The organism is Pseudonocardia petroleophila (assembly GCF_014235185.1).
Taxonomy (GTDB): Bacteria; Actinomycetota; Actinomycetes; order Mycobacteriales; family Pseudonocardiaceae; genus Pseudonocardia; species Pseudonocardia petroleophila.
The window spans coordinates 2,420,322-2,476,735 of the sequence record NZ_CP060131.1; the positions used below are offsets into that span (position 1 = coordinate 2,420,322).

Below are 56,414 nucleotides of genomic sequence, written 5' to 3' on the forward strand. Positions count from 1 at the left end.
CCGTGAAGCCCGCCCAGGCCCTGATCCTCGGGGTGGGCGTCGCCGGGCTCCAGGCGCTGGCCACCGCGAAGCGGCTCGGCGCCCGCACCACCGGCTACGACGTGCGTCCCGAGGTCGCCGACCAGGTGAAGTCCCTCGGCGCGCAGTGGCTCGACCTCGGGATCGAGGCGGTCGGCGAGGGCGGCTACGCCCGCGAGCTCACCGACGACGAGCGCACCGAGCAGCAGAAGCGGCTCGAGGAGGCGATCACCGGCTTCGACGTCGTGATCACCACCGCGAACGTGCCGGGGCGCAAGGCCCCCACGCTGGTCACCGCGAAGGCGGTGGAGGGCATGCGGCCGGGCAGCGTCGTCGTCGACATGGCGGGGGAGAGCGGCGGCAACTGCGAGCTCACCGAGCCGGGCGAGGTCGTCGTCAAGCACGACGTCACGATCGCCTCGCCGCTCAACCTGCCCGCGACGATGCCCGAGCACGCCTCGGAGCTCTACGCGCGCAACGTCTCCGCGCTGCTGGAGCTGATGCTCGACAAGGAGGGCGCGCTGGCGCCCGACTTCGACGACGAGGTGCTCGCGAAGTCCTGCGTCACCCGGGAGGAGAGCTGATGGACGTCGCCGTACTGGCCGCCGACGCGGCCGAGGCGGGCTCGTCGGGCCTGCTCGCCAACATCGCGATCCTCGTCCTGGCCGGCTTCGTCGGCTTCGCGGTGATCTCGAAGGTGCCCAACACGCTGCACACGCCGCTCATGTCGGGCACGAACGCCATCCACGGCATCGTGCTGCTCGGCGGCCTGATCGTGCTCGGCCGGCTGGAGAACCCCTCCGTCGGCGACGCGATCATCCTGGTGGTCGCGATCGCCTTCGGCATGATCAACGTGATCGGCGGATTCCTGGTCACCGACCGGATGCTCGGCATGTTCAAGGCCAAGCCCGTGCAGAAGAAGGGCGACTCCTGATGGACGTGCTGATCCCGGTCCTCTACATCATCGCCTTCGGCCTGTTCATCTACGGCCTGATGGGGCTCACCGGCCCGAAGACGGCGGTGCGCGGCAACAAGATCGCCGCGGTCGGCATGACGATCGCCGTGGTCGCCACGCTGCTCACCGTCACGCACAACTGGATCCTGATCATCGTCGGGCTCGTGATCGGCACGGTCCTGGGCGTGCCGTCGGCCCAGAAGGTGCAGATGACGGCGATCCCGCAGATGGTCGCGCTGTTCAACGGCGTCGGCGGTGGCGCGGTGGCGCTGATCGCGTGGTCGGAGTTCCGCACCACGGAGTCGTTCTCCGGCGAGCCGACCTACGTGATCGTCGCGTCGCTGTTCGCGGCGATCATCGGCTCGGTCTCGTTCTGGGGCTCGATCATCGCCTACGGCAAGCTGCAGGAGATCCTCCCCGGCCGCCCGATCGGGCTCGGCCGCGCGCAGCAGTTCGTCAACCTGCTGCTGCTGGCCGGCGCGATCGCGTGCGCCGTCGTGGCCGGGCTGGGCGGGGCGGCCGAGATCTGGATCATCGGGCTGCTGGTGGTCGCGGCGGTGCTCGGCGTGCTCGTGGTGCTGCCCATCGGCGGCGCCGACATGCCGGTCGTCATCTCGCTGCTCAACGCGCTCACCGGCCTCTCGGCGGCGGCGGCCGGCCTCGCGCTCGACAACACCGCGATGATTGTCGCGGGCATGATCGTCGGGGCGTCGGGCTCGATCCTGACCAACCAGATGGCCGTGGCGATGAACCGCACGATCCCGGCGATCGTCGCGGGCGGGTTCGGCGGAACCACGCTGGTGCCCGGCGCCGACGACGGCGTCGACCGCACCGTGAAGTCGACGTCCGCGGCCGACGCCGCGGTCCAGATGGCGTACGCGTCGTCGGTGATCGTGGTGCCCGGCTACGGGCTCGCCGTCGCGCAGGCGCAGCACGCCGTCAAGGACATGGCGAAGCTGCTCGAGGCGAAGGGCGTCGAGGTCAAGTACGCCATCCACCCCGTCGCCGGGCGCATGCCGGGGCACATGAACGTCCTGCTCGCCGAGGCCGACGTCTCCTACGACGCGCTCAAGGAGATGGACGACATCAACGACGAGTTCTCCCGCACCGACGTCACGCTGGTGATCGGGGCGAACGACGTCACCAACCCGGCGGCGCGGTCGGACTCGTCGAGCCCGATCTACGGGATGCCGATCCTCAACGTCGACCAGAGCCACTCGGTCATCGTGCTCAAGCGCTCGATGAGCAGCGGCTTCGCCGGCATCGACAACCCGCTGTTCTACGCCGACAACACCTCGATGCTGTTCGGTGACGCGAAGAAGTCGGTCGCGGAGGTCACCGAGGAGCTCAAGGCGCTGTAGCGGTCGGGGGGAGTACGGTCGCCCGCGTGGTGGCCGTGCTCGCCCTCGCCGACGTCGGACGCGCCGACGTCGCGCTGGCCGGTGGCAAGGGCGCGAACCTCGGCGAGCTGATGCGGGCCGGGCTGCCGGTGCCGCCCGGTTTCGTGGTCCCCACCCCGGCCTACGCCGCCTTCGTGGCCGACGCGGGGATCGGGGCCGAGGTGGTGGCGCTGGCCCGGGCCGGGGAGCCCGACGCGGCCGACCGGATCGGGGCGCTGTTCGCCGGGCACCCGCTGACCGGACCCGTGGCCGACGCGGTGGTGCGGGCCTACGCCGACCTCGGCGGCGGTCCGGTCGCGGTCCGCTCCTCGGCCACCGTGGAGGACCTCGAGGGCGCCAGCTCCGCCGGGCAGCAGGACACCTACCTGCACCGCACCGGGGCCGACGCGGTGCTCGCGGCCGTCCGCGACTGCTGGGCCTCGCTGTGGACCGCGCGGGCGATGGCCTACCGCGCCCGCGCGGGCGTCGACCCGGGGTCGGTGAGCCTGGCCGTCGTGGTGCAGCGGATGGTCGCGGCGCGCTCGTCGGGCGTCCTGTTCACCGCCGACCCGGCCAGCGGGCGTCGCGACCGGGCGGCGGTGAGCGCGGCGTGGGGGCTGGGTGAGTCGGTCGTCGGTGGCACGGTGAGCACCGACGACCTCGTCGTCGACACGGCCACCGGCGCCGTCGTCAGCCGGACGGTGGCCGACAAGGCGGTGATGACGGTCGCCACCGCGACCGGGACGCGCGAGGACCCGGTGCCGGAGAACCGGCGCCGGACGGCGGTGCTCGACGACGCCGCGGCGGCCGAGCTGGTGGCGCTCGGCGTCCGGATCGCCGGGCTGTTCGGCTCGCCCCAGGACGTCGAGTGGGCGCGCGACGCCGACGGGGCGTTCCACGTCGTCCAGGCCCGGCCGATCACCGCGCTGCCGGAGCCGACCGGCGACGTGCCGACGAGCTGGCCGGTGCCCCACCCGGGCGGCACGTACTTCCGCGCGAGCATCGTCGAACAGCTGCCCGACCCCCTGACGCCGCTGTTCGCCGACCTGGTCGACGGCTCGGTGAGCCGCTCGCTCGGCGCGCTCATGGCGACCGCGTTCGGCGCCCCGCTGCGCGACGGTGACCTGTCGTTCCCCACCGTCAACGGCTACGCGTACTACTTCTACCGCAACACCGGACTGATCCGGATGCTGCTGCGCACGCCGCAGGCCGGGCGGGCGCTGCTCGGGCGCGGCGCCGGTGAGCTGCGCGGCGGCGTCGACGGGTGGCGGGAGCGGTCGCACCCCGCCTACGTCGCCGAGGTGCGCGCGTGGTCCGGTCGCGACCCGGCCGGGCTCACCGGCGCCGAGATCCTCGACGGCGTGGGCGCCCTGCTCGACGCGGGCACGCGGTACTACACGGCGGTGCAGTCGATCATCCCGCTCGCGGCTGGGTCGGAGATCGTGTTCGCCGCGTTCTACGACGCGCTCGTGCGCCGCGCCGGCGACCCGGCCGCGTCGACGTTCCTCGTGGGTTTCGACAGCCGTCCGCTGCAGGCCGAGACGTCCCTCTACGACCTCGCGCACGCCCCGCGCGACGCCGCCTGGGACGAGCGGTTCCGCGCCCACCTCGCCGCGTTCGGGCACACCGTCTACAACCTGGACTTCGCGAGCCCCGTCCCCGCAGACGACCCCGGGCCGCTGCACGCGACGATCCGGTTCTTCGCCGACGGCGGGGGCACCGACCCCTACGAGCGGCAGCGCCGCGCGGCCGCGCTGCGCGACGAGCTGACCCGCGTCACCCGGGCCCGGCTCGACCCGCTGCGGCGCGCGCTGTTCGACCGGCTGCTCGCCGCCGCGCAGCGCACCGGGCCGGTGCGCGAGGACGCGCTGGCCGACGTCGGGCTGGCCTGGCCCGCGATGCGCCGGATGCTGCGCGAGCTCGGGCGCCGGCTCGTCGACGACGGGGTGGTGGCCGACGCCGACGACGTGTTCTGGCTGCGGCACGCCGAGCTGCGCGGCTACGTCGACGGCGTGCGCGCCGACCACCGGGCCGACGTCGACGCGCGGCGGATGGTCTGGCGCGGGCAGCGCCGGGCCACCCCGCCGCAGCTGCTGCCCGAGCGGCCCTGGATGAGCCGCCTGCTCGGGGCGGTGATGCCGGGCCGCGAGGGCGTGCAGACCGGCCCGGTCGTCCGCGGCACCGGCGCGAGCGCGGGGCAGGTGACGGCCCGGGCCCGCGTCCTCGACGGGCCGGGCGACTTCGCCGACCTCGTACCGGGCGAGGTGCTCGTCGCCCGCATCACCACCCCCGCGTGGACGCCGCTGTTCGCGATGGCCGCCGCCGTCGTCACCGACATCGGCGGGCCGCTGAGCCACGGGTCGATCGTCGCCCGTGAGTACGGCATCCCGGCGGTGCTCGGCACGGGGTCGGCGACCGGCCGGATCCGGACCGGGCAGCCGGTGCGGGTCGACGGGGACGCCGGCACCGTGACGCTGCTCGACGAGCCCGCCGCCGCGGAGCCCGCCGTCCCCCGGCGGTGGCCGGGGTGGGTGGCGGCGGCCGTCGTCGCCGGGCTGATCGTCCGTCGCCTGCGCCGCTGACGGCGCTACGGTGCGGTCCATGGACCTCCCGGCCCCGATCGTCGCCGTCACCGTGCACCCCCGCCGCGCCCGCGTGACGCGGCGCGCCCGGGCGGCCGTCGCGGCCGGGCGGACCGATCTCGTCGTCGCCGACCTCCCGCCCACGCTGCTGCCGGACTCGGTGCGCGCGGTGGCGGGCGGGGCCCGGGTCGTCGGCGTCGACGTGCTCCGGCGCGACCTCGCGGAGGTGCCCGACGACCGCGTGCGGGCCGCGGAGGCCGCGGTGCGCGACGCGGAGCGCGCGCTCGCGGCCGTCGACGGGGCCGACGCGGGCGAGTCCGCCCGCGAGGACCTGCTGCGCCGGCTCGCGCTGCGCAGCGGCGACCGGCTCGCAGCCGCGCTGGCCGACGGGTCGGCCGAGCCGGCCCGGGCGGGGGAGATCGGGGCGGCGGTGGCCGCGCAGATCACCGAGGTCGCAGCGGCCCGCCGCGCCCACGCCGAGGCCCGGGTCGACGCCGGGCACCGGCTCACCGCAGCCCGCGCCGAGCTCGACCGGCTGCGCGGCTCCGCCCGCACCCGGCGCGAGGCGGTGATCGGGATCGAGGCCGACGCGGCGGGCGACGTCGACGTCGAGCTGACCTACGTGGTCGACGGCGCGAGCTGGACGTCGGCCTACGACGCCCGCCTCGACGACGACGGCCGCGTCACGCTCACCTGGTTCGGGATGGTCGTCCAGGAGACCGGGGAGGACTGGCCGGCGTGCGAGCTGACCCTGTCGACGGCCCGGCCCTCGGTCACCACGACGCTGCCCGAGCTGGAGCCGTGGTGGATCGACCTCGCCCGGCCGCGGCCGGAGATCGCGATGGCCGCCGGGGCGGTGCCCGCGGCCCCGCTGCTGCGGGGCAAGGCGGTGGAGGCCGTCCCCGAGGAGGGGCTCGCGGCGGGCACCTGGCGGCTCGCCCGGCCCACCGCGGTCGCCGCCGACGGCACCCCGCACCGCACGACGGTCACGACGGTGCGGGCCGACGCCCGCCTCGACCACCTCGCCGTCCCCGTGCTGGGTCCCGACGCGCACCTGCGGGCCACGCTCGTCAACCCGAGCGGGCACGTGCTGCCGGCCGGGCCGGTGTCGACGTTCCTGGCCGACGCCTACGTCGGCACGACGGCGCTGGAGACCACCGCGCCCGACGGCGGGATCGAGCTCGCGCTGGGCGTCGACGACCGGGTGGTGGTGGAGCGCGAGCTGGAGTCGCGCACCGCGCACCGGGCGCGGTTCGGTGCGCAGCGGGGCGCGGTGCAGCGCTGGCGCACCACGGTCACCAACCACCGGCCCGCCGAGGCGCGCGTGGTGGTGCGGGACCGGCTCCCGGTGTCGCGCGCGGCGGAGGTGAAGGTCGTCGAGGTCGAGCTGGTGCCCGAGCCGGCCGAGCGCGACGAGCTGGGCCGCTGCGAGTGGGTCGCGCGGATCCCGCCGGGCGGCCGCTGGGAGGTCTCCGTGCGGTACGGGGTGGAGCATCCGAAGGACGTCGGGGTCACCGGCTACCGTTGACCGCATGATCGATCTGGACGGGGTGGTGGCGCTCTACCGCACCCACGCCGCCGACCTGTCCGCCGTGGTCGCCCGGCAGCGCGCGTTCCGCGAGGCCACGCCGTCGATGACCCCGCAGCTCGACGACGTCGAGGCCGAGGTCACCTACCTGCTCCTGCGCGACGCCCGCCCGGCGCACGTGATGGAGCTGGGCACGTTCCACGGCTGGTCGACGACCTGGATCCTGCAGGCGCTGCGCGACAACGGATCCGGGCACCTGCACTCGTTCGACCGCATCGACAACGTGCGCCGCACCGTCCCGCGCGAGCTGGCGCAGGACCGGTGGACGTTCGTGCACGGCGACGTGCGCGAGCGGCTCGCGGACGTGCCGCGCGCGGCCGGCTACCTGTTCGTCGACGCGGCGCACACCGCGTCGTTCGCGCGGTGGTTCCTCGCGGAGCTGTTCCCGCTCGTGCCCGCCGGGATCCCGGTGAGCGTGCACGACGTGCACCACGGGCGGCGGGTCCTGCCGTTCACCGAGGGCGCGGTGCTGCTGCGGTGGATGCGCGAGCACGGCGTCGACGGGTTCACGGCGTCGCGGCGGCGGGCACCGGGGGTGTTCGCGCGGCTCGCGGCGGTGCGCGAGGAGCTCGGGCTCACCGGGGCGCGGGGGACGACCCGCAACCCGATGCTGTGGTTCACGATGCCGGAGCCGGCGACGTCGGCGCGGAGCTGACCGGGGCGTCGAGCGGGTGGGCGACCTCGTCGCGGTGGAGGCGCCAGCCGAGGATCGCCGCGATCGCGAGGAACACCGGGATCGCGCCGACCAGCACGAACGTGACCGGCAGGCCCAGCGCGTCGCCGACGGGGCCGGCGAGCGCCATCGACACCGGCATCAGGGCGAGCGAGACGAAGAAGTCGAGGCTCGACACCCGTCCCAGCAGGTGCGGCGGCACCCGGCGCTGCAGCAGGGTGCCCCAGATGACCTGGGCGGCCGCCCCCGTGACGCCGACGACGAACGCGGCGGCGCCCATGACCCACAGCCGGTCGGTCAGGCCGAGCACGGCCAGCGGCGCGCACCCGGCGCCCCACAGCAGCAGCATCCAGGTGAGGTAGCGGCGGGGCAGCCGGCCCGCCGAGGCGACGAGCGAGCCGACGACCCCGCCGACGCCGTAGGACCCGAGCACGAACGCGTACCCGGACGGGCCCGCGCCGGTCTGGTCGCGCACGGCGAACGGTACGAGCACCTCGATCGGGCCGATGATCACCAGCACCAGCAGGATCGCGAAGGCCAGCGTCGCGAACAGCCACCCGGTGCGCAGGAAGTAGGAGAAGCCCTCGCGCAGGTCGCCGAGCGCGGAGGACCCGTCGGCCGCCGGGGCGGTCGGGAGCAGCCGGATCGTCAGCAGCGGGAGCAGCGCGAGCACGTAGCCGACGGCGGCACCGAGCAGTGCGGCGCCGGGCACGAACGCGCCGACCAGCAGCCCGGCCAGCGCGGGTCCGAGCGCCTGCTGGGCGATCGGGCGCAGCATGCCCTCCACGCCGTTGGCGGCCAGGAGCTCCTCGGCGGGCAGCATCGTGGGCAGCACCGCGGAGTAGGCGGGGAAGAAGAAGGCCTCGGCCGAGCCCACCACGAACGCGATCACCGTCAGGTGCCAGAGCTGCATCACCCCGGACAGCGCCAGTGCCGCCGCGGTGCCCGCCGCCACGATCCGCACGACCTCCACGGTGATCAGCACCAGGCGGCGCGGCAGCCGGTCGGCCGCGACGCCGCCGACCAGCACGCTGAGCACCAGCCCGAGGCTGGCCGCGGCGGCCACCAGGGACAGCTCCGACGGGCCGCCGCCCAGCGCTATGACCTGGTACACGATCGCGACCAGCCACAACCCGCTCGCGAACAGCGAGAACCCGATCGACGCGGCGAGCATCCGGTAGTCGCGGTGGCGGAACGGGCGCAGCGGCCGGGGCAGGGTGCGGGGGAGGCGGGCGCCGGGCTGCTCGATGCTCACGGGGCCAAGCTCACCCCTCCCGCACGGGAAGGGTCAAGGCGGTTCCGGCGGGCTTGTACCCCATGCGAGGGGCCCTCTGCAAGCGTCGTACACTGGTCTTTCGGCGCGTCTGTGCGCCGGTTCCGTCGTGCCTGTCAGGGCCTCGCGGTCCCGGTTCGACGACGCTCCTGTACGACCACCGAGAGTACGCACACAACTGTCACGGATCGCGGAGGACATGGCCAAGAAGGACGGGGCGATCGAAGTCGAGGGCCGGGTCGTCGAACCCCTGCCGAACGCGATGTTCCGCGTGGAGCTGGAGAACGGACACCGGGTACTCGCCCACATCAGCGGCAAGATGCGGCAGCACTACATCCGGATCCTCCCCGAGGACCGGGTCGTCGTGGAGCTGTCTCCGTACGACCTCACCCGCGGCCGCATCGTCTACCGCTACAAGTGACCGACAACAACTGAGAGAGCGACGGACGTGAAGGTCCAGCCGAGCGTCAAGAAGATCTGCGACAAGTGCAAGGTGATCCGCCGTCACGGCCGGGTCATGGTGATCTGCGAGAACCTGCGTCACAAGCAGCGTCAGGGCTGATCACCCGCAGTCTCTTCGTCCACAGGACGCAGCAACACAGAGGAACCCGACGCACCTACCGCGCCACACGGGCGCAACCCACCCCCGGAACCAGGCCGGGGCCCGGAACACCAGCGGCTCCGGGACGGGCGTCGGGCAGACCTGGACACGGCATCGACAGGAGAAACCGCCGCATGGCACGTCTTTCCGGCGTCGACCTCCCCCGCGACAAGCGGATGGAGATCGCGCTCACCTACATCTTCGGGATCGGTCGTACCCGCTCCCTGGAGATCCTCGCCGCCACGGGCATCGACCGCGACCTGCGCTCGAAGGACCTGACCGACGAGGACCTCGCCAAGCTCCGCACGTACATCGAGGAGAACCTGCGGGTCGAGGGTGACCTGCGCCGCGAGGTGCAGGCCGACATCCGCCGCAAGATCGAGATCGGCTGCTACCAGGGGATCCGGCACCGCCGGGGTCTGCCGGTGCGTGGCCAGCGCACCAAGACCAACGCCCGCGGCCGCAAGGGACCGAAGAAGACGGTCGCCGGCAAGAAGAAGGCAGGTAAGAAGTAATGCCGCCCCGCACTCGCCAGCAGGCCGGACCCAAGAAGGTCCGTCGCAAGGAGAAGAAGAACGTCGCGCACGGGCACGCGCACATCAAGAGCACCTTCAACAACACCATCGTGTCGATCACCGACCCGACCGGTGCCGTGATCGCGTGGGCCTCCGCGGGCCACGTCGGTTTCAAGGGCTCGCGCAAGTCCACGCCGTTCGCCGCCCAGATGGCCGCGGAGAGCTGCGCCCGCAAGGCCGCCGAGCACGGCATGAAGAAGGTCGACGTGTTCGTCAAGGGCCCCGGCTCCGGCCGCGAGACCGCGATCCGTTCCCTCCAGGCCGCCGGCCTCGAGGTGGGCACCATCTCCGACGTCACCCCCCAGCCGCACAACGGCTGCCGGCCGCCCAAGCGGCGCCGGGTCTAGGGAAAGGGAGTAACAGAACATGGCTCGTTACACCGGACCCATGACCCGCAAGTCCCGCCGGCTCAAGGTCGACCTCGTCGGCGGCGACCAGGCGTTCGAGCGTCGTCCCTACCCGCCCGGCCAGCACGGCCGGATCCGGATCAAGGAGACCGAGTACCTCCTGCAGATGCAGGAGAAGCAGAAGGCCCGTTTCGCGTACGGCGTGCTGGAGAAGCAGTTCCGCCGCTACTACGAGGAGGCCAACCGTCGCCAGGGCAAGACCGGCGACAACCTGCTGCAGATCCTCGAGGCGCGCCTGGACAACGTCGTGTACCGCGCGGGCCTCGCCCGCACCCGGCGCATGGCCCGCCAGCTCGTGAACCACGGCCACTTCCTGGTCAACGGCCAGAAGGTCGACATCCCGAGCTACCGCGTCTCCCAGTACGACGTGATCGACGTCAAGCCGAAGTCGATCAACACGGACCCGTTCATCATCGCCAAGGAGCTCCTCGGCGACCGTCCGGTTCCGGCATGGCTGCAGGTCGTCCCCTCGAACCTGCGCATCCTGGTCCACCAGTTGCCCGAGCGTGCGCAGATCGACACGCAGGTCACCGAGCAGCTGATCGTCGAGCTCTACTCCAAGTAGCAGCCCGACACCCCCGCCGCCGCAGGGAGGCGGCGGGGGTTTGCCGCGGCATCAAATAGCGGTTGCCGTGGAGCCTGAAGGAGGCCCCATCCCATGCTGATCTCTCAGCGCCCCACCCTGGCCGAGGACTCGGTCGTCGACACCCGCTCCCGGTTCGTCATCGAGCCGCTGGAGCCCGGTTTCGGCTACACGCTGGGCAACTCGCTCCGGCGCACGCTGCTGTCGTCCATCCCGGGCGCGGCGGTCACCAGCATCCGCATCGACGGCGTGCTCCACGAGTTCACCACCGTCCCGGGGGTGAAGGAGGACGTCACCGACATCATCCTGAACCTCAAGGAGCTGGTCGTGTCCTCCGAGGAGGACGAGCCGGTCACGATGTACCTGCGCAAGCAGGGCCCCGGCCCGGTCACCGCGGGCGACATCGTCCCGCCCGCTGGCGTCACCGTGCACAACCCGGACCTGCACATCGCCACGCTCAACGACAAGGGCCGCCTCGAGGTGGAGCTCGTCGTCGAGCGGGGTCGCGGCTACGTCCCGGCCATGCAGAACAAGGCCACCGGCGCCGAGATCGGCCGCATCCCGGTCGACTCGATCTACTCGCCGGTCCTCAAGGTGACCTACAAGGTCGAGGCCACCCGCGTCGAGCAGCGCACCGACTTCGACAAGCTGGTGCTCGACGTCGAGACGAAGCCCTCGATCACCCCCCGCGACGCGCTGGCCTCGGCCGGCAAGACGCTCGTCGAGCTGTTCGGGCTCGCCCGCGAGCTGAACGTCGACGCCGAGGGCATCGAGATCGGCCCGTCGCCGCAGGAGGCCGACACCATCGCGGCCTTCGCGATGCCGATCGAGGAGCTCGACCTCACGGTCCGCTCCTACAACTGCCTCAAGCGCGAGGGCATCCACACCGTGGGCGAGCTCGTCGGCCGCAGTGAGGCCGACCTGCTCGACATCCGCAACTTCGGTGCGAAGTCGATCGACGAGGTCAAGATGAAGCTCGTCGGCCTCGGGCTCGCGCTCAAGGACAGCCCGCCCGGATTCGACCCGTCGGCCGCCGCCGCCGAGTACGGCTCCGACACCTACGACGCCGACCAGCCGTTCGGCGACGACGGCCAGGACTACGCAGAAACGGAGCAGCTGTAGCGATGCCTCAGCCCACCAAGGGGGCCCGCCTCGGCGGTTCGCCCGCGCACCAGCGGCACATCCTGGCGAACCTGGCCACATCGCTGTTCGAACACGGCCGGATCTCGACGACCGAGGCCAAGGCGCGCAAGCTGCGCCCGTACGCCGAGCGTCTGATCACCAAGGCCAAGGTCGGCGACCTGCACAACCGTCGCGAGATCCAGAAGGTCATCCGCGACAAGACGGTCGTGCACCGCCTGCTCGCCGAGATCGGCCCGTTCTTCGCCGACCGCCAGGGCGGCTACACCCGGATCACCAAGACGCTGCCGCGCAAGGGCGACAACGCCCCCATGGCCGTGATCGAGCTGGTCCAGCAGAAGACGGTCACCGACGAGGCGAACCGCGCCCGCCGGGCCGCGGCCTCGCAGCAGGCCGCGTCCACGGCTCCGGCCGACGCGGAGGAGACCGCCACCACGCCGGCCGCCGAGGCGGCCGAGGAGGCTTCGGAGAAGGCGCTCGACGCCGCCGCCGAGGCCCCCGAGGGCAGCGAGACCCAGGAGAAGGCGCTCGAGGCGGCCGAGGTCGCCCAGGAGGCCGCCGACTCCGCCGACGCGCCCTACGGCGAGGGCAGCCACGCCCCGCTGGAGGACGTGGACCAGGCACCGGAGGGCTTCGAGATCAAGGGCAACGCCGACTCGATGCTCTACCACCTGCCGGGTACGCGGTTCTACGACAACACCGTCGCCGAGGTCTGGTTCGCCAGCGCCGAGGCCGCGGAGGCCGCCGGGTTCTCCCTGCCGAAGTCGCAGCAGAAGGACGAGTCCTGAGCGACCCGCTCCACCCGCCCGAGCCCGCCGTCCCCCCGGACGGCGGGCTCGGGCCGTCTTCGTGGCAACGCTGCCGCGTCGACCTCGCCTACGACGGCACCGACTTCTCCGGCTGGGCGATGCAGCCCGGGCTGCGGACCGTCTGCGGGGTGCTCGTCGACGCGCTCTCGACGGTCCTGCGCGCGCCCGTCGCCGTCACGGTGGCCGGGCGGACCGACGCCGGGGTGCACGCCACCGGGCAGGTCGCGCACGCCGACCTGCCCGCCGACCTCGACACCGCGTGGCTGGTGCGCCGCCTCGCCCGGCTGCTGCCCCCGGACGTCCGGGTCCGCGCCGTCACCGCGGTGCCGGAGGCGTTCGACGCCCGGTTCGGGGCGCTGCGCCGGCACTACCGCTACCGCGTCGCCACGGCGCCGCACGGGGCCGACCCGCTGCGGGCCCGCGACACCGTCTCGTGGCCGCACCCGGTCGACGTCGACGCCGTGAACGCCGCGTCGGTGCTGCTGCTCGGCGAGCACGACTTCGCCGCGTTCTGCAAGCGCCGCGAGGGCGCCACCACCGTCCGGGCGCTGCAGGAGCTGCGCTGGACGCCGGACGCCGACGGCGTCGTCACCGCGGCGGTCGCGGCCGACGCGTTCTGCCACTCGATGGTGCGCAGCCTCGTCGGGGCTCTGCTGGACGTCGGGCGCGGGCGGCGGGCGGTGGACTGGCCCGCCACCCTGCTGCTGCGCGGGGAGCGGGCGAGCGAGGTGCCGGTGGCCCCGGCCCACGGCCTGACGCTGGTGGCGGTGGACTACCCGCCCGACGCCGACCTGGAGGCCCGGGCGGAGCGGACGCGGCGGGTGCGGGTGCCGGGCCCGAGCTGATCCCGCGCGTCGTCAACTCTGGGTTACCGATGCCGCCGCGGTGGTTCCGCGGGCGGCGGGGGCGGTCGTAGCGTCGGGCCACCGACCTGCGGAGGCACAGCCGATGACCGCCGAACCCACGCCCGACCTCGCTCCCGTGTACGGCTCGAAGATCGTGGCCGTCGAGCCGGGGAGCAACGGACCCGTGTCCGACGCCGAGCGGCACGGGCGCCCGCGACAGCTGTTCTGGACCTGGACCTCCCCGAACCTCGAGTTCGCCACGATCTTCGTCGGCGTGCTGTCGGTGCAGGTGTTCGGGCTGACGTTCGGGCAGGCCGTCGCCGCGATCCTGCTCGGGAACGGGATGGCCGGGATCGCGCACGGCGTGCTGTCGGCCCGCGCGCCGTCGGCCGGGGTGCCGCAGATGGTGCTGGGCCGGCTCGCGTTCGGCTACCGCGGCAACATCCTGCCCGCGGGGCTCATGACGATCACGTCGGGCTTCGGCTGGTTCGCGGTCAACAGCGTCAGCGCGTCGTTCGCGCTCGACTCGCTGACCGGGCTGCCCGCACCGTTCTGGCTGGTGGTCGTGGTGCTGGTGCAGGTCGCCGTCGCGTTCTTCGGGCACAACCTGGTGCAGGCGTTCGAGCGCGTCGCGTTCCCGGTGCTCGCGGTGGTGCTGGGGATCGGTGCGGTGATCGTGCTGGCGTCGTCGGACCCGTCGTTCGTGCCGGCGGACGGGGGCACCGGCGGGATCGGCGGCTTCCTGCTCACGCTCGGCGCGGTGTTCGGCTACACCGCGGGCTGGAGCCCGTACGCGGCCGACTACGCCCGCTACCTCCCCGCCGACAGCCCGCGGCTGCGCGTCGGGCTCGCGGCGGGTGGCGGGCTGTTCGCGTCGACGTCGCTGCTCATGGTGGTCGGGGCGGCGTCGGTGAGCGCGGCGGCCGCGGCCGGGAGCCTGTCGGAGAACCCGACGAGCGCCTACGTCGGCATCCTGCCCGGCGTGCTGGCCGGTCTGACCCTGGTGGCGATCGCCCTGGGTGCGGTGGCGGCCAACGTCCTCAACGTCTACTCCGGGGCGATGGCGTTCCTGGCCATGGGGTTCCCGATCCGGCTGGAGCGGGCGCGGGCCGTCGTGGCGGTGGCGTTCGGGATCGTCGGGTTCCTCATCGCGCTGGTCGCGCTCGGCGACGCCGCGGCCGGGTACGAGGGCTTCCTGCTGGTGATCGTCTACTGGGTGGGGCCGTGGCTCGGGGTGGTGCTCACCGACCAGTACCTGCGGCGGGGCTCCGTCCCGGTCGACGTGTTCTACGACCGCGGCTTCCGCAACCCGGCGGGGCTGATCGCGCTGGTGGCGGGCATCGTCGTGTCGGTGGGGCTCTTCGCCAATCAGGCGCTGTTCACCGGGCTGGTGCCGCGGGTGCTGCCCGGCGTCGGCGACGTGACGTTCCTCGTGGGGATCGCGGTGTCGGCGGGCTTGTACGCGGCCCTGTTCCGCCGGAGCATGGCCCGGTGAACCCCGAGATGCTGGACGTCGCCGTCGAGGAGGCCCGGGCCGGGCTGGCCGAGGGCGGCATCCCGATCGGCGCGGCGCTGTTCGCGAGCGACGGCACGCTGCTCGGCCGCGGCCACAACCGCCGCGTGCAGGACGGCGACCCGTCGATGCACGCCGAGACCGCCGCGTTCCGGGCCGCCGGGCGCCAGCGCGACTACCGGAAGACGGTCATGGTGACGACCCTGTCGCCGTGCTGGTACTGCTCCGGGCTGGTGCGCCAGTTCGGGATCGGCGCGGTGCTGGTCGGGGAGGCGCGGACGTTCTGCGGCGGCCACGACTGGCTGGCCGAGCACGGCGTCGACGTCACCGTGCTGGAGGACGAGCGCTGCGTCGGGCTGATGACCGACTTCATCGCGGCCCGCCCGGAGCTGTGGTTCGAGGACATCGGGGAGGTCCCGTGATCGCCACGGTCGACCTGCGCGACCCCGACCCGGCCGCGGTGGACGCCGGGCTGCAGGAGGCCGGGTTCCTGCTGGTCACCGGGCACGGGGTCGATGCGGCCCTGCGCGCCGAGCTGCGGGCGGCCGCGCGGTCGTTCTTCGCGCTGCCCGAGGCCGTGAAGCGGGCGTACGCGGTGCGGGTCGGCGGCCGCGGCTGGCTGCCGCCGGGCGTCGAGGCCAACGCGGGCGTCGAGGGCGGGGAGCACCCGCCGGACCTCAAGGAGTCGTTCGCGATCGGCCCGGACACCCCGACCGGTGACCCGGCCGTCGACGAGGTGTGGTTCCCGCCGAACGTCTGGCCGGCCGAGGTGCCCGCGCTGCACGCCGCGGCCACCCGGTACCTGGCCGGGATGACCCGGGTGTCGGGGGAGCTGCTGGAGCTGTGCGGGGCCGCGCTGGGCGTCGAGCCGCTGAGGACGTCGACCCCGACCTGGACGTTCAACATCAACCGCTACCCGCCGCTGACCGAGGTGGGGGCGCCCGCGCCCGGGCAGTTCCGGATCGGGCCGCACACCGACTTCGGCACCGTCACCGTGCTCGACCGGGAGCCCGGTGCGGGCGGCCTGCAGGTCCACACGGACGCCCGCGGCTGGGAGGACGCCCCGTACGACCCGGACGCGTTCACCGTCAACGTGGGCGACCTCCTCGCCCACTGGACCGGGATGCGCTGGCGGTCCGGGCGGCACCGCGTGCTGCCCCCGCAGGCGGGGACGCCGCACGAGGAGCTGATCTCGCTGGTCTTCTTCTTCGAGCTCGACCACGACGCGCTCGTCACCCCGCTGGCCCCGCCGGTCGGGCGGCGCACCGACCTGGAGCCGGTGGTCTCGGCGCCGTTCCTGCGCGAGCGCCTGGACGCGATCTCGGTCGGCTGACTTCCCCGGAACGCCCACGGGCGCCGGGCGTGCGGGGCTAGCGTCGCCGGGTGTCCACGAGGGCCCCGGCCACCCGCGACCAGGTCGACGCCTACCGCTTCGGCCTGCGGCGGATGGAGGCGGCGCTGGTCCGCGGCGACCCGGTGCCGCTGCACGAGCAGCTGCGCGCGCAGCGCCGGGCCGCACTCGCCGGGACGCTGCTCGGGGTGCTCGCCCTCGGCGGGGTGGCGGTCTGGGCGCAGGTCGCGCCGCGGCCGACGTGGACGCAGCAGGACGTCGTCGTCGGTGCGGGGTCGGGGGCGATGTACGTCGTGGCGCACGACCCCGACCGCCTGGTGCCGGTCGCCAACCTCCCGGCCGGGCGGCTGGTGCTCGCCGCGCTGGGCCGGGGCGATCCCGCCGCGGCCGTCCCCGTGCTCGTCGCCGACGCCGACCTCGACACCGCCGCGCGCACCCCCACGGCCGCGGTGCCCGGCGCCACCGCCGTGCGGTTGGGGGACGCGGTGATCCCCCCGCGCTGGGCGGTGTGCGACGCGGACGACCCGGACTCCGGCCGCGGTCCGCGCACGACCGTCGTCGGCGGGGCGCAACCGGTGGCGCCGTCGCCCGACGCGGTGCTGCTCGCGGTCCGCGACGGTGACACCTGGCTGGTCACCGGGGGTGTGCGGCACCGGATCGACCTCACCGACCGCGCGGTCGTCGGCACGCTGGGCCTCGACGGACGGGAGCCGCGCGCGGCGTCGGCGGCCCTGCTGAACGCCCTGCCCGAGGGCGCGCCGCTGCGCACCCCGCGGATCGTCGGGGCCGGAGCGCCTGCCGGTGCGGTCGAGGTGGGCGACGTCCTGGTCGGCCGCCCGGTCGGCGGCGGCCCCTCGACGCACCACGTGGTGCTCGCGGGGGGTGCCCAGGCGGTGCCCCCGCTGGTGGCGCAGACCCTGCGCGCGGCCGGCGCACGGGTGGTCGAGGTGGAGCCCGAGGTGCTGACGGCACTGGGGTCGGTGCAGGAGCTCGACGTCGCGGGCTGGCCGGACGCGGTGCCCGCGGTGCGGGAGCCGGGCGAGGCGCCCGTCGTCTGCGCGGTGTGGTCGGCGGCGGGCGGGACCGCGGTGCACGTGGGCCCGGCGCTCCCCGTGCCGCCCGGTGCCGCGGGGGTCGACCTGGTGCAGGCCGACGGCGCGGGGGAGCTCGTCGACGCCGTCGTGCTCACCCCGGCGGGCGGAGGTGCGGTGCGGGCGACCGCGCCCGGGCGGGCGGGCGGGGCGGGGCCGCTGTGGCTGGTGTCCGCGTCGGGCGTCGCCCACGGGGTGGCGGACGAGGCGACCGCGCAGGCCCTGGGCGTCACGAGGGCGGAGCCCGCGCCGGAGTGGGCGGTGCGGCTGCTGCCCGTGGGCCCGACGCTCGACCTCGCGGACGCGCAGCGGACGGTGGACGTGCTGCCGGGCTGACCGCGGCTCCGGTGGGAGCGCGACCGCCCGGGCGAGCGGGGCCGGGGTGCGCGGGCTCAGCCGCGGCGCGGACGGTCGCGCAGGCGGGCGGCCGCGACCGCGACGGCGGCGAGCAGCACGGCCGGCGCGGCCAGGTCGACCGGCGGCGGCGGACCGTCCGCGCCGCGACCCGGCCCGGTGCCGGCGAGGACGGCAGTGGGCACCTCGGCGGGGGGCTCCCCGCCCGGGGGATCCGGGACGCGGAGGACGGCGGGTTCGGCGGTCAGGGCGGCGACGGGGTCGAGCACGCCGAGGCCGAGCGCGTCGTCGTGGCCGCCCGCGGGATGCCGGGCCGTGGCCCGGATCCGGTCGACGACCTGCGCCGCGCTCAGCTCGGGGAACCGCTCGCGCACGAGCGCCGCGAGCCCGGCGACCAGCGGCGCGGAGAAGCTCGTGCCCGCGACCGGGTCGGCCGTGACGCCGCCGTCGACGGCCAGCGAGCGCATCCCGGTGCCGGGGGCGGCCACGTCGACCCAGGGCCCGGCGACGGTGAACGGGGCCGCGGCGTCGTCGGTCCCGGTGGCGCCGACGGTGACCAGCTCGTCGTACCAGCCGGGGAGGGCGACCTGCCCGACGCCGTCGGCGCAGAGCCCCACCCCCGTGTTCCCGGCCGCGGCGACGACCACGACGTCGGCGTCGGCGGCGAGGCGCAGGGCCGCGTGCAGCTCCGCGCCCTCGACCGCGGCCCGGTCCGGCGGCAGGCAGACCGCCTCGGAGACGTTGACGACGTCGGCGCCCGACCGCACGGCGAGCACGACCGCGTCGGCGAGGGTGGCGAGGTCACCGGCGGGGCGCCGCGTCCCGTCCGGGGCCGGGACCGAGTACGACGGGCTGGACTGCCGGATCGACAGCACCTCCGCGCCCGGGGCGATCCCGACCACCTCGTCGTCGCGCGACGGGCTCGCGGCGAGCAGCCCGGCGACCGCGGTGCCGTGGCCGTCGCAGTCGTCGAGGCCGTCGCCGCCGGTGAGGTAGTCGCCCCCGCCGCGCAGCCGCCCCGCCAGCCGCGGGTGCGGGGCGACCCCGGTGTCGATCACCGCGATCAGCACGCCGGCCCCGGTCGCGATGCGGTGCGCCGCCGCGAGCTGGAGGCGCCGCGCGGGCGGAGGGTCGGTGCCGGCGGTCGGCCCGGCCGCGGGCGGCGAGCAGGAACGGGGTGAGCGCAGGCCCGCCGCCGGGCCGGGGACGCGGCCGGCGGGCGGTGCGACCTGCACCGGGGGAGGTTGCGGGCGGTCGTCGTCGGGGGCGCGGAGGACCGGGGCGGCAGCGGACCCGACGAGGACCGGCCCGCCGGCGGGCGCGGGCACCGGCAGCGCCGCCGGGACGACGGAGAGCGCGGCGAGCAGCACGGCCGCCCCGATGCCGTTCACAGCCCGCGGACCAGCGCGAACAGTCCCATCGCCCCCAGCGCCAACGGTGCCGCCGACGCGACCAGGACGCCTTCCAGGACGTCGACGGCCCGCCGGAGGACCGGCGACGGCGGCCGCCCGCCCTCGCCCACGGCGACCGCGACGCCGGCGCCGGCGACGGCGAGCACGCCCACCAGCAGCCGCCCCGGCCCGCCGGAGACCGTGGCGAGGTACCCGGCCAGCGCGACCCCGGCGACGGCCGAGCAGGCCAGCAGGGCGCGGGCCGGGGCGGGGTCGGCGAAGCCGCGGGAACGCAGCCCGAGCACCGCGACGACCACCGCGCCCAGCACCGGGCCCGCCCAGCCGCCCCCGGCCGCCGCCGGGACGACCGACGCCGCGGCCACCACCGCGCAGCCGCCGACGAGCCCGGTGAGGTACCCGCGGGCGAGGTCGCTGCGCCGGGACAGCTCGGCGGGCGGCAGGAGGTCCGGCCCGTCGTCGGCTCCGGTCAGCTCGCCCGCGTCGGTGGGCACCACGGGGCCCGGCAGCCCCGACAGGCGCAGCGCGGCCCGCGGCAGCAGCGGCCCGGCGAGCAGCGCCGCGGCGCCGAGACCGGCGGACAGGACGGCCGGGGACATGCCCAGGCGCAGGTGCAGGACGGCCGAGATCGCCACCGGGACGGCCGCGACGACGACGCCGACGAGCACGGGCGTCACCCGTCGCAGCACGGCCTGGCCCGCGGCCGCCGCGACCCCGGCCGCCGTCACGGCGAGCAGCAGCCCGGCGGCACCGGGTAGGCCCGCCGTCGCCGCCGCCCCGGCTCCGGCGGCCAGCGGGACGGCCGCCAGTGCGGCGGTCGTGGCCGTCCGGTGCCGTGCGGTCCGCAGCTCCGCCGCCCGAGCCTGCCCGCCTTCCGGCCCCGGCCCGGCACCGCCCGGCCCTTCGCCGCCCGGCCCTCCACGGCCCGGCCCGCCGCTCCCGGATCCGCCGGGAGCGCGGCCACCGGGTGCCGGGTGGCCGTCGTCGTCCTCGTCCTCGTCGACCCACCCGGCGTCCCACCCGGGGCGGGCGCCGTCGGGCCGCCGGAGCACCGCGGCGGCACGGGCCAGCGCCGCCACCGCGGCGGCCCCGCCGACGAGCGCGGCCCCGACGGCCCACGGCCCGGCCGGTGCCCCGGCGAGGACGGCGGCGGCGGAGCAGGCGAGCAGGACCGTGACGACCGGGCCGGCCGGGAGCCCGGCCGGGCCCGCCGGGCGACCGACGCCCGCGGCCAGCGCGTCGACCGGGTCGTCGAACACCGGGGCCGGGGGAGGGACGGCGTCGGGGCCGATGCGCAGCAGCTCACCGTCGAGGACGCCCAGCTCGTCGAGGGTGGCGGCCGGGTGCAGCGGGCCGCCGGTGGCGCCCGTCAGCCGCCACGGCAGCGGGCGGTGCCCCGGACCCGGCTCACCGACCAGCTCCAGCACCATCGGCACCAGCTCGCCGAGCGGCACGTCGGCCGGCAGCGCGACGTCGACCCGGGTGCGCGGCGCGAGCACCGTCAGCCGGGTGTAGGCGGGGGCCGGGTCGGTCGGCATCGTGCTCCTCGGGTTTCTCCGTTACGCCCCGCCGGGCGGGCTCGGCTGCCTACTATCCGCCGCGCCGGGGCCCTCCCGTGGGCGTTCCGGAGAACTCGTGGAGGTGGGCGGATGGGCACGATCGGTGTGGTCCGGCCGCAGCGCGCGGTGCCGCGCACCCCCGCGGGCGAGCTGGCGCTCGAACCCCCTCCCGAACCGGAGCGGGTCGTCCCGGCGGGGGTGGCGGCGCGGCTGCTGCCGCTGGTGATGGTGCTCGCGTCCGTCGTCCTCATCGCGGCGCTGGGCGTCCGCAACCCCACGTCGTGGCTGTTCGGGGGCATGTTCATGATGTCGACGCTGGGGATGCTGGTCGCCGGGTCCGGTGGCCGGGGCGGGGGCGCCCGGTCGGCCACCGTCGACGAGGACCGCCGCGACTACCTGCGCTACCTCGCCCAGCTGCGCCGCCGGGTCCGCGGCATCGCCGCGCAGCAGCGCGCCGCGCTGGAGACCGTGCACCCCGAGGCCGGGGCGTGGCCGGTCGTGCTCGCGGCCGGGCGGCTGTGGGAGCGGCGGCCCGCCGATCCCGACTTCGGGCGCGTGCGCGTCGGGCGCGGGCCGCAGCGGCTCGCGACGCGGCTCGTCGCCCCGCGGACCGGGCCCGTCGAGGGCATCGAGCCGATCACCGCGCTGGCGCTGCGCCGGTTCCTGCTCGGCCACGCCGTGGTGCCCGACCTGCCGGTCGCGCTGGCGCTGCGGTCCAGCTCGACGGTGTGGCTGGAGCCTTCCGCCGGTTCCGCCGACCTGCGGCCCGCGCGGGCGCTGGCCCGGGCCGTCGTGGCGCAGTACGCGCTGTGGCACAGCCCGGCCGACGCCCTGCTCGCCGTCGTCGCCCCGACCGCGCTGGCCGCGGAGTGGGACTGGGCGAAGTGGCTCCCGCACACGGCCCACCCGCGGCGCCGCGACGCGATCGGGCCGCTGCGGATGCTGACCGCCGACGCCGACGAGGTGCGCCGCTGGTGGGTCACCGAGCTCGCCGGCCGTCCGGCGGGCCCGGGGGTCGGGGAGCCGCACCTGCTCGTGGTCGTCGACGAGGTCGTCGAGGGTCCGGGTCCGTGGGCCGCGGTGGCCGGGGTGACGGTGCTGCGGGTCGGCCCGCCGCCGGGCCGGCGGCCGTCGCCGTCGGTGGTGCGGCTGCTGGTCGGGCCGTCGACCGTCGAGCGCACCGGCGGCGACGACGGGTCCGACGCGCCGCACGCGATCGGGCGGCCCGACGCGCTCGGCGTGACCGAGGCCCGTGCGCTCGCGCGCAGGCTGGCCCGCTACCGGCCGGGCGGCGCGGGCCCCGCGACCGGGCCGCGCGCCGCGGCGGGCCTCCCGGCGCTGCTCGGGCTGGCGGACGGGCCCGACGGCGTGGCCGCGCTGCGGGCGCGCCGGCGTCGCACCGAGACCGACCGGCTGCGCGTGCCGATCGGCCTGGACGAGAGCGGGGCCGCGCTGCACCTCGACCTCAAGGAGTCCGCGCAGGGCGGCAGCGGCCCGCACGGGCTGTGCATCGGGGCGACGGGCTCGGGCAAGAGCGAACTGCTGCGCACGCTCGTGCTCGGGCTGGCGGCGGCCCACTCGTCGGAGGACCTCAACCTGGTGCTCGTCGACTTCAAGGGCGGTGCGACGTTCCTCGGGCTCTCGGCGCTGCCGCACGTCTCCGCCGTCATCACCAACCTGGCCGACGAGCTGGCGCTGGTCGACCGCATGGCCGACGCGCTGGCCGGTGAGGTCACCCGGCGCCAGGAGCTGCTGCGCGCCGCGGGCAACCTCGTCGGGGTCGTGGACTACGCGGCGGCCCGGCGCGCGGGGGCCGACCTGCCGCCGCTGCCCGCGCTGGTCGTCGTCGTCGACGAGTTCTCCGAGCTGCTCGCCCAGCGACCGGAGCTGCTGGAGCTGCTGGTCACCATCGGCCGGCTGGGCCGCTCGCTCGGGCTGCACCTGCTGCTGGCCTCGCAGCGGCTGGAGGAGGGGCGGCTGCGGGGGCTGGAGTCGCACCTGTCCTACCGGATCGCGCTGCGCACGTTCTCCGCCGCGGAGTCGCGGGCCGTGCTCGGGGTGCCCGACGCGCACCAGCTCCCGGCCACGCCCGGCTCGGCGTTCCTGTCCACCGGAACCGACGAGCTGGTCCGGTTCCGGGCGGCCTACGTGTCCGGGCCGGCGGGGGTCCCGCGGCGGGTGCGGGGCCCGGCCGAGCGGCGCGCCCACCCGTTCGGGGTGCGGCCGGTCGCGCCGCCCGCCGAGCCCGGTCCGGACCCGGCGGAGCCCGAGGACGACCCGACGGTGCTGGAGACCGTCCTCGACGCCCTCGCCGGGCAGGGCCCGCCCGCCCACCGCGTGTGGCTGCCGCCGCTGGGCGACCCCCCGCCGCTCGACGAGCTGGTGGGCGTCCCGCGTCCGCTGCCCGGTCGCGGGCTGGCCGCGTCCGGCGGGCGCGGCGGTGCGCTGCGGGTCCCGGTGGCGCTGGTCGACCGGCCCTACCAGCAGCGCCGCGACCCGCTGCTGCTCGACGTCTCCGGGGCCGCCGGGCACCTCGCGGTGGTGGGCGGGCCGCGGTCGGGGAAGTCGACCGCGCTGCTCACCGCCGTGCTCGGGCTCGCGCTCACGCACACGCCCGTCGAGCTGGGGGTGCACGTCCTCGACTTCGGCGGCGGCGCGCTCACCCCCCTCGGCGGGCTGCCGCACGTCGGCACCGTGGCCGACCGGCTGCAGCCCGATCTGGTGCGCCGCACCGTCGCCGAGGTCTGCGCGCTGCTCGCCCGGCGGGAGCGGCTGTTCCGCGACTCCGGGGTGGTCGGGATCGAGGCGTTCCGGGAGCGGCGGGCGGCGGGGGAGTTCGGGGCCGAACCGGCCACCGACGTGCTGGTCGTCGTCGACGGGTACCTGACGCTGCGCCACGACTTCGAGGACCTGGAGACGCGGCTGCTCCCGGTCGCCGCGCAGGGACTGTCGTTCGGGGTGCACCTGGCGGTCACCGCGGGGCGCTGGAGCGAGCTGCGACCGGCGTTCAAGGACCTGTTCGGCAGCCGGCTCGAGCTGCGCCTCGGCGACGCCACCGACTCCGAGGTCGACCGCCGCCGGGCCGCCGCCGTGCCCGCCCGGCCCGGGCACGGGCTGGCCCCGGACGGCGCGGCGATGGTGCTCGCCGCGCCGCGGCTCACCGGGTCGGACACCGCCGCGCTCGTCGCCGACGTGGCCGCGACCTGGCCCGACGCCGGGTTCGCCCCGGTGCGGCAGCTGCCCGACCGGCTCGACCACGACCGGCTGCCCGCTCCCGAACCCGGGTCGGCCGGCCTGCCGATCGGCGTCGACGAGGAGCGGCTCGCCCTCGTGCAGCTCGACGTCGCCGCCGAGCCCCACCTGCTGTGCTTCGCCGACGCGGAGAGCGGCAAGACCACGCTGCTGCGGCTGCTCGCGCGCGGGATCGTGGAGCGGTTCCGGCCCGCGGAGGCGCGGATCGTCGTCGTCGACCACCGGCGGACGCTGCTCGGGGCCGTCCCGGACAGCCACCTCATCGGCCACACCAGCACGCCCGACGCGACCGCCGACGCCGTCCGGGAGGTGGCGTCGTCGCTGCGCAGGCGGCTCCCCGGACCCGACGTCGGGCCGCGCGAGCTGCGCGAACGGTCCTGGTGGAGCGGCCCGGAGGTGTTCGTCCTCGTCGACGACTACGACCTCGTCGCACCCACCGGCGGCCACGGCGGCGCCCACCCGCTGCTCCCGCTGCTGGAGTTCCTGCCCCAGGCCAAGGACGTGGGGCTGCACCTGATGGTGGCCCGGCGGTGCGGAGGCGCGGGGCGGGCGATGTTCGACCCGGTGCTCGGGCGGCTGCGCGAGCTGGCCACCCCGGGGCTGGTGATGAACGGGCGGCCGGAGGAGGGAGCGCTGGTCGAGACGGTCAAGGCGACGCCGCTGCCGCCGGGGCGCGGCACGCTCGTCGACCGCAGGCACGGGGCGCGCCGGGTCCAGCTGGCGTGGATCCCGCCCGCGGACGGCGCGTGAGGCGCCGGTCGTGAGGGTCGCCGTCCAGATCGGGTCGACGGTCGTCCGGGTCGCCCGGCCCGGGCCCGACGGGGTCCCGCGGGTCGTGGAGGTGCCGGCCGAGCCGGGCGTGCCGCTGCCGGTCCTGCTGCGCGGGCTCGTCGACGCCGGGGCGGAGGTGGTGCTCGTCGGGACACCGGCCGCGGCGTGGCCCGGACCGGTGGCCGCGGTCCCCGTCGCCGTCGCGGTCGCGGCGGGCCGGCGGGAGCTGGTCGTCGTCGACGTGGGCGCGGCCGGCACGGAGGTCAGCCGCGTCCGCGACGGGCGGGTGGTGGCCCGGCGCGGCGCTCCGGGCGGTGACCGGCTGGACCGGGCCCTCGCCGGGCCGACCCGCGATCCCGGACGGGCCCGGCGGATCCGGGAGGCGGCGTCGCTGCGGGAGCCCGGCGGCGCCGTCACGGCGTCGCAGGTGCGGGCCGCGCTGGCCGCGACCTGGGCCGAGGTCGTCGAGGCGGTGCGGGCCGTCGCCGGGGGGCCGGGCGTGCCCGTGCTGCTCGTCGGGGGCGGTGCGCGCACCCCGGACCTGGCCGAGCACCTCGACGCGGCCGGGTTCCGCGACGTCACCGTGGCCGCCCGGCCGGAGGCGGCCGCGGTCCTCGCGGTGCGGCCCGGCCCGCCGCGCCCGGCGGTGGCGGCCCCGGCCGTGCGGTGGCTGCCCGCCGCGCCGTCGCGGACCCGGCGTCCGGTCCGGGCGGCGCTGGCCGTCGCCGCGGCGGTCGCCGTGCTCGGGACGCTCCACCTGCTCGGCCGGTCCGTCGATCCCGGGCCGCAGCCGCCGCCGGACGGGCTGCTCGCGCAGTACGGCTACCGGCTCGCGGTGCCGCCGGGCTGGGCGCACACCGGCGGGCTGCCGGAGCGGCGCCGCAGCCTGCTCACCCCCGTCGACGCCCCCGACGGCAGCGACCTGATCGCCGTCGAGGCCACCCCGCTGGGCTACGACGCGTCCGCCGAGCCCGAGCGGGCCGCGGCCGAGCTCCGGGCGGAGTTCGACGCCGCGGGGCCCGGCCTGTCCGGCTACGACCCGGCCGCGCGGTTCGGCGGGCGCGCCGTCACCGCGTACCGGGAGCGCGACGGTGCCACCGAGGTCGACTGGTACGTCGTCCTCGACGCCGGCACCCAGCTCAGCGTCGGCTGCCGGCACACCCCGGCGGGTGCGGCGGCGGTGGAGCGGGCCTGCGGGCTGGTCGTGGCCACGATCCGCGGCGGCTGACCGTTCGCGCCAGCACACCGCTTCCCCGAACGGCCGCGCGGCGGCCCCCGGCACTGGCACGGTCCACCGTACGGAGGTGGCCGCACGGCCACCGCGGAGGAGGAGTGCGATGGACGGGTTCGGCACCTCGACCGAGGACATGATGGCCGCCGGGGCGCGGGCGATGGAGGTGCGGGACACCGTCCTGGCCGACCTGCGGGCGCTGCAGGGCAGGCTCGCGCCGCTCGCGTCGGCGTGGTCCAGCGACAGCTACCGCGTGTTCGTGCAGCTCGTGGCCCGCTGGGACGCCGACGCCAACCGGCTCGGCGAGGCGCTCGGCGCGATCGGCGAGGCGATCCGCACGTCGGGCGCGGGCTACCAGGCGTCCGAGGACGCCTCGCGCGACGGGCTGAGCACCATCACCGCGGCTCTGGGCTGAAGGGGGACGGGACATGGCGGAGATCAAGGTCGGGTTCGCCGCGCTGGCCACGGCGCAGGAGGACATCCGGGCCACGACGAAGCGGATGAACGACCGGCTCACCGAGCTCGAGGACGGGCTCCGGCCGATCACGGCGACCTGGCAGGGCGAGGCCGCGCAGTTCTACCGCGAGAAGCAGCGGGAGTGGAACGCCGCCGCCGTCGACATCGCGGCGGTGCTCGACCGGATCGGCCGCGCGGTCGGCACCGCGAACGAGAACTACCAGCAGGCCGAGGCCCGCAACCTGTCGTTCTGGACCTGAGCGCGACGGTCCGGAGGGGGCGTTTTGACCCTCCTCCGGACCGGCGGGTACCCTCGACAACCGATAGTGCGGCGGGAGGTCGTGCGCTCTTCCGAGCGCACCCCGCCTCCGGGGCCCGGTGCCCTTTTCCGCACCACACGCACCAGAGGTAGCTCCCGAGCCCGCAGTTCGACGAGCCTAGACAGCGACGAGGTAGGTCCGTGTCCACGTACAGCCCGAAGCCCGGCGAGATCAACCGCGCCTGGCACGTGATCGATGCTACGGACGTGGTGCTCGGCCGCCTCGCCACGCACGCCGCCACGCTCCTGCGCGGCAAGCACAAGCCGACGTACGCCCCGCACATGGACACCGGTGACTTCGTGGTCATCGTGAACGCCGAGAAGATCTCCGTGTCCGGCAACAAGCGCGACGACAAGTTCGTCTACCGCCACAGCGGTTTCCCGGGTGGTCTGCGCCAGCGCTCGGTCGGCGAGATGATCGAGAAGCAGCCCGACCGCCTGGTCGAGAAGGCCGTCAAGGGCATGCTGCCGAAGAACAAGCTCGGTCGGGCCATGGGCAAGAAGCTCAAGGTCTACGCCGGCCCGAACCACCCGCACGCCGCGCAGCAGCCGGCCGCGTTCGAGATCGTCCAGGTCGCTCAGTGACCAGCTCCGAGGAAGAAGGACAGACCGTGACCAGCCCCGAGCCCGAGGTCGAGGCCCCCGCGGAGACGCAGGCCGTCGAGGCTGAGGCCAGCTCCGACGAGGTCGCCGAGGTCGACGCCGTCGCCGACGACGCCGAGGTCGACGCCACCGACGAGGCCGTCGCCGACGAGGACTACGACACCGACGTCGAGGTCGACGTCGCGAGCGACCTGCCGGCCGCCGTGTTCTCCGACCGCCCGGTGCAGACCGTCGGCCGTCGCAAGGAGGCCGTCGTCCGCGTCCGCCTCATGCCCGGCAGCGGCAACTTCACGCTCAACGGCAAGAGCCTCGAGACCTACTTCCCGAACAAGCTGCACCAGCAGCTGATCCGGGAGCCGCTCGTGCTGCTCGAGAAGACCGAGCGCTTCGACATCTTCGCCAACCTGCACGGTGGCGGGATCTCCGGCCAGGCCGGTGCGCTGCGCCTGGCCATCGCCCGCGCGCTGATCGAGGTCGACTCCGAGGACCGCCCGCCGCTGAAGAAGGCCGGCTTCCTCACCCGCGACCCGCGCGTCATCGAGCGCAAGAAGTACGGCCTCAAGAAGGCCCGCAAGGCGCCCCAGTACAGCAAGCGCTGAGCATGGGCGAACGACGTCTCTTCGGTACCGACGGCGTTCGCGGACTGGCCAACGGCGAGCTCCTCACCCCGGAGCTCGCCGTTGCGCTGTCCGCGTCCGCCGCGCGCGTGCTCGCCGAGCGCGACCGCACCCACCGTCCGGTCGCGGTCGTCGGGCGCGATCCCCGCGCCAGCGGCGAGATGCTCGAGGCGGCCGTCGTCGCCGGGCTCACCTCGGCGGGGGCCGACGCCGTGCGGGTCGGCGTGCTGCCGACGCCCGCCGTGGCGCACCTCGTCGACGCGCTCGGCGCCGACCTGGGCGTGATGATCTCCGCCTCGCACAACCCGATGCCGGACAACGGCATCAAGCTCTTCGCCTCCGGCGGGCACAAGCTGCCCGACGCGCTGGAGATCGCCGTCGAGGACGGCATGCGCGACACCGGCCCGCGCCCCACCGGTGCCGGCATCGGCCGCGTCCGCGACCTCCCCGACGCCGCCGAGCGCTACACCGCCCACCTGATCGACGGCACGCCGTCGCTCGCGGGGCTGCGCGTCGTCGTCGACTGCGCGCACGGCGCCGCGTCCACCGTCGCGCCCGACGCCTACCGCCGCGCGGGGGCCGAGGTCGTCGCCCTGCACGCCGAGCCGGACGGGCTCAACATCAACGACGGGGTCGGGTCCACGCACCTCGGACCGCTGCAGGCCGCCGTCCGCGAGCACGGGGCCGACCTCGGGATCGCCCACGACGGCGACGCCGACCGGTGCCTCGCCGTCGACGCCGCGGGCGCCGTGATCGACGGCGACCGGATCATGGCCGTGCTGGCCGTCGCGATGCGGGACGCGGGCGAGCTCGCCCGGGACACGCTGGTCACCACGGTGATGAGCAACCTCGGGCTGCACCTGGCGATGGAGGCGGCCGGGATCGCGGTGCGCACCACCGCCGTCGGCGACCGCTACGTGCTGGAGGAGCTGCGGGCCGGCGGGTTCACCCTCGGTGGCGAGCAGTCCGGGCACGTCGTGCTGCCCGCGCGGTCCACCACCGGCGACGGCCTGCTCACGGCGCTGCGGCTGATGGCCCGGATGGCGGAGACCGGGTCGTCGCTGGCGGAGCTGGCGGGGATCGTCACCCCGCTGCCGCAGGTGCTGCAGAACGTCGTCGTCGGGGACAAGGGCGCGGTGGCCGCGTCCACGGCCGTGCGCGACGCCGTCGAGGCCGCGCAGGTGGAGCTGGGCGGCACCGGCCGGGTGCTGCTGCGGCCGTCGGGCACCGAGCAGCTGGTGCGGGTGATGGTCGAGGCCCCCACCGAGGAGCAGGCCCGCGACACCGCCGCCGCGCTGGCCGAGGTCGTCGCCGCGGCGGGCTGAGTTCGCGCGTTCCGCCCCGCGGCGGGTGCGGGTGGGTCAGGATCGGGCCATGCCGTCCGAGCTGCTCCTGGATCCCGACCGGCTGCACGTGCACGGCCGGCGGCTGTCGGCCCTGCTGGCCGACCTGGCGCCGCTGCCGTGGGTCGACGCGGCCACCCGCGACGGTCTGGCCGCGACGCCGGGCGGCCCCGCGGTGCTCGCCGAGCTCGACCGCGCCGCGGCCGCCGTCGATCGGGCCGGGCGGGAGCTGGCCGCGCTGGCCGCCGCGCTGCACGTCGCCGCGTACGCCGCGGCGGCGGCCGACGACGCCGCCACCGCCGGGCTGGCCGCGCTCACGGACCGGCCGTGAACGCGGAGGACGCCCTGCTCACCGCGGCCGGGCTGCTCGCCGTCACCGGCGCCCGGCTGCGGGACGCGCTGCCCGCGCTGCGGCGGGTGGTCGCCGACGTCGAGTCCGACTGGCTCGACGACGCGGGACGCGCGTGGGCGGAACGGGCGGGTCTGGTGCAGCGGGCGCTGGACCGGGAGGTCGACGCCGCGCTGGCCGCGGGGCGGCTCGTGGTGGCGGCGCTGGAGCGGCTGGCGACCCCGGTGGACGGGGCGGGGGCGGTCGATCCGGCGGCGGGGCCGGGCCCGGTGGCGGGCCGGCCGGGCGAGGGTCCGCCGCCCGGCGAGCCGGGCGGGGGCGGGACCCGGGCCGACGGTGCGGACGCCACCGCGTCGGTCGGTGGCGGTCCGGCTGGGTCGCGACCCGGCGGCCCGCGCCTGGCCGGCACCGATGCGCGGCGGGTCGACGACGAGCGCGGCATGAGCATCGCCCGGCTCTCCGACGACGCCGGGCCCGGCTGACGCGGATCCCTCGTCGGCCCCGGCGGGCTCAGCCGCGGGCGACGACCTCGGTGCCGGCGACCTTGCCGTCCACCACCTCGTCGAGCGGGTCACCGGTCTCGTCGCACAGCTCGCGCAGCAGGAACGCGGTGACCAGGCCGCGGGTGAGGCGGCGGGTCTTCGCGTCGGGGCTGCCCGCGAGCAGCAGGTCGCTCCAGTGGATGCCGTCGAGGAAGCCGGTGTGCGTGGCCTTCTTCAGCGTCCGCAGCACGACCGGCCCGCCCGCGGCCATCGCCACCGGCTCGGCGTGGCCGCGCGCGGGCGAGACGGTGTCGTTGCCGGCCGCGATGTGCAGGGTCGGGACGGTGACGGTGCGGGCCGCGTCGAGGGCCGACGGGCGGGTCTGCGCGGCGGCGATCGACACGACCGCCCGCACGCGGGAGTGCCCGGCGGCCGCGAGGATCGCGACGCCCCCGCCGATGCCGTGGCCGGCGAACGCGGTGCGGCGGGCGTCGACGCTGATCCGGCCGTCGCCCAGGCGCACGCCCGCGCACACGTCGAGGGTGGTGCGCAGGTCGGCGGCGAGCCCGGCGTGGCTCGGCAGCGCGCCGCGGTGGCTGCCCGGGGCGGCGGCGACGATGCCCCAGGTGGCGAGGTGGCGCAGCAGGTCGGCGTAGCGGTCGGCCGGCTGGAGCCAGTCGTGCGCGAACGCGACGGCGGGCAGGCCGAGCCCCTCCTCCGGGGCGAACAGGACGCCCGGGATGCCGACCATGCCGAGATCGCCGCGCAGCGCGGTAAGCGGTCCCGGGCGGGAGAGCTGGTCGAGGGCGTCCTTCCCCCGGCGCAGCCCGGAGAGCTGCGCGTGCACCGCGTCGGGCGAGGACGATCGGGTCCGGGTCACAGCGCAGAACCGTAGTACCGCGCGGCGTCCGTCGCCGGTCCGGGACGGGCGTGACCCGATCGTGTCCGGTGGCCGGGAGCCCGGCGGACCTCCCGGATCGGGTCCGGACGCCCGCGGCGGACCGGCCGGACCGCCTACTGTCGCCGGCATGTGGGGTGTGTGGACGGCCGGGCAGATCCGGGACGCCGAGGCGTCGATGATGCGGCGGGTGCCCGGCGAGACGATCATGCGCCGGGCGGCGTACGGGCTCGCGGTGCGGATGCGGGCCGCGCTCGGGCCCGCCGTCGCGGGACGCCGGGTGGTGCTGCTGGTCGGCGCCGGCCACAACGGGGGCGACGCGCTGTGGGCCGGGTACGAGCTGCGCCGCCGCGGCGTCGCGGTGACCGCGGTGCTGCTGGTGCCGGACCGGGCGTACGAGCCGGGGCTCAGGGCCCTGCGCCGGGTCGGGGGCCGGGTCGCCGGGGCCGACGGGGCCGCGGCGCTGGTGGAGCGGGCCGACCTCGTGGTGGACGGGATCGTCGGGATCTCCGGGCGCGGCCCGGTGCGCGACCCCGGGGCCGGGCTGGTGGCCGCGGCCGCGCGGGCCGGGGTGCCGGTCGTGGCCGTGGACCTGCCCAGCGGCGTCGACACCGACACCGGCGAGGTCCACGACCCCGCGGTCCGGGCCGACGCGACCGTGACCTTCGGGGCCCGCAAGCCGGTGCACGCGCTGGCCGCGCCGTCGTGCGGGCCGGTGCACCTCGTCGACTTCGGGCTGGGCCCGTACCTGCCCGAGCCGCACGCGCAGGTGCTCGAGGCCGCCGACGTCGCGGCCCGCTGGCCGATCCCGGGGCCGACCGACGACAAGTACACGCAGGGCGTCGTCGGGATCGCGGCCGGCTCGGCGGTCTACCCCGGCGCGGCCGTGCTGGCCGCGGGCGCCGCGGTGCTCGCCACCAGCGGGATGGTCCGCTACGCGGGAACCGGGGCCGAGGCCGTGCACGCGCGGTGGCCGGAGGTGGTGGCGACCCGGGACGTCGACGCGGCGGGGCGGACCCAGGCCTGGACGGTCGGGCCCGGCTCGGGCACCGACGACGCCGGTCGCGCGACGGTCCGGGCCGCGCTCGACCGCGACGTCCCGCTGTGCCTCGACGCCGACGCGATCACCCTGCTCGGGGCGCACGCCGACCTGCGCGACGCCGTGCGCGGCCGGCCGGTCGTGGTGACGCCGCACGACCGGGAGTTCGCCCGGCTGGCCGGGGACGTGGGAGCCGACCGGATCGGCGCGGCGCGGCGGGCGGCCGCCGACCTCGGGGTGACCGTGCTGCTCAAGGGCAACGCGACCGTCGTCGCCGCCCCGGACGGACGCGCGCTCGTGCACCCGTCGACGACGTCGTGGGCGGCCACGGCGGGATCGGGCGACGTGCTGTCCGGGATCATCGGGGCCCTGCTCGCCGCCGGGCTGGAGCCCTGGTGGGCGGCGGGGTGCGGCGCGTTCGTGCACGCCCGCGCCGCCGAGATCGCCGCCGACGGGGCCCCCGCCCCGGCCTCCCTGATGCAGGCCGCGATCCCGGCGGCCGTCCGTTCCCTGTTCGCCCCGGCCACCGCCCAAGATCGTCCGCGGTGAGGGGACGCACGCCCGCCGCGGGACCCCCGGCCGCGGCCGGTGATGCGATGATGCCGTCGTGACTTCGTCGGGGACGGCCCGGGTCGAGGCGGTGATCGACCTCGACGCCGTGCGCCACAACATCGGGGTGCTCGCCGCCGCGGCCGCGCAGGCCCAGGTCATGGCCGTGGTCAAGGCCGACGGGTACGGCCACGGGGCCGTGCCGGTCGCGCGGGCCGCGCTCTCGGCCGGGGCGACCTGGCTGGGCGTCTGCACGATCGAGGAGGCGCTGGAGCTGCGGGCGGCCGGGATCACGGCCCCGCTGCTGTCGTGGCTGCACGTGCCCGACGACGACTTCGCCGCCGCGGTCGCCGCCGATGTCGACCTGTCGGTGTCCTCGCGCGAGCACCTCGCCGCCGTGCTGGCCGGGGCCCGGGCGGCCGGGCGCCTGGCGCGGCTGCACCTCAAGATCGACACCGGGCTGTCCCGCAACGGCGCCCCCGCGGCGGCGTGGGCCGACCTGCTCGACGACGCCGCGAAGGCCGCCGCCGACGGCACCTGCGAGGTGACGGCCGTGTGGTCGCACCTGGCGCACGCCGACGCCCCGCACCACCCGACGCTCGACCGGCAGGCCACCCGGCTCACCGCCGCCTGGCAGGCCGCCCGCGACCGGGGCCTCGCCCCGCTGCGGCACCTGGCGAACTCCGCGGCCACCCTCACCCGGCCCGACCTCCACTTCGACATCGTCCGTCCGGGCATCGCCGTCTACGGTCTCGACCCGCTCGACCGGCCCGTCGAGGAGAGCCCGCTGCGCCCGGTGATGACGCTGCGGGCGCGCGTCGCGCTGGTGAAGCGGGTGCCCGCGGGCGAGGGCGTGTCCTACGGCCACGAGTGGACCACCCCGGCGGAGACGACGCTGGCGCTGATCCCCGCGGGCTACGCCGACGGGGTGCCGCGGCGGCTGAACCGCAACGCCCGGATGCAGGTGCTGATCGGTGGCCGGCTGCGGCCGGTGGTCGGGCGGGTGTGCATGGACCAGGTGGTGGTCGACTGCGGCCCGGACACCGACGTGCGGCCCGGTGACCACGCGGTGCTGTTCGGTCCGGGTGACGACGGCGGCCCCACCGCCCAGGACTGGGCCGACGAGCTCGACACGATCCACTACGAGATCGCCACGGGTGTGCACGGCAACCGCGTGACCCGCACCGTGGTCGGCGCGTCGTGAAGCGGCCCGGGGTCTGGCAGACCGTCGGTGTGGCGGGTGGCGTCGTGGGCGCGGCCGCCACCGGCGTGGCGGTGGGCGCGGCCGCCCGCAAGCGCAAGCAGATCGCCACCGCCCGGCGGCGGCTCGCGACGCAGATGTCGGAGGGCTCGTCCGAGCCGGGGATGCTCCCGCCGGGTGAGCCCTCGTCGGTGACCGCCGACGACGGCGTGCGGCTGTCCTGCGAGGAGATCGACCTCTCCGACGGCCCCGCCGACGCCCCGGTCCTCACCGTCGTCCTCGTGCACGGGTTCGCCCTCGACCGCCGCACCTGGCACTTCCAGCGCCGGTCGCTGGCCGAGCTGGTCGACCCCGCCGTGCGGCTGGTCCTGTACGACCAGCGCAGCCACGGCCGCTCCGAGCGCGCCTCGCGGGAGAGCTGCACGATCGAGCAGCTCGGCCGCGACCTCGACGCCGTGATCCGCGCGCTCGCCCCGGAGGGCCCGCTGGTGCTCGTCGGGCACTCCATGGGCGGCATGACGCTCATGGCGCTGGCCGAGCAGCACCCGGAGCTGTTCACCGAGCGCGTGCTCGGGGTGGCCCTGGTCGCCACCTCGGCGGGCGAGGTGGCGAGCGCCGGCCTGCAGGGCGCGCTGCTGTCGCGGCGCAACCCGCTGACCCGGGGTGTCGGCCTGCTCGCCCGGCTGCAGCCCACGCTCGTCGACGTGGTGCGGGGGGTGGCGGGCGACCTGATCTGGGCGATCACCCGCAGCTTCGCGTACGGCGACCGCAGCGTGGCGCCCTGGCTGGTCGACCTGGTGGACACCATGATCAGCTCCAACGCGGTCGACGCGCTGACCGACTTCGTCGACACCGTGGGCAGCCACGACCGGGTGGCGGCGCTGCCCGCACTCGCGGGTTGCGAGGTGCTCGTGGCCGCGGGCGAGGCCGACCGCGTGATCCCGTTCGCGCACTCCGAGCGGATCGCGGCGGAGCTGCCCGACGCGACGCTGGTGCGCTTCCCCGGGGTGGGGCACCTGCCGATGCTGGAGCAGCACGAGGCGATGGACGAGGCGCTGATCGGGCTGCTGCAGCGCAGTGCGGCACGCATCGGGACCGGCTCGGGCACCGACACCGGTCCCGGGCGGCCGCGGCGGTTCCGGAGGCGGGCATGAGCGCGCGGCAGCACGACGCCGCCCCCGTCGCGCCGGACCCCGCCCCCGCACCGGACCCCGCCCCGCTGGAGCTGCCCGACGTCGCCGACACCGAGGCGCTGGGCGAACGACTGGCGGCCGGTCTCGCGGCCGGTGACCTGGTGGTGCTGTCGGGCCCGCTGGGCGCGGGCAAGACGGCGTTCGTGCGGGGGCTCGCCCGCGGGCTCGGGGTGAGCGGCCCGGTGACGTCGCCGACGTTCGTGATCGCCCGCGAGCACCGCGCCGGACCGCGGGGGGTGCCGCTGGTGCACGTCGACGCGTACCGCCTCGGGATGGCCGCCGACGTGGCCGCGGAGCTGGACGACCTCGACCTCGACACCGACCTCGCCGACGCGGTGGTGGCCGTGGAGTGGGGCGAGGGGGTGGCCGAGCGGCTCTCGGCGCGGCACCTGCTGGTGCGCCTGCACCGGCGCCCCGACGACGTGCGGGAAGCGACGGTCGTGCGGGTGGAGGCCCCGGGGGACCAGACGCCGTGACCGTCGAGGCCGTGATCTTCGACTGGGGCGGCACGCTGACGCCCTGGATCTCCCTCGATCCGCACGACGCGTGGCGGGCCTACGCGTGCACCCGGCACTCCGACGACGACGAGCGCGCCGCGGAGCTCGCCGCCGCGCTCCTCGCGGCCGACGACGCGCGGTGGGCCGGCGTGCGCGACTCCCACCGCGCGTTCACCACCGCCGACGTGATCGCCGACGCGGAGGCGGGCCACGACCCCGCCGCGCTCGACGCCTACCGCGACGTGTGGGTGCAGGCCACCCACACCGACCCCGAGGCGGCGCCGATGCTCGCCGAGCTGAGCGAGCGCGGCCTGCTGCTCGGTGTGCTCTCCTCGACGGCCTGGCCCGGGGACTGGCACGAGGAGTGGCTGCGCCGCGACGGCGTGCTCGACTACTTCGACGCCTGCGTGTGGAGCAGCGACCTGGCCTTCACCAAGCCGCACCCCACCGCGTTCCGGGCCGCGATGGACGGGCTGGGCGTGGCGCACCCCGAACGCTGCGTGTACGTCGGCGACCGGCCCTACGACGACATCAGTGGGGCGAAGGGCATCGGGATGAGGGCGGTGCTGGTGCCCCACTCCGACATCCCGCTCGTGCAGCAGGTGCCGGTGGACGTGCACCCCGACGGCGTGATCCAGAGCCTCGCCGATCTCCCGGACCTGCTCGCGGACTGGTGAACCCGGCCGGGTGCTCACGGCCCGGACTCCCCCGCGCCCGGTGGGCGGGGTGGCGGGGTGGGGTGTCTCGGTCATGGCGCCGACGGTCCGGCTCCACCCCGACAGGACCCGCCCCGACCACCGACCGCGATCGCGAGTTGTCCACATCGGCGGGAGTTGTCCACAGGTCGGCGGCCCGTCGGCACGGGACGGGAGGGACGCTCGTAGCCTGGGCGGGTGCTCGTACTGGCCCTGGACACCGCGACACCCGCCGTCACCGCGGGTGTCGTCGAGCTGACGACGGACGCGGTCGTACCCCGGTCGGTGCGCGTCGTGCACGATCCGCGCAAGCACGCGGAGCTGCTCATGCCGGGGGTGCTCGCCGCGTGCGCCGACGCCGGGACGGCGCTGCGGGAGATCGGCGCGATCGTCGTCGGCACCGGGCCGGGCCCGTTCACCGGGCTGCGGGTCGGGATGGTCACCGCGGCCGCCCTCGGTGACGCGCTCGGCGTGCCGGTGCACGGCGTGTGCTCCCTCGACGCGATCGCCGCCGATGCCGTCGATGCGGCCGCGATCGACGCGGCCGCGGGTGCCGGGCCGCTGCTCGTCGTCACCGACGCCCGGCGCCGCGAGGTCTACTGGGCGGTTTACGACGGGTCCGGGGCCCGGACCGACGGCCCGCACGTGGAGTCACCCGCGGCGCTGGTCGAGCGGGGCCTGTCGGTGGCCGCGGCCGCGGGCGGGTCGGCCGCGGGCCTGGGGTGGCCGGTGCGCGAGCCGGCGGCGCCGTCGCCGCGCGGGCTGGTCGCGGTCGCCGCGTCGGCGGTGCGGGCGGGCGGCGATCCCGGGCCGCTGGAGCCGCTGTACCTGCGCCGCCCCGACGCCCAGGAGCCGGGTGCGCGCAAGAAGGTGAGCGCGTGATGACCATCGACGAGCTGCGCGAGGACGACGCGCCCCGCTGCGCCGAGCTGGAGGGGCTGCTGTTCCCCGAGGACGACCCGTGGAGCGAGCGCGCCTTCCGCGACGAGGTCCGGATGGGGCACCTCTACCGCGCCGCCCGCGAGGGCGACACGCTCGTCGGGTACGCCGGGCTCGCGTTCGTCGCGGGCCCGCCGCAGGCCGAGGCGGAGATCCACACGATCGGCGTCGACCCGTCCCACCAGGGCCGCGGGATCGGCCGCACGCTGCTGCGCGAGCTGCTGGCCGTCGCCGACGCCGAGCGGGCCACGGTGTTCCTCGAGGTCCGCACCGACAACGCACCCGCACGCGCGCTCTACGAGTCGGAGGGATTCACCGTGGTCGGCCTGCGCAGGCGCTACTACCGGCCCAGCGGGGCCGACGCCCACACGATGCGGAGGGACGCCCGGTGATCGTCCTGGGCATCGAGACCTCGTGCGACGAGACCGGGGTCGGGATCGTGCGCGCCGACGGTCCGGCACCGGAGCTGCTGGCCAACGAGGTGGCGTCCTCGGTCGACGAGCACGCGCGCTTCGGCGGCGTGGTGCCGGAGGTCGCCTCGCGCGCCCACCTGCAGGCGATGGTGCCCGCGGTGCGCCGGGCGCTCGCGACCGCCGGGATCGCCGCGCGCGACGTCGACGCCGTCGCCGTCACCGCGGGGCCGGGGCTCACCGGGGCGCTGCTCGTCGGGGTCGCCGCGGCGAAGGCCTACGCCACCGCGTGGGACGTGCCGCTCTACGGCGTCAACCACCTCGCCGCGCACGTCGCCGTCGACACGCTGCAGAACGGTCCGCTGCCGCCGTGCCTCGCGCTGCTGGTCTCCGGCGGGCACTCCAGCCTGCTCGACGTGCCCGACGTCGCCGGGCCGGTCACGCCGCTTGGCGCCACCATCGACGACGCCGCGGGAGAGGCCTTCGACAAGATCGCCCGCCTCCTCGGGCTGCCGTTCCCCGGGGGCCCGCACGTCGACCGCGTGGCCCGCGACGGCGACCCGCGCGCGGTGGCCTTCCCCCGCGGCCTCACCGGCCCCCGCGACGCCCCCTTCGACTTCTCCTTCTCCGGCCTGAAGACCGCGGTCGCCCGGCACGTCGAGGCGCTGGAGCGGGCGGGCACCCCGGTGCCCGTCGCCGACGTGGCGGCGAGCTTCCAGGAGGCCGTCGTCGACGTGCTCACGGCGAAGGCCGTGCGGGCGGCGCGGGAGCGGGGGATGGAGACGCTGCTGCTCGGCGGCGGGGTCGCGGCCAACTCGCGGCTGCGGGCGCTCGCCCAGGAGCGCTGCGACGCCGCGGGCATCGTGCTGCGCGTGCCCCGCCCGGGCCTGTGCACCGACAACGGGGCCATGGTGGCGGCGCTCGGCGCGCACCTGCTCGTCGGCGGGGCGCCGGCGAGCCCGCTGGACCTGCCGGCCGACTCCTCGATGCCGGTCACCGAGGTGCTGGTCTCCTAGGCGCTGGTCTCCGAGGCGCCGGTCACCGGGGCGCCGGTCGGGTAGCTAGTCGCCGGCGGCGGAGAGACGGCCCAGCTCGTCGTCGGACAGCTCCAGGGTCAGCGCCGGGACCAGGGCGGCGAGCTGCCCGGGGGTGCGGGCGCTCGCGATCGGCGCGGCGACCGTCGGCTGTGCCGCGAGCCAGGCCAGGGCGACCGCCGCCACCGGCACGTCGTGCGCGGCCCCGATGTCGTCGAGCGCGGCCAGCACCGCGGTGCCGCGGTCGTCGAGGTAGGCCAGCGCGCCCTCGGCCCGCACGCTCGCGACGTCCGGCCCGCCGGTCCGGTACTTGCCGGTGAGGAAGCCCTTGGCCAGCGCGTAGTACGGCAGGCACGCGATCCCCTCCGCGGCGAGCAGCGGGGCGAGCCCGGTCTCGAACTCCGTGCGCTCCACCAGGTTGTAGTGCGGCTGGGCGGCGACGTAGGAGGTGGTGCCCGCGGAGAGGTCGAGCGCGCTGCGCAGGCGCTCGGCGGAGAAGTTGGAGGCGCCGATCTCGCGCACCGACCCGGCGCGGACGAGCGCGTCGAACGCGGAGAGGGTCTCCTCCTGGGCGGTGTCCGGGTCGTCCTTGTGGGCCCAGTACAGGTCGATGCGGTCGGTGCGCAGGCGCCGCAGGGAGTCCTCGCAGGCCGCGCGGATGTTCGCCGCCGACAGGCCCGGGCGGGTCGGGAGCGAGCCGACCTTCGTGGCGATGACGACGTCGTCGCGGTTGCCGCGCTCGGCCATCCAGTCGCCGATGATCGTCTCGGACTCGCCGCCGGAGTTGCCGGGCACCCGCCACATGTAGGAGTCGGCCGTGTCGATCACGGTGCCGCCCGCGGCCACGAAGCCGTCGAGGACCGCGAAGGACGCCTCCCGGTCGGCCGTCCACCCGAACACGTTCGCGCCCAGGCAGAGCCGGGACACCTCCAGAGAACCGATCGTCGCCATGCCGGCGACGCTACGCCGGGCGCAGCAGGTTCACGATCGCGACGAGTCCCACGACGACGATCACCGCGCGCAGCACCGACTGGGGGAGTCGCCGCCCGATCCGGGACCCGAGCAGCCCGCCCGCCGACGACCCGACGGCGATCAGCCCGACGATCCGCCAGTCGACCTGGTCGGGCGCGACGACCAGGAAGGTCCCGGCGGCGACCGCGTTGACGCAGGTCACGAGCCCGTTCTTGAGCGCGTTGAGCCGCTGCAGCGTCTCGGTCATCACCGTGCCCAGCAGCCCGACGAGCAGGATGCCCTGCGCGCCGCCGAAGTAGCCGCCGTAGACGCCGCAGGCCGCGGTGGCGACCAGCGCCGCCGGTCCGACGTCGGGCCGGTCGGACCGCCCGGGGCGCCGGGCCAGCGCCCGCGCGATCCACGGCTGCACGGCCACCAGCAGCACGGCGACGCCGATCAGCACCGGCACCACCGCCCGGAACGCCGACGCGGGCAGCACCAGCAGCAGCACCGCACCCGCGGCGCCGCCGAGCACCGACATCGACCCGAGCACGAGCAGTCGGCGCCGCTGGTCGGCCAGCTCGCGGCGGTACCCCCACACGCTCGCGACCCCGCCGGGCACGAGCCCGATGTTGTTGGAGACGTTCGCGAGCACCGGCGGGAAGCCGAGCGCGAGCAGCGTGGGGAACGTGATCAGCGACCCCGATCCCACCGCGGCGTTGATCGCCCCCGCCGCGGTGCCCGCGAGCAGGATCAGCACGACGTCGAGCGCGGTCATCGGGCCCCCTCCCGGCGGGCCCCGGTGCCCGCTCCCGCACCCTCCTCCGTGATCGGCGGGAGCGGTTAGGGCGTGCGCCACGTCAGGCGGGGTTCAGTCCCGGCCGCCGGTCCTCCACCACGAACGACGCGCGCGTCTCGACCGGCGCCCCCGGCCGCTGGACGTAGGGCAGCACGCGGAAGTCGGCCGTCAGCTCGTCGGCGGTGAACCGGGTGCGGACGTAGCCGCGGCGGTTGTCGAACAGCCGGATGTGCGGGTTGTCGGCCAGCTGCCCCGCGGTGTCCTCGGTCGTCTCCGACCCGTCGCCGCCGGAGGTGATCGAGGTCGACACCAGCTCGGTGCCGACCACGGGCGACCCCGGGTCGTCGAAGCGGCGCTTCACGTCGGCGGCCCAGTGCGCGTGCACGTCCCCGGTGAGCACCACGACGTTGCGCGTCCCCGCCTGCACCCACGAGTCGACGACGCGGTCGCGCGAGGCGGTGTAGCCGTCCCACGCGTCGGGGTTGAACCCGCGCGCCTCGCCGGGCACGTAGTCGACCTGGGAGAAGAACACCTGCTGCCCGAGCACGTCCCAGCGGGCGCGCGACTGCGCGAAGCGGTCGGCCAGCCACCGCTCCTGCTCCGAGCCGGGCAGCGACGCGGCGGGGTCGTCGCGCGCGTCGCAGGTGGCGGGGAAGGCGTCGTCGCACGGCTGGTCGCTGCGGTACTGGCGGGTGTCGAGCATGTGGAACGCGGCGGTGCGACCCCAGCCGACGCTGCGGTAGAGCTGCATGTCCGGACCGTCGGGCCGCTGGGCGGCGCGCAGCGGCATGTTCTCCCAGTACGCCCGGAACGCCGCGGCCCTCCGGTCGGCGAAGTCCCCGCCCGCCGGGTCGAGCGGCAGCTCGCGCACGTCGTCGGCCCAGTTGTTCTCCACCTCGTGGTCGTCGAACACGACCAGCCACGGGGCGACGGCGTGCGCGGCCCGCAGGTCGGCGTCGGTCTTGTACTGGGCGTGGCGCTGCCGGTAGCCCGCGAGCGTCGTGGTCTCCGGGCCGACGTGGTCGCGCACGTTGTCCGGCTGCGTCACGTAGTCGTCGGCGACGTACTCGTAGAGGTAGTCGCCCAGGTGCAGCACCAGGTCCGGCTCCTCCTCGGCCAGTCGCGCGTAGGCGGTGAAGAAGCCGTGCTCGAACTGCGAGCACGAGGCGAAGCACATCGTCAGCGGGGCCATCGACGTCGGCGGCGGCGCCGTGCGGGTGCGCCCGACGGGGGACACCGCCCCGTCCGCGCGGAAGCGGTAGAAGTACTCGTGGCCCGGGCGCAGCCCGGCGAGCTCGACGTGGACGCTGTGCCCCAGCTCCGGCCCGGTGGTCTCGACCCCGCGGCGCACGACCCGGCGGAAGCGCTCGTCGGAGGCCAGTTCCCACTCGACGTCGGTGTGCCGCTCACCCATCCCGCCGAGCCCGTCGTCGGCCAGCGGGTCGACGGCGAGGCGGGTCCACAGCACGACCCCGTCGGGCGCGGGTTCCCCGGACGCCACGCCGAGGGTGAACGGGTCGCCCCGGCGGGCCGACGCCGCGGCGGGCGGCGCCGTCAGCAGGCCGGTGGGGACGGCCAGTGCGGCGGAGGCGGCGACCCCGGCCAGCAGGACGGATCGGCGGTCGGTGGTGGTGCGCGCGTCGACGGTCACGTCCGGCAGCGTGGGTCACCCGGTCGTGCGCGGCGTGGCCCGCACGGCACGACCCGGTGAACGTCGGGCCACCGTTGAGGGATTGGCACTCTCATGGGTAGAGTGCCAACGCACGCCGAGATCGAACCCGGCCCCCCGGCACCCGCGGCGGCGGGGAGCCCGGTCGGTCTCGCGTCGTACCCGATCAGAGCCGATACACGTACACCCCGAAGGGGAGGTCATCGTCGTGGCGAACATCAAGCCGCTCGAGGACAAGATCGTCGTCCAGGCCAGCGAGGCGGAGACCACGACCGCGTCCGGCATCGTCATCCCGGACACCGCCAAGGAGAAGCCCCAGGAGGGCAAGGTCCTCGCGGTCGGCCCCGGCCGTATCGACGACAACGGCAACCGCGTCCCGCTGGACGTGGCGGTCGGCGACGTCGTCATCTACTCGAAGTACGGCGGCACCGAGGTCAAGTACAACGGCGAGGAGTACCTCATCCTCTCCGCGCGCGACGTGCTCGCGGTCGTCAACTGACGCAGGCAGTTCTGCAGTACCGCCGCCCCGGTGGTCCCTCGACCGAGCGGGCCACCGGGGCGTCGGCATTTCGTGAGTAACCAGAGAGGCAGGACATGCCGAAGCAGATCAGCTTCGACGAGCAGACCCGCCGCGCACTCGAGCGTGGGGTGAACCAGCTCGCGGACGCGGTCAAGGTCACCCTCGGCCCGCGCGGCCGGCACGTCGTCATCGACAAGAAGTTCGGTGGTCCGACCGTCACCAACGACGGCGTGACCATCGCCCGCGAGATCGACCTCGAGGACCCGTTCGAGAACCTCGGGGCCCAGCTCGCCAAGACCGTCGCCACCCGCACGAACGACGTCGCGGGTGACGGCACCACCACCGCCACCGTGCTCGCCCAGGCCATGGTGGCCGCGGGCCTGCGCAACGTCGCCGCGGGTGCGAACCCGATGGCGCTGGGCAAGGGCATCTCCGCCGCCGCCGACGCGGTCGCCGACTTCCTCAAGGAGAAGGCGATCCCGGTCGACGACAAGGAGCACATCGCCCAGGTCGGCACGATCGCCTCGCGTGAGCAGGAGATCGGCAACCTGATCAGCGAGGCGCTCAAGGCCGTCGGCAAGGACGGCGTGATCACCATCGAGGAGGGCTCCACGCTCGCCACCGAGCTGGAGATCACCGAGGGCCTGCAGTTCGAGAAGGGCTACCTCTCCCCGTACTTCGTGACCGACTCGGAGTCGATGGAGGCGGTGCTGGAGAACGCCTACGTCCTGCTGCACCGCGACAAGATCGGCGCCATCGCCGACCTGCTGCCGCTGCTGGAGAAGGTGCTCGCCGACGGCAAGCCCCTCCTCATCATCGCGGAGGACCTCGAGGGCGAGGCGCTCTCGACCCTGGTCGTCAACTCGATCCGCAAGACGGTCAAGGTCGCCGCGGTCAAGTCGCCGTTCTTCGGCGACCGCCGCAAGTGGTTCATGGAGGACCTGGCCATCGCCACCGGCGGCACGGTCATCAACGCCGAGGTCGGGCTGAAGCTCTCCGAGGCAGGGCTGGACCTGCTGGGCACGGTCCGCCGTGTCGTCGTCACGAAGGACGCCACCACCCTCGTCGAGGGTGGCGGCCCGAAGTCCGCCGTCGACGACCGGGTCGCGCAGCTCAAGCGCGAGATCGAGGACGCCACGTCCGACTGGGACCGCGAGAAGCTGCAGGAGCGGCTGGCCAAGCTGGCCGGCGGCGTCGCGGTGATCAAGGTCGGGGCGGCCACCGAGACCGCGCTCAAGGAGCGCAAGCACCGCATCGAGGACGCGGTGTCGGCCACCCGGGCCGCGGTCGAGGAGGGCATCGTGCCCGGCGGCGGTTCCGCGCTGGTGCAGGCGGCCAAGACGCTGGAGGGCGGCCTCGGCCTCACCGGCGACGAGGCCACCGGCGTCTCGATCGTCCGCAAGGCCCTGTCGGCGCCGCTGTTCTGGATCGCCGCCAACGGTGGCTTCGAGGGCTCGGTCGTCGTCAACAAGGTCTCCGAGCAGGAGTGGGGCCACGGCTTCAACGCCGCCACCCTCACCTTCGGCGACCTGCTGGCCGACGGCGTCATCGACCCGGTGAAGGTCACGCGCTCCGCCGTGGTCAACGCCGCGTCGATCGCGCGCATGGTGCTCACCACCGAGAGCGCCGTCGTCGACAAGCCGGCCGACGCCCCGGCGGCCCCCGCCGGTGGCGGTCACGGCCACGGGCACGGCCACTAGCACCACCCGCACGACGAACGGGCCACCTCCGGATCGGAGGTGGCCCGTTCTGCTTCACGGAACCGGTGCGGCCTGCCGCCGCGCCGGCCCCGGCGTCATCGGGGTGTGTGCACCACCGGTGCGGGATCGGCCATCTTCAGCGTGCGCTCCTTGCCGCGGATGATGTCGTCGCGCTCGGACTCCGACAGCCCGCCCCACACGCCGTACGGCTCGTGGACGGTGAGGGCGTGCCGCCGGCACTGCTCCAACACCGGGCAGGTCCCGCAGACCTGCTTGGCCCGGGTCTCGCGGTTGACCCGCGCCGGGCCCCGCTCACCCTCCGGGTGGAAGAAGAAGCCGCTGTCCATCCCGCGGCACGATCCGTGCATCTGCCAGTCCCAGATGTCCGTCACCGGGACCGGGAGCCTTCTGATGTCCGCCACGACTGCATCTCCTCAACGACGACCGTGCTTCCCGGTCGGAATGCCCATCGTAGAACCGCTTCAAACCTTGTTCAAGCTCTGCGAGGGAGGGGATGCGGTTGCCCTTCGCCGGGTGGGCCCGCACGATGGGCGGATGCACTCCGAGCCGACGGCGGCGGCACCCGTCCCGCCGCCGGTCGCCCCTGATCAGGACGGCCCCCCGGCCGACGAGCCCGCGCCGGAGCCCGCAGAACCGACCTCCGCCGGCCCGGCCGACGGGGGCGTCGAGGTGCCGCGGCTCACGGTCGCGGCCGTGGCCCGCCGGCTCGGCATCGCCCCGTCCACGCTGCGCACGTGGGACCGCCGCTACGGAGTCGGCCCCGGCGGGCACGAGCCCGGCCGCCACCGCCGCTACGCCGCCGACGACGTCGCGCGGCTGGAGCTGATGCAGCACGCACTGCTGCGCGGGGTGTCGCCCGTCGACGCCGCGGAGTACGCCCGCACCGCCCGCCTGCCCCGCCCCGACGCCGACGGGCCCCGGCGACTGCCGGCGGGACCCGGCACCCCGGCCGGCCCGGACGAGCCCGACCCGGACGAGCCCGACCCGGACGAGCCCGACGCGGGCGGCCCCCTGCTGCTCACCGACGCCTCCGGTGACGGCCGGGCCGCCACCCGGGTGCGGGTCGGTGGCCGGGCGCTGCGCCTGCCCGGGGCCGGCCGCACGGCCCGCGGGCTGGGACGGGCGGCGCTGGCGCTCGACGCGGCGACGATCCGGACGCTGCTGGAGGAGTCGATCGAGGCCGACGGCATCGTCGAGACCTGGGACTCCGTGGCGCGGCCCGTGCTGTCCGCGGTGGCCCAGCGCTGGGCCGACACCGGGGCCGGGATCGAGATCGAGCACCTGATCAGCGAGTGCGTGATCGCGGTGTTCGGGCGGCACGCGGCCGAGGCCCCCCCTGCGCGCAACCCCCGTCCGGTGCTGCTCGCGGGGATGCCGGGGGAGTACCACACGCTCCCGCTGGTGGCGCTGGCCGCGACGCTGGCCGACCGGTACGTCGAGAGCCGGTCGCTGGGGTCGAACCTGCCCTCCGACGCGCTCGTCGCCGCGATCCGGCGGACCGCCCCGGCCGCCGTCGTGCTGTGGTCGCAGCTCCCGCCGAGCGCCGACCTCGGGCTGCTGCGGTCGCTGCCCCGCACCCGCCCGCGGTTCCGGACGTTCGTCGCCGGGCCGGGCTGGGCGGGCAAGGAGCTGCCCCCGCGGGTCGGGGTGTTCGGCTCGCTCACCGACGCCGGCACCCAGCTCGCCGAGGCGGTGCTGGTCTGACGGCCCCGTCCCCCCTCCGCGACGCGGCGTTCGGTGGGTCCCCGGGCGCGGCGGTCCGCGTCGGCCCCGGCGCGTCCCCCGTCGACCGCTGGTGCGCGGCCGTGGCCCTCGGGGGTCAGGGGCGCTTCGCCGCGGCCGCGACGCTGCTGCTGGACCTGCTGGTCGACCCGGGGATCCCGGCCGGGGTCGCCGCGCACGCCGCGGTGACCCTCGCCGCCCACCGCAGGCAGCGCGGGGGACACGCACTGGCCCGGCCCCTCGACGCCCGCGGGCTGCGGCTGGCCGCGACCGCACCGCCCGCGCCCCCGTGCCCGGACGGCACCGACGCGGGAGCCGCCGCCGTCGACGCGCTCGTCGGGCTGGCCGCCGACGCGCTCGGGCTCGGCGACCCGGTGGCGGGCCGGCTGCTCGACGCGGCCGAGGCGCGGCGGCACCCGTCCTGGCGGACCGCGGTGCGCATCGGCTGGGTGCGGGCGGAGGCGGCGCTGTACGCGGGACGCGCGGCGGACGGGGAGGAGCCGGCCCGGCGGGCGCTGGAGCTGGCCCGGGAGGCGGGCTCGGTGCGGCACGTCGTGAAGTCCCGGTTGGTGCTCGCGGTCGTCCGAGCGGTTGCTCACCCGAACGGAGCAGTGTTCACTGAGCTGGACGCGGTGGCCGAGACCGCCGACCGGGCGGGGTTGCTGCCCCTGTCGGGTCCCGCCCGGGGGGCCTGGCTCGACCTGTCGAGGGACGACCTGTCGCCGTCCGTGATCAAATCGTCACCGATCGCAAACGACGGTGCGGTGGATCGATCGCACGAAGCGGCGAACGGTCAGCCGAGCGGTCCGGCGCGCCGACGACACGCCGTGGCTCGCACGGCGAGCGTCCTTTACCAGCTCAGCGACCCTGTGGGCAGGGGCCTGACGGGGGAGCCGGTGCGGGGTGCTGCACGGACCTCGGTAATGTAATTACTCCATTCGGAACCTCGTCACCCACATGACGAGTGCCACTCGGCGCAACCCTCCCGAATGGAGGGCACAAAAGGGCCCTGATCGTGTCAAGGTGGAGCGGTCACCCGCCGATGCGTGGGGTGACACATCACCCGGCTGCAGGAAGCTGCAGGAAGGAATCGTCGTGACGACGGTACTCATCTGCGACGATCGTCGTAGCGTCCGCGAAGGCCTGACCCGCGTGATGTCCGCGGTGCCGGGGGTGCATCGGATCGATTGCGTTGCGCACGGGGACGAGTTGCTGGCCCGGTTCTCCCGGCAGCCGGTCGACGTTGTCCTGGTCGGCACCCAGCGTGCGGTGCCCACCGGGGTGGAGGCGACGCGACGTCTGGTCGCCGCCCACCCCCAGGCCAACGTCATCGTGTTCGGAGCCCCCGACGACGCGGGCAGCATCGCCGCGGCCATCGCGGGCGGCGCTCGCGGCTACCTCCGCTGGGACGCCTCGCGCCCCGAGCTGGTGGCCGCGCTCGCCCACACGCTCGCGAGCACGGCCGTGCCCACGCCGCGGGCCCCCACGGACCCCGGCGTCCAGCTGACGGAGCGCGAGCTCCAGGTGCTGCGGGGCATGAGCCAGGGGAAGAGCAACGGGCAGATCGGGCGCGAGCTCTACCTGTCCGAGGACACGGTCAAGACCCACGCCCGCCGGCTGTTCCGCAAGCTCGGCGTGCGCGACCGGGCCCAGGCCGTCGCGCACGGCTTCCGCCGCGGTCTGGTCTCCTAGCCCCACCAGCACGTCCGGGTGCGTGGCCGCCGAATCGGCGGCCACGCACCCGTTTGCATGTCCGGTCCCGTGTCGATCCCGGGCAACCCCGCTCCGCTCCCGTGCGTCCTCCTGTCGAGGTACCCGCTCCAGCGGTCTCCGGCTCTTCGCTACGGTGGACCGCACTGAGGACACGGTTGAACACTCTCCGTGGTCGCCCTCACGAACGGATGAGATCGAAGATGCTGCGTAACACCCGGACGACACTGTGCGATGAGTGAGACGACAGACGTTCCCGACGAACTCGTCACCCGCGCCATGGCGGGCGATCGAGTCGCGGTCGGGCACGTGCTCGCCATCATCCGGCCGCTGGTCGTGCGCTACTGCCGCGCACGTCTGGGGCGGGAGCGTTCGTTCGCCTCGGCGGACGACGTCGCACAGGAGGTGTGTTTGGCCGTGCTGACGGCCTTACCCGGATACCGGGTCCAGGGGCGCCCCTTCCTCGCGTTCGTCTACGGCATCGCGTCACACAAGGTGATCGATGCTCATCGGGCGTCCACCCGCAACAAGTCCGATCCCTTCGCGGACCTCCCCGACTCGGTCGAGACCGCCGACGGACCGGAGCAGCGCGCACTGCGCGTGGAGCTCTCCGGCGAGATGGCGCGCCTGCTCGACCAGCTCCCGGAGAAGCAGCGCGAGATCCTGGTGCTGCGCGTGGTGGTGGGCCTGTCGGCGGAGGAGACGGCCGAGGCCGTCGGCTCCACGCCCGGAGCGGTCCGGGTGGCACAGCACCGGGCCCTGGCCCGGCTCCGCAAGTCGATGCCCGAGGAGGTGGTCTAGATGCAGGACGAACGACGCGGTTTCGGCGAGACGAGTCCTCGCCGACCCCGCACCAACGGCAGCAACGGCTTCCACGCGGCCGACGGGATGCGGACCAACCCGATCCCGTTCCAGGACGTGTCCGAGGACCCGATCGACCTCGTCGCGGTGCAGGCCGACGACGAGCTGATCAGCGCACTCGCGGCCGGCATGTCGGTCTCGGCCCCCGGTGTGGGTGGCTACGACGCCGACGACCAGGTCGCCGCCCTGCTCGCCTCCTGGCGGGCCGAGGTCGACTCCGAGCCGCTCCCCGAGCTCGTCGACCTCGACACGGCGATGGCCACGGTGCAGGCGGCCTCCCGTCCGCCCGGCCGCCGCGCCCGGCACCTGTTCCCGCTCGCGGCCGCCGCCGCGATGATCGTCTTCACCGTCGGCGGCGTGTCCGTCGGCGCCTCCGACGCCCGCCCCGGCGACACCCTGTGGGGCGTGTCCCGCGTGCTCTACAGCGAGCGCGCGGAGTCCGTCGAGGCCGCCGAGCGCGTCGAGTCGCGGATCAACGAGGCCAAGGACGCCCTGACGCGCGGGGAGCCCGAGGTCGCGGCCGCCGCGCTCGCCGCGGCGGAGGAGGACCTCTCCGTCGTCCGGGCGGAGGAGGGCCTCGCCGAGCTGGCCGAGGTGCAGAGCTTCCTCGAGGCCAAGGCGGCGGAGACGCCGCCCGGTCAGCCGGTCCAGCCCGGCACGCCGCTGGCCGCCGACCCGCGCCGCCCGGTACCGCCGCGCGCGGCCACCGAGGGCACCCCGACCCCGCCCGCCCCGGCGGCGCCCGGTGCGCCCACGACGACGGCTCCGACGTCGCCCTCGGATGCGGCGGTCAGCCCGCTCAGCGCCGACGCCACGCCGGCACCGACCACGTCGACGGTCCCCCCGGGCACCGGGACGTCGTCGGGTGACACCCCCCAGGGGTCCACGTCCGCCACGAGCGAGGGCAGCGCGGACCCGACGACCACCACCTCCGGCCAGGGCCTCGGCGGCGCCACGGCCACCGAGGAGGGCACGCCCACCGCGGCGGGCTCGGAGTCCACGACCCCGAGCTAGCGGTCGCACGTGCGAACGGCCCCGGCCCCCCGCGAGGGGACCGGGGCCGTTCGTCGTGTCGGGGCCCGCTCAGGAGTCGGACAGCACCGCGTCGGCGTAGCCGCGGCAGTACTCCCAGGTGACGTAGCTGCTGGGGTCGGGGTCGAAGGCCGGCTCGTGCGGCCGCATCTGCCCCTCGTCGAGCAGCTGCTGCAGGCTCGCGCGCAGCAGGCTCCACTCGTGGAAGTGCTGCTCGCCGCAGTCACCGCAGTCGACCACGATGCCGCGGACCCCGCGGCCCTCCAGCAGCGCCTGGTACACGGCGAGGTCGGCGAGGTCGGCGACGATCTCGTCGCGCTCGACGTCGCTCAGCTCCTCCGCCTCCTCGGGCTCGGGGCCGTCGAGCGACAGCGCGGGGTCGTGCGGATCCCCGGCGAAGGGGTCCGGCGGCAGCGCGTCAGAGGGCACCCCACGGATCCTACTCGGGGTCGGCGCCGGAAATCTGTGGGCAGCCCCTCCTCCGACCCGCGCGTCGCGCGTCCGCGGCGCGGATACGATGGCCGGGCAGGCGGCAGCGTGCCGTGCTCCGAGATCTGGAGGGTGCGATGACGAGCGAGGCCGCCGGGCTGCCGCCCAAGTTCGCGATGCTGGGCCTGACCTTCGACGACGTGCTGCTCCTGCCGGCGGAGTCCGACGTCGTGCCGAGCAGCGTCGACACGGGGACCCAGGTCACCCGCCGCGTGCGGCTGAAGGTGCCGCTCGTGTCGTCGCCGATGGACACCGTCACCGAGTCGCGGATGGCGATCGCGATGGCGCGGGCGGGCGGGCTGGGCACCCTGCACCGCAACCTCTCGGCCGAGCAGCAGGCCGCGCAGGTCGAGGTCGTGAAGCGGTCCGAGGCCGGGATGGTCACCGACCCGGTCACCTGCTCGCCCGAGGCCACCCTCGCCGACGTCGACGCGCTGTGCGCCAAGTTCCGCATCTCCGGCGTCCCCGTCACCGACGCGGGCGGCAAGCTCGTCGGCATCATCACCAACCGCGACATGCGGTTCGAGATGGACCACACCCGCCCGGTCCGCGAGGTCATGACGCACGCGCCGCTGATCACCGCGCGGATCGGGGTGTCCGCGGAGGCCGCGCTGGGGCTGCTGCGCCGGCACAAGCTCGAGAAGCTGCCGATCCTCGACAACGACGGCATCCTGCGCGGGCTCATCACCATCAAGGACTTCAACAAGACCGAGAAGTACCCGCTCGCCACGAAGGACCCCGACGGGCGGCTGGTCGTGGCGGCCGCGGTGGGCGTCGGCGAGGAGTCCTACGCCCGCGCGATGGGCCTGGTCGAGGCCGGCGTCGACGTGCTGATGGTCGACACCGCGCACGGGCACTCCCGGCGGGTGCTGGAGATGGTGGCGAAGCTGCGCGCCGAGGTCGGCGACGTCGACGTCGTCGGCGGCAACGTCGCCACGCGCGCGGGGGCCGCGGCGCTCGTCGAGGCCGGGGCGGACGCCGTCAAGGTCGGGGTGGGGCCGGGCTCGATCTGCACCACCCGCGTCGTGGCCGGGGTGGGGGCGCCGCAGATCACCGCGATCTACGAGGCGTCGCTGGCCTGCGCGGCGGCCGGCGTCCCGGTGATCGGCGACGGCGGCATCCAGTACTCCGGCGACATCTCCAAGGCCATCGCGGCCGGGGCGTCCACCGTGATGCTGGGCAGCCTGCTCGCGGGCACCGCGGAGTCGCCCGGCGACCTCATCCTCGTCGGCGGCAAGCAGTACAAGACCTACCGCGGGATGGGCTCGCTCGGGGCGATGAGCGCGCGCGAGGGCAGCAAGTCCTACTCCAAGGACCGCTACGCCCAGGACGACGTGCTCAGCGAGGACAAGCTGGTGCCCGAGGGCATCGAGGGGCGGATCCCGTTCCGCGGGCCGCTCTCGCAGGTCGTCCACCAGCTCACCGGCGGGCTCCGCTCGGGCATGGGCTACGCGGGCGCCAACACGATCCCGCAGCTGCAGCAGGCGCAGCTCGTGCGCATCACCGCGGCCGGGCTCAAGGAGAGCCACCCGCACGACATCACCATGACGGTCGAGGCGCCCAACTACGCCGCCAGGTAGGCCGTCTACCCTGCTGCACGTGCGTGACCTCGTGGAGATCGGGATGGGCCGGGAGGCCCGTCGGAGCTACGACCTGGGCCAGGTCGAGATCGTGCCCTCGCGGCGCACGCGGAGCTCGCAGGAGGTGTCCACCGCCTGGCAGCTCGACGCGTACCGCTTCGAGATCCCGCTGATCACCCACCCGACCGACGCGGTGGTCTCGCCCGCCAGCGCGGTGACCGTCGGGAAGCTCGGCGGTCTCGCGGTGCTCAACGCCGAGGGCCTCTGGGCCCGGCACGCCGACCCCGAGGGCGCGCTCGGGCAGGTGCTGGAGGCCGCCGAGTCCGACGACCCGGCCGCGGCCGTGCGCCTGCTGCAGGAGCTGCACGCCGCCCCGATCCAGCCGACGCTGCTGGCCGAGGCTCTGCGCACCGTGCGCGAGGCCGGGGTGACGGTCGCCGCGCGGGTCAGCCCGCAGCGCGCCCGCGAGCTCACCCCCGACCTGCTCGCCGCCGGCGTCGAGATCCTCGTCGTGCAGGGCACGATCATCTCCGCCGAGCACGTCTCCGACGGCGAGCCGCTGAACCTCAAGGAGTTCATCGCCTCCCTCGACGTGCCCGTCGTCGCGGGCGGGGTGGGCGACTACCGCACCGCGATGCACCTCATGCGCACCGGCGCGGCGGGCGTCATCGTCGGGTACGGGGAGTCGACCGCCACCACCACCGACGAGGTCCTCGGGATCGGCGTGCCGATGGCCACCGCGATCGTCGACGCCGCCGCGGCCCGTCGCGACTACCTCGACGAGACCGGCGGCCGCTACGTCCACGTCATCGCCGACGGCGGCATGACCGGGTCCGGCGACGTGGCCAAGGCCATCGCCTGCGGGGCCGACGCCGTCATGCTGGGGGAGCAGCTCGCCGAGGCCACCGACTCGCCCGGCCACGGGCTCTACTGGACCTCCTCGGTGGCCCACCCGTCGCTGCCCCGCTCCGAGGTCACCGGCTTCGGGCACGGCGACCGCACCCTGGAGCAGGTGCTCTTCGGTCCGGCGTCGAGCCCGTACGGCACCGTCAACCTGTTCGGGGCGCTGCGCCGGGCGATGGCGAAGACCGGCTACTCCGACCTCAAGGAGTTCCAGCGCGTGGGGCTGACCGTCCGGGGCTGAGGCGCCGCTCCGGTCAGAGCCCGACCGAGTCGGCGCCGTGCCGGGCCTGCTCGGCGGTGAACCCCTCGTACTCGAGCTGGTCGACGAGGCCGGACCGGGAGAAGGACGTGAAGTCGAGGTAGCTCCGGGCCGACTTCTCCGCCTGCACCATCCAGTCGACGTCCACGGTGTCGACGGCGAGGGTGGCGTCGGCCGTCGAGAAGCCCTCGTACTCGAGCTGGTCGATGAGCCCCGACCGGGAGAACGCCATGAAGGCGAGGTAGTCCTCGGCCGACCCGACGGCGTTCTGCTGGCTGACCGTCATCGCGGGCTCGGCGGGTGCCGGCGCCTCGACGACGGGCGCCGGGGCGGGGACCGGAGCCGGGGCGACCGCGACCGGGGCCGGCCGGGGTGCGTCGACGACCGGGACGGCCGCCGTGTCCGCGGCCGGGGCCGGAGCCGGGTCGTCGCCGCCGCCGAGGGCGGACCCGACGACCAGCAGCGCCACCAGGCCGCCGACGACCCACGGCCAGCGCCGCCGCCGCCTCGGCGCCGGGCCCGCGGCCGGAGCGGGCGGGGGCGGGCCGGCGGGGCGGTACTGCACCGGGATCCGCACCGTCTGCTCCTCGGTCGCGAAGTACTGCTGCGGGGTCGGGTAGGGCTGGGCCATGTCGCACACTCCGTTGGGCTGGATGGGGTAGTCACCCCCGTTTCGCCCGGTTCGCGTCGGCCGTTAGCGACTCCGGATGCGCGTCATCAGTTCTGAGGACGCCCGTACCCGCCGTCGAGCCGGATCATGTCGACGGCGACGGTCAGCTCGCTCCCGGCCCCGCCGCTGGAGAAGATCACCCCGCGCAGCGGCGGCACGTCGGCGTAGTCGCGGCCGTGGGCCAGCTCGACGAACGAGTCGTCGACGGCACGGTCGTTGGTGGGGTCGACGTCGAACCAGCCGTCCCCGGTGCGGACCGACACCCACGCGTGCGACGCGTCGGCGCCGACCACCCGCGGGCGTCCGGGCGGCGGGCGCGTCTCCAGGTAGCCGCTGACGTAGCGCGCGGCCAGGCCCATCGACCGCAGCCCGGCGACGGCGAGGTGCGCGAAGTCCTGGCAGACGCCCTCGCCGCTCGCGAACAGGTCGGCCACCGAGCTGCGGACGGTGCTGGACCCGCTGACGTAGCGGAAGTCGCGGTGGATGCGGGCGGACAGGTCCAGCGCGGCGTCGGCGATCGCCCGGCCGGGCGGGAACGACGGCCGCGCGTAGGCGGTGACGGCCGGGTCGGGCCCCAGCCGCGGCGAGGGCAGGACGTAGCCGCGGGCGTCGATCCCGTCGGGCGTGGTGGTCGTCAGCAGCCCGTCGCGCACGTCCTCCCAGGCCACCGGCACGGGGGCGACGGCGGGCGCGACGGCCACGGTGCTCTCGGCCAGCACGGTGAGCGCGCGGTGCGCCGCGGTGACGGCGAAGAACGTGGAGCGGTTGCCGAAGGCGTCGGTGTGCTCGTGCTGCTCGGCGGGGCGCGGGGTGACGGTGACCGCCGCGTCGACGCAGGTCTGGCGCGGGCGGTCGGCCGGCAGCAGGTGGGCGCGTCCGAAGCTGGTCGAGACCTCGCCGCGGTAGGCGTAGGAGGTGCGGTGGGTGACGCGGTAGGTCCGCACGTCAGGCCACCGTCCCGAACGGGCGCGGCGGCACGCCGGGGGCGAACCGGCCGCGTTCGAGCACCTCGGCGAACCACCCCAGGTCGTGCCCGAGCCCGACGACGAGCGCGCGCAGCTCGGCACGGGTGCCGGCCGGTCCGCGGTGCACCGGGGGCGGCCCGCCGGCCAGCCGCCGCTCGACGGCCTCCAGCGCCGCCCCGACGCCCGCCTCCGGGCCGGGCACGCCGGCGACGTCGGCGCGCAGCCGCTCGACCTGGTGCGCCACGGAGCGCGGGTTGGTGCGGTCGGTGAGCAGCAGGTCCACCGCCGCCGCGACGCCGGTGCGGGGGAGCCGCCGGTAGGTGATCACGCTCTCCGCGGAGATCAGCACCGACTCGAGCACCAGCGCGTCGGCGGCGGGGCGGGTCCGGTCGCACAGCGTGGCGGCGACGAGCGCGGCGACCCCGATGGCCCGCTCCACGCGGCGGCCGGCGTCGAGCAGGCACCAGCCGGCGTCGCGGACGTGGCTCTCCGCGGCCAGCCCGGCCATCGCGAGCAGGCCCTCCAGCACGCGCGACAGCGCGCCGGAGACGTCAGGGGCGCCGGAGACGTCCGGGGCCTTCGACGCGGCCAGCTCGCCGAGCACGGTCTCCAACCGGCCCAGCACGAACCAGGTGTCGACGGAGAGCTGCTCGCGCACGGCCTGCGCGGACCCCGTCAGCCGGTGGACGGCGTAGGCCAGCGAGCCGGGGCGGTCGCGGTCGGTGAGCAGCGACAGCAGCTCCGGGCCGGCGGCGGCGAGCCGCCCGACCGCGCCCTCGCCGAGGAAGCCGGGCGCGGTCAGGGTCACCGCGGTGGTGGCCCGCAGCAGGACGTCGAGAGCCTGGCGGCCGCCGGGCTCTGGCGTCGTCTGGAAGTCGGCCCGGCGGTCGGCGACGGCGCGCAGCAGCCGCGCGGTGCCCTCGGCGCGCTCGGCGTAGCGGCCGAGCCAGAACAGGTCGGACGCGACGCGCGGGCTCAGCGTCCCGGCCGGGGCGTGCGGCCCGTCGGGACGGCGCGGCGTCGTCCGGGTGCCGGGGTCGAGGACCCAGACGTCCTTGGCGCGGTCCCCGGCCAGCGCGAGACCGCCGGCGAGCACGTGGAACCGCCCGCCCTCGGCCGCCGCGAACGCGCGCAGCGTGACCGGCTGCGCGGCCAGGTGCCCGCCCGGCCCGATCGCGGGCGCGGTGCTCGGGACGAGGACCTCCTGGCCCGTCCACGCGTGCGGCTCGGCGGTGATCCGAGCGGCCAGCTCGGCGCGCTCCGCGGCGGTCAGGTCGGCCCCGGCGACCGAGTGCCGGTCGTCGCCGCGCGCGATCGGCTTGACCACCAGGTCGGGCAGCCGGGCCAGCACGTGCGAGAGCCCGGCCGGGTCCCCGCACCACCACGTCCGCGCGGCGGGCAGCGCGAGCGGCTCGTCGAGCAGGGCCCGGGCGAGCGCGGGCAGGTACGGGAGCAGGCCGGGGTTCTCGGCCACCCCGCTGCCCAGCCCGTTGACGACGGTCACCGCGCCCCGCCGCGCCGCCTCCAGCAGCCCGGGGACGCCGAGCTGCGAGCCCGCGCGCAGGTCCAGCGGGTCGCACCAGGCGGCGTCGACGCGGCGCAGGATCACGTCGACGGGTTCGGGGCGGCCGAGCGTGCGCTGCCAGACCCGGCCCTCGCGCACCATCAGCTCCGAGCCGAGCACCAGCGGGAACCCGAGCTGCGCGGACAGGAACGCCTGCTCGAAGGCCGTCTCGCTCTGCGGGCCCGGGCTGAGCAGCACCACCCGCGGCGCGTCGACCCCGGCGCCCAGCTCCTCCAGCCCGCGGCGCACGGCGTCGAGGAAGGGGCGCAGGCGGCGGATGCGGGAGCGGCGGTGCACCGGCGCGAGCACGCGGGCGACGACGCGCCGCCCGGCCATCGCGTACCCCGCCCCGGACGGGGCCTGCACGCGGTCGCCGAAGACGCGCCAACCGTCGGCGGTGCGGGCGAGGTCGACCC

General features: G+C 75.8%; 56 protein-coding genes (2 of these 56 cut by a window edge). 44 read left to right on the top strand and 12 right to left on the bottom strand.

Annotation, left to right across the window (positions count from 1 at the left end; genetic code table 11):
• The 6 genes in view from H6H00_RS12265 to H6H00_RS12290 are tightly spaced (at most 26 nt apart) and all read left to right on the top strand, a layout consistent with a single transcriptional unit that may run on beyond the window.
• A protein-coding gene (locus H6H00_RS12265) for a Re/Si-specific NAD(P)(+) transhydrogenase subunit alpha (RefSeq protein ID WP_185721396.1) crosses the window boundary here: on the top strand, positions 1-602 show its 3' portion. It extends 496 nt beyond the left edge of the window; 602 of the gene's 1,098 nt are visible here — the last part of the coding sequence; its start codon lies off the left edge, out of view; its stop codon occupies positions 600-602.
• Positions 602-952 (top strand): NAD(P) transhydrogenase subunit alpha part 2, encoded by a 351-nt coding sequence (locus H6H00_RS12270; RefSeq protein WP_185721397.1) that lies wholly within the window; start codon positions 602-604, stop codon positions 950-952. The genes H6H00_RS12265 and H6H00_RS12270 overlap by 1 nt, the downstream gene beginning before the upstream one ends.
• Entirely contained in the window at positions 952-2,334 is a 1,383-nt protein-coding gene (locus H6H00_RS12275) for an NAD(P)(+) transhydrogenase (Re/Si-specific) subunit beta (RefSeq protein ID WP_185721398.1), read from the top strand. Before H6H00_RS12270 ends, H6H00_RS12275 begins: the two co-directional genes overlap by 1 nt.
• Before the next feature lie 26 nt (positions 2,335-2,360).
• Complete coding sequence (locus tag H6H00_RS12280) at positions 2,361-4,934, top strand: PEP/pyruvate-binding domain-containing protein (RefSeq protein WP_221775862.1); 2,574 nt, start codon at positions 2,361-2,363, stop codon at positions 4,932-4,934.
• A 19-nt stretch (positions 4,935-4,953) separates the two neighbouring features.
• On the top strand, positions 4,954-6,462 hold the full coding sequence (locus H6H00_RS12285; RefSeq protein ID WP_185721399.1) for a DUF4139 domain-containing protein: 1,509 nt from the start codon (positions 4,954-4,956) through the stop codon (positions 6,460-6,462).
• A gap of 4 nt (positions 6,463-6,466) precedes the next feature.
• Positions 6,467-7,177 (top strand): class I SAM-dependent methyltransferase, encoded by a 711-nt coding sequence (locus tag H6H00_RS12290; RefSeq protein WP_185721400.1) that lies wholly within the window; start codon positions 6,467-6,469, stop codon positions 7,175-7,177.
• Here H6H00_RS12290 and H6H00_RS12295 read toward each other — a convergent pair.
• The gene (locus H6H00_RS12295) at positions 7,140-8,444 is read right to left on the bottom strand and encodes an MFS transporter (protein ID WP_379539771.1); all 1,305 of its coding nucleotides are present in this window, start codon (positions 8,442-8,444) and stop codon (positions 7,140-7,142) included. The two genes, H6H00_RS12290 and H6H00_RS12295, sit on opposite strands and share 38 nt — an antisense overlap.
• A 223-nt stretch (positions 8,445-8,667) precedes the next feature.
• Between H6H00_RS12295 and infA the strand changes: the two genes are divergently transcribed.
• From infA to eccB, 12 genes are all read left to right on the top strand, one after another.
• Positions 8,668-8,889, top strand: coding sequence for a translation initiation factor IF-1 (infA, locus tag H6H00_RS12300; protein ID WP_028929190.1), 222 nt, complete (start codon positions 8,668-8,670; stop codon positions 8,887-8,889).
• A 27-nt stretch (positions 8,890-8,916) separates the two neighbouring features.
• Positions 8,917-9,030 carry a 50S ribosomal protein L36 gene (rpmJ, locus tag H6H00_RS12305; protein WP_010148647.1) on the top strand — a complete coding sequence of 38 codons (114 nt, stop codon included), beginning with the start codon at positions 8,917-8,919 and terminating at the stop codon, positions 9,028-9,030.
• A 173-nt stretch (positions 9,031-9,203) separates the two neighbouring features.
• Positions 9,204-9,584: a 30S ribosomal protein S13 gene (gene rpsM, locus H6H00_RS12310; protein ID WP_185721401.1), complete on the top strand. Its 381-nt coding sequence runs from the start codon at positions 9,204-9,206 to the stop codon at positions 9,582-9,584.
• Entirely contained in the window at positions 9,584-9,991 is a 408-nt protein-coding gene (gene rpsK, locus H6H00_RS12315; protein ID WP_141278890.1) for a 30S ribosomal protein S11, read from the top strand. The genes rpsM and rpsK overlap by 1 nt, the downstream gene beginning before the upstream one ends.
• 19 nt (positions 9,992-10,010) lie before the next feature.
• On the top strand, positions 10,011-10,616 hold the full coding sequence (gene rpsD, locus H6H00_RS12320) for a 30S ribosomal protein S4 (protein ID WP_185721402.1): 606 nt from the start codon (positions 10,011-10,013) through the stop codon (positions 10,614-10,616).
• 93 nt (positions 10,617-10,709) lie between these two features.
• Positions 10,710-11,756 carry a DNA-directed RNA polymerase subunit alpha gene (locus tag H6H00_RS12325; RefSeq protein ID WP_141278894.1) on the top strand — a complete coding sequence of 349 codons (1,047 nt, stop codon included), beginning with the start codon at positions 10,710-10,712 and terminating at the stop codon, positions 11,754-11,756.
• 2 nt (positions 11,757-11,758) lie between these two features.
• The gene (gene rplQ, locus H6H00_RS12330; RefSeq protein ID WP_185721403.1) at positions 11,759-12,562 is read left to right on the top strand and encodes a 50S ribosomal protein L17; all 804 of its coding nucleotides are present in this window, start codon (positions 11,759-11,761) and stop codon (positions 12,560-12,562) included.
• On the top strand, positions 12,559-13,428 hold the full coding sequence (truA, locus tag H6H00_RS12335) for a tRNA pseudouridine(38-40) synthase TruA (protein WP_185722376.1): 870 nt from the start codon (positions 12,559-12,561) through the stop codon (positions 13,426-13,428). Before rplQ ends, truA begins: the two co-directional genes overlap by 4 nt.
• A gap of 103 nt (positions 13,429-13,531) precedes the next feature.
• Complete coding sequence (locus H6H00_RS12340; protein WP_185721404.1) at positions 13,532-14,923, top strand: purine-cytosine permease family protein; 1,392 nt, start codon at positions 13,532-13,534, stop codon at positions 14,921-14,923.
• An 8-nt stretch (positions 14,924-14,931) separates the two neighbouring features.
• Complete coding sequence (locus H6H00_RS12345; protein WP_185722378.1) at positions 14,932-15,363, top strand: nucleoside deaminase; 432 nt, start codon at positions 14,932-14,934, stop codon at positions 15,361-15,363.
• Positions 15,360-16,274 (top strand): isopenicillin N synthase family dioxygenase, encoded by a 915-nt coding sequence (locus H6H00_RS12350; RefSeq protein ID WP_255425709.1) that lies wholly within the window; start codon positions 15,360-15,362, stop codon positions 16,272-16,274. Before H6H00_RS12345 ends, H6H00_RS12350 begins: the two co-directional genes overlap by 4 nt.
• Before the next feature lie 50 nt (positions 16,275-16,324).
• Positions 16,325-17,719 (top strand): type VII secretion protein EccB, encoded by a 1,395-nt coding sequence (eccB, locus tag H6H00_RS12355; RefSeq protein WP_185721406.1) that lies wholly within the window; start codon positions 16,325-16,327, stop codon positions 17,717-17,719.
• A 56-nt stretch (positions 17,720-17,775) separates the two neighbouring features.
• Here the strand turns inward: eccB and mycP are convergent, their stop codons facing one another.
• Positions 17,776-19,128: a type VII secretion-associated serine protease mycosin gene (mycP, locus tag H6H00_RS12360; RefSeq protein WP_185721407.1), complete on the bottom strand. Its 1,353-nt coding sequence runs from the start codon at positions 19,126-19,128 to the stop codon at positions 17,776-17,778.
• Positions 19,125-20,684, bottom strand: a complete 1,560-nt coding sequence (gene eccD / locus H6H00_RS12365; RefSeq protein WP_185721408.1) for a type VII secretion integral membrane protein EccD — start codon at positions 20,682-20,684, stop codon at positions 19,125-19,127. The genes mycP and eccD overlap by 4 nt, the downstream gene beginning before the upstream one ends.
• A 111-nt stretch (positions 20,685-20,795) precedes the next feature.
• On the opposite strand from eccD, the gene eccCa reads away from it, so the two are divergent.
• The 9 genes from eccCa to H6H00_RS12410 all read left to right on the top strand — a co-directional run bounded on the left by eccCa (position 20,796) and on the right by H6H00_RS12410 (position 30,128).
• Positions 20,796-24,707, top strand: coding sequence for a type VII secretion protein EccCa (eccCa, locus tag H6H00_RS12370; RefSeq protein WP_185721409.1), 3,912 nt, complete (start codon positions 20,796-20,798; stop codon positions 24,705-24,707).
• A gap of 10 nt (positions 24,708-24,717) precedes the next feature.
• Complete coding sequence (locus H6H00_RS12375; protein ID WP_185721410.1) at positions 24,718-25,956, top strand: type VII secretion-associated protein; 1,239 nt, start codon at positions 24,718-24,720, stop codon at positions 25,954-25,956.
• 109 nt (positions 25,957-26,065) lie between these two features.
• Entirely contained in the window at positions 26,066-26,374 is a 309-nt protein-coding gene (locus H6H00_RS12380) for a WXG100 family type VII secretion target (protein WP_185721411.1), read from the top strand.
• Positions 26,375-26,387: 13 nt separating this feature from the next.
• Entirely contained in the window at positions 26,388-26,675 is a 288-nt protein-coding gene (locus H6H00_RS12385) for a WXG100 family type VII secretion target (RefSeq protein WP_185721412.1), read from the top strand.
• Between the two features lie 200 nt (positions 26,676-26,875).
• Positions 26,876-27,319: a 50S ribosomal protein L13 gene (gene rplM, locus H6H00_RS12390; protein ID WP_185721413.1), complete on the top strand. Its 444-nt coding sequence runs from the start codon at positions 26,876-26,878 to the stop codon at positions 27,317-27,319.
• A 26-nt stretch (positions 27,320-27,345) separates the two neighbouring features.
• Positions 27,346-27,936, top strand: a complete 591-nt coding sequence (gene rpsI, locus H6H00_RS32255) for a 30S ribosomal protein S9 (RefSeq protein ID WP_255425710.1) — start codon at positions 27,346-27,348, stop codon at positions 27,934-27,936.
• Between the two features lie 2 nt (positions 27,937-27,938).
• Entirely contained in the window at positions 27,939-29,279 is a 1,341-nt protein-coding gene (gene glmM, locus H6H00_RS12400) for a phosphoglucosamine mutase (protein WP_185721414.1), read from the top strand.
• A gap of 49 nt (positions 29,280-29,328) precedes the next feature.
• Positions 29,329-29,628, top strand: coding sequence for a hypothetical protein (locus tag H6H00_RS12405; protein ID WP_185721415.1), 300 nt, complete (start codon positions 29,329-29,331; stop codon positions 29,626-29,628).
• Positions 29,625-30,128, top strand: a complete 504-nt coding sequence (locus H6H00_RS12410) for a hypothetical protein (RefSeq protein ID WP_185721416.1) — start codon at positions 29,625-29,627, stop codon at positions 30,126-30,128. Before H6H00_RS12405 ends, H6H00_RS12410 begins: the two co-directional genes overlap by 4 nt.
• Positions 30,129-30,156: 28 nt before the next feature.
• Here the strand turns inward: H6H00_RS12410 and H6H00_RS12415 are convergent, their stop codons facing one another.
• Positions 30,157-31,008 (bottom strand): dienelactone hydrolase family protein, encoded by an 852-nt coding sequence (locus H6H00_RS12415; RefSeq protein WP_255425711.1) that lies wholly within the window; start codon positions 31,006-31,008, stop codon positions 30,157-30,159.
• Positions 31,009-31,156: 148 nt separating this feature from the next.
• Here H6H00_RS12415 and H6H00_RS12420 point away from each other — a divergent pair, with 148 nt between their 5' ends.
• The 8 genes from H6H00_RS12420 (at position 31,157) to tsaD (ending at position 38,565) form a co-directional block, all read left to right on the top strand.
• Positions 31,157-32,614, top strand: coding sequence for an NAD(P)H-hydrate dehydratase (locus tag H6H00_RS12420; protein ID WP_185721417.1), 1,458 nt, complete (start codon positions 31,157-31,159; stop codon positions 32,612-32,614).
• A gap of 58 nt (positions 32,615-32,672) precedes the next feature.
• Entirely contained in the window at positions 32,673-33,818 is a 1,146-nt protein-coding gene (gene alr, locus H6H00_RS12425) for an alanine racemase (protein WP_185721418.1), read from the top strand.
• Positions 33,815-34,969, top strand: coding sequence for an alpha/beta fold hydrolase (locus tag H6H00_RS12430; RefSeq protein ID WP_185721419.1), 1,155 nt, complete (start codon positions 33,815-33,817; stop codon positions 34,967-34,969). Before alr ends, H6H00_RS12430 begins: the two co-directional genes overlap by 4 nt.
• Complete coding sequence (tsaE, locus tag H6H00_RS12435) at positions 34,966-35,484, top strand: tRNA (adenosine(37)-N6)-threonylcarbamoyltransferase complex ATPase subunit type 1 TsaE (RefSeq protein WP_185721420.1); 519 nt, start codon at positions 34,966-34,968, stop codon at positions 35,482-35,484. The genes H6H00_RS12430 and tsaE overlap by 4 nt, the downstream gene beginning before the upstream one ends.
• Positions 35,481-36,182, top strand: coding sequence for an HAD family hydrolase (locus H6H00_RS12440; RefSeq protein WP_185721421.1), 702 nt, complete (start codon positions 35,481-35,483; stop codon positions 36,180-36,182). The genes tsaE and H6H00_RS12440 overlap by 4 nt, the downstream gene beginning before the upstream one ends.
• Before the next feature lie 216 nt (positions 36,183-36,398).
• Positions 36,399-37,082, top strand: coding sequence for a tRNA (adenosine(37)-N6)-threonylcarbamoyltransferase complex dimerization subunit type 1 TsaB (gene tsaB / locus H6H00_RS12445; protein WP_185721422.1), 684 nt, complete (start codon positions 36,399-36,401; stop codon positions 37,080-37,082).
• Positions 37,082-37,531 carry a ribosomal protein S18-alanine N-acetyltransferase gene (gene rimI, locus H6H00_RS12450; protein WP_185721423.1) on the top strand — a complete coding sequence of 150 codons (450 nt, stop codon included), beginning with the start codon at positions 37,082-37,084 and terminating at the stop codon, positions 37,529-37,531. The genes tsaB and rimI overlap by 1 nt, the downstream gene beginning before the upstream one ends.
• Complete coding sequence (gene tsaD / locus H6H00_RS12455) at positions 37,528-38,565, top strand: tRNA (adenosine(37)-N6)-threonylcarbamoyltransferase complex transferase subunit TsaD (RefSeq protein ID WP_185721424.1); 1,038 nt, start codon at positions 37,528-37,530, stop codon at positions 38,563-38,565. The genes rimI and tsaD overlap by 4 nt, the downstream gene beginning before the upstream one ends.
• A gap of 45 nt (positions 38,566-38,610) precedes the next feature.
• Here the strand turns inward: tsaD and H6H00_RS12460 are convergent, their stop codons facing one another.
• The 3 genes from H6H00_RS12460 to H6H00_RS12470 all read right to left on the bottom strand — a co-directional run bounded on the left by H6H00_RS12460 (position 38,611) and on the right by H6H00_RS12470 (position 41,993).
• A complete protein-coding gene (locus tag H6H00_RS12460; protein ID WP_185721425.1) occupies positions 38,611-39,534 on the bottom strand; it encodes an aldo/keto reductase in 924 nt (307 codons plus the stop codon).
• 10 nt (positions 39,535-39,544) lie between these two features.
• Complete coding sequence (locus H6H00_RS12465) at positions 39,545-40,312, bottom strand: sulfite exporter TauE/SafE family protein (protein ID WP_185721426.1); 768 nt, start codon at positions 40,310-40,312, stop codon at positions 39,545-39,547.
• 82 nt (positions 40,313-40,394) lie between these two features.
• Positions 40,395-41,993 (bottom strand): alkaline phosphatase D family protein, encoded by a 1,599-nt coding sequence (locus tag H6H00_RS12470; RefSeq protein ID WP_221775951.1) that lies wholly within the window; start codon positions 41,991-41,993, stop codon positions 40,395-40,397.
• Positions 41,994-42,210: 217 nt separating this feature from the next.
• On the opposite strand from H6H00_RS12470, the gene groES reads away from it, so the two are divergent.
• Positions 42,211-42,501, top strand: a complete 291-nt coding sequence (gene groES / locus H6H00_RS12475; protein WP_013677399.1) for a co-chaperone GroES — start codon at positions 42,211-42,213, stop codon at positions 42,499-42,501.
• A gap of 95 nt (positions 42,502-42,596) precedes the next feature.
• Positions 42,597-44,222 (top strand): chaperonin GroEL, encoded by a 1,626-nt coding sequence (gene groL / locus H6H00_RS12480; protein WP_185721428.1) that lies wholly within the window; start codon positions 42,597-42,599, stop codon positions 44,220-44,222.
• 95 nt (positions 44,223-44,317) lie between these two features.
• Here the strand turns inward: groL and H6H00_RS12485 are convergent, their stop codons facing one another.
• Positions 44,318-44,644: a WhiB family transcriptional regulator gene (locus H6H00_RS12485; protein WP_304633107.1), complete on the bottom strand. Its 327-nt coding sequence runs from the start codon at positions 44,642-44,644 to the stop codon at positions 44,318-44,320.
• A 133-nt stretch (positions 44,645-44,777) separates the two neighbouring features.
• On the opposite strand from H6H00_RS12485, the gene H6H00_RS32260 reads away from it, so the two are divergent.
• The 5 genes from H6H00_RS32260 to H6H00_RS12510 all read left to right on the top strand — a co-directional run bounded on the left by H6H00_RS32260 (position 44,778) and on the right by H6H00_RS12510 (position 49,550).
• Positions 44,778-45,947, top strand: coding sequence for a MerR family transcriptional regulator (locus H6H00_RS32260; RefSeq protein WP_255425712.1), 1,170 nt, complete (start codon positions 44,778-44,780; stop codon positions 45,945-45,947).
• A gap of 101 nt (positions 45,948-46,048) precedes the next feature.
• Entirely contained in the window at positions 46,049-46,894 is an 846-nt protein-coding gene (locus H6H00_RS12495) for a hypothetical protein (RefSeq protein ID WP_185721429.1), read from the top strand.
• A 166-nt stretch (positions 46,895-47,060) separates the two neighbouring features.
• Positions 47,061-47,657, top strand: a complete 597-nt coding sequence (locus tag H6H00_RS12500) for a response regulator transcription factor (RefSeq protein WP_075942692.1) — start codon at positions 47,061-47,063, stop codon at positions 47,655-47,657.
• 252 nt (positions 47,658-47,909) lie between these two features.
• On the top strand, positions 47,910-48,476 hold the full coding sequence (locus H6H00_RS12505; protein ID WP_185721430.1) for a sigma-70 family RNA polymerase sigma factor: 567 nt from the start codon (positions 47,910-47,912) through the stop codon (positions 48,474-48,476).
• Positions 48,477-49,550, top strand: a complete 1,074-nt coding sequence (locus tag H6H00_RS12510) for an anti-sigma-D factor RsdA (RefSeq protein WP_185721431.1) — start codon at positions 48,477-48,479, stop codon at positions 49,548-49,550.
• Positions 49,551-49,619: 69 nt separating this feature from the next.
• On the opposite strand, the gene H6H00_RS12515 is transcribed toward H6H00_RS12510, so the two are convergent.
• Positions 49,620-50,006, bottom strand: a complete 387-nt coding sequence (locus tag H6H00_RS12515) for a DUF5319 domain-containing protein (protein WP_185722383.1) — start codon at positions 50,004-50,006, stop codon at positions 49,620-49,622.
• A 128-nt stretch (positions 50,007-50,134) separates the two neighbouring features.
• On the opposite strand from H6H00_RS12515, the gene guaB reads away from it, so the two are divergent.
• Together guaB and H6H00_RS12525 are read left to right on the top strand one after the other, a co-directional pair.
• A complete protein-coding gene (guaB, locus tag H6H00_RS12520) occupies positions 50,135-51,637 on the top strand; it encodes an IMP dehydrogenase (RefSeq protein ID WP_185721432.1) in 1,503 nt (500 codons plus the stop codon).
• Positions 51,638-51,656: 19 nt separating this feature from the next.
• Entirely contained in the window at positions 51,657-52,781 is a 1,125-nt protein-coding gene (locus H6H00_RS12525; protein WP_185721433.1) for a GuaB3 family IMP dehydrogenase-related protein, read from the top strand.
• A 13-nt stretch (positions 52,782-52,794) separates the two neighbouring features.
• Here H6H00_RS12525 and H6H00_RS12530 read toward each other — a convergent pair whose 3' ends face one another.
• The 3 genes from H6H00_RS12530 to H6H00_RS12540 form a co-directional block, all read right to left on the bottom strand.
• A complete protein-coding gene (locus tag H6H00_RS12530; RefSeq protein WP_185721434.1) occupies positions 52,795-53,430 on the bottom strand; it encodes an Ltp family lipoprotein in 636 nt (211 codons plus the stop codon).
• Between the two features lie 86 nt (positions 53,431-53,516).
• The gene (locus H6H00_RS12535; RefSeq protein ID WP_185721435.1) at positions 53,517-54,413 is read right to left on the bottom strand and encodes a transglutaminase family protein; all 897 of its coding nucleotides are present in this window, start codon (positions 54,411-54,413) and stop codon (positions 53,517-53,519) included.
• A gap of 1 nt (position 54,414) precedes the next feature.
• On the bottom strand, positions 54,415-56,414 hold the 3' portion of the coding sequence (locus H6H00_RS12540; protein WP_185721436.1) for a circularly permuted type 2 ATP-grasp protein. 460 nt of this gene lie beyond the right edge of the window; the window shows 2,000 of its 2,460 coding nt (coding positions 461-2,460); the start codon falls outside the window, past its right edge; it ends in the stop codon at positions 54,415-54,417.

What these genes read in the sequence shown, in the direction of transcription:
- H6H00_RS12270 (WP_185721397.1), top strand. Translation starts at nt 602, where the DNA reads ATGGACGTCGCCGTACTGGCCGCCGACGCGGCCGAGGCGGGCTCGTCG.
- H6H00_RS12275 (WP_185721398.1), top strand. Translation starts at nt 952, where the DNA reads ATGGACGTGCTGATCCCGGTCCTCTACATCATCGCCTTCGGCCTGTTC.
- H6H00_RS12285 (WP_185721399.1), top strand. Translation starts at nt 4,954, where the DNA reads ATGGACCTCCCGGCCCCGATCGTCGCCGTCACCGTGCACCCCCGCCGC.
- H6H00_RS12290 (WP_185721400.1), top strand. Translation starts at nt 6,467, where the DNA reads ATGATCGATCTGGACGGGGTGGTGGCGCTCTACCGCACCCACGCCGCC.
- infA (WP_028929190.1), top strand. Translation starts at nt 8,668, where the DNA reads ATGGCCAAGAAGGACGGGGCGATCGAAGTCGAGGGCCGGGTCGTCGAA.
- rpsM (WP_185721401.1), top strand. Translation starts at nt 9,204, where the DNA reads ATGGCACGTCTTTCCGGCGTCGACCTCCCCCGCGACAAGCGGATGGAG.
- rpsK (WP_141278890.1), top strand. Translation starts at nt 9,584, where the DNA reads ATGCCGCCCCGCACTCGCCAGCAGGCCGGACCCAAGAAGGTCCGTCGC.
- rpsD (WP_185721402.1), top strand. Translation starts at nt 10,011, where the DNA reads ATGGCTCGTTACACCGGACCCATGACCCGCAAGTCCCGCCGGCTCAAG.
- H6H00_RS12325 (WP_141278894.1), top strand. Translation starts at nt 10,710, where the DNA reads ATGCTGATCTCTCAGCGCCCCACCCTGGCCGAGGACTCGGTCGTCGAC.
- rplQ (WP_185721403.1), top strand. Translation starts at nt 11,759, where the DNA reads ATGCCTCAGCCCACCAAGGGGGCCCGCCTCGGCGGTTCGCCCGCGCAC.
- H6H00_RS12340 (WP_185721404.1), top strand. Translation starts at nt 13,532, where the DNA reads ATGACCGCCGAACCCACGCCCGACCTCGCTCCCGTGTACGGCTCGAAG.
- H6H00_RS12345 (WP_185722378.1), top strand. Translation starts at nt 14,932, where the DNA reads ATGCTGGACGTCGCCGTCGAGGAGGCCCGGGCCGGGCTGGCCGAGGGC.
- eccD (WP_185721408.1), bottom strand. Translation starts at nt 20,684, where the DNA reads ATGCCGACCGACCCGGCCCCCGCCTACACCCGGCTGACGGTGCTCGCG.
- eccCa (WP_185721409.1), top strand. Translation starts at nt 20,796, where the DNA reads ATGGGCACGATCGGTGTGGTCCGGCCGCAGCGCGCGGTGCCGCGCACC.
- H6H00_RS12380 (WP_185721411.1), top strand. Translation starts at nt 26,066, where the DNA reads ATGGACGGGTTCGGCACCTCGACCGAGGACATGATGGCCGCCGGGGCG.
- H6H00_RS12385 (WP_185721412.1), top strand. Translation starts at nt 26,388, where the DNA reads ATGGCGGAGATCAAGGTCGGGTTCGCCGCGCTGGCCACGGCGCAGGAG.
- glmM (WP_185721414.1), top strand. Translation starts at nt 27,939, where the DNA reads ATGGGCGAACGACGTCTCTTCGGTACCGACGGCGTTCGCGGACTGGCC.
- H6H00_RS12405 (WP_185721415.1), top strand. Translation starts at nt 29,329, where the DNA reads ATGCCGTCCGAGCTGCTCCTGGATCCCGACCGGCTGCACGTGCACGGC.
- H6H00_RS12420 (WP_185721417.1), top strand. Translation starts at nt 31,157, where the DNA reads ATGTGGGGTGTGTGGACGGCCGGGCAGATCCGGGACGCCGAGGCGTCG.
- tsaE (WP_185721420.1), top strand. Translation starts at nt 34,966, where the DNA reads ATGAGCGCGCGGCAGCACGACGCCGCCCCCGTCGCGCCGGACCCCGCC.
- rimI (WP_185721423.1), top strand. Translation starts at nt 37,082, where the DNA reads ATGACCATCGACGAGCTGCGCGAGGACGACGCGCCCCGCTGCGCCGAG.
- H6H00_RS12460 (WP_185721425.1), bottom strand. Translation starts at nt 39,534, where the DNA reads ATGGCGACGATCGGTTCTCTGGAGGTGTCCCGGCTCTGCCTGGGCGCG.
- H6H00_RS12465 (WP_185721426.1), bottom strand. Translation starts at nt 40,312, where the DNA reads ATGACCGCGCTCGACGTCGTGCTGATCCTGCTCGCGGGCACCGCGGCG.
- groL (WP_185721428.1), top strand. Translation starts at nt 42,597, where the DNA reads ATGCCGAAGCAGATCAGCTTCGACGAGCAGACCCGCCGCGCACTCGAG.
- H6H00_RS32260 (WP_255425712.1), top strand. Translation starts at nt 44,778, where the DNA reads ATGCACTCCGAGCCGACGGCGGCGGCACCCGTCCCGCCGCCGGTCGCC.
- H6H00_RS12505 (WP_185721430.1), top strand. Translation starts at nt 47,910, where the DNA reads ATGAGTGAGACGACAGACGTTCCCGACGAACTCGTCACCCGCGCCATG.
- H6H00_RS12510 (WP_185721431.1), top strand. Translation starts at nt 48,477, where the DNA reads ATGCAGGACGAACGACGCGGTTTCGGCGAGACGAGTCCTCGCCGACCC.
- guaB (WP_185721432.1), top strand. Translation starts at nt 50,135, where the DNA reads ATGACGAGCGAGGCCGCCGGGCTGCCGCCCAAGTTCGCGATGCTGGGC.
- H6H00_RS12530 (WP_185721434.1), bottom strand. Translation starts at nt 53,430, where the DNA reads ATGGCCCAGCCCTACCCGACCCCGCAGCAGTACTTCGCGACCGAGGAG.